We start from the raw sequence: 41391 nt of genomic DNA, 5'->3' as shown, positions 1-41391 counted from the left end.
CGTCCGTACGCCTCGGTGAAGGGCTCCGTGAACGGTTCGGTGAAGGGCTCGGTGAAGGGCTGGCGTCCGTACGCCTCGGTGAAGGGCTCCGTGAACGGTTCGGTGAAGGGCTCGGTGAAGGGCTGGCGTCCGTACGCCTCCGTGAACGGCTCTGTGAACGGCTCGGTGAACGGTTCGGTGAAGGGCTGGCGCCCGTACGCCTCGGTGAAGGGCTCCGTGAACGGTTCGGTGAACGGCTCGGTGAACGGCTGCGCGGCAGCCCCGCTCACGCCCGACCCCGCCACGCGCCCGGCCGGCACCGCACGCCGGACCCGCGCCGTCGCGCCGTCGGACCCGGGACCGGCAGGGACCCGCGGCCCAGTCGCCGGCGCCGGCGCCCGGCCCCGCACCCCCGCCGTCCCCGAGGGCGCACGCCCCCGCGCCGCGCCCGAGCGGCGACGCGCACGCTTCGCGACCGACCGCCGGGTGGCGATGTCGACGTCGAGCGCGTCGAGCACCGCGGCGATGGGGTTGGCCAGGCTGAAGCTCCCGTCGTCCTCGCCGGCGAAGAGGAGGCCCACGACGCGCCCGCGCTCGTCGACCACGACGGAGCCGGAGTCGCCACCCGCCGAGAACCGCTCCTCGTCGGGGCTGCGGTCGACCCGGACCTGGTCGCGCAGCGTGACGAGCCCGGTCTCCCCGCCGAAGTCGATCTGCACGGTGAAGTCGACCGACGTGACGGTCCCGTGACGCAGCCCGGTCGTGCGGCCACGCTTGCGCACCGTCTGCCCGACCTTCGCCCTGGCGCGGCCGGTGATCTCCCCGATCCCGAGCACCGCGGGGTACCACCGGGTGCCCCGTGCGAGCAGAACGGCGGCGGCGTCGACGTGCTCGTCGACGACCGCGCGCTGGAGCGTCCCGAACCGGTCGGACGGCACCGCCCCGTCGATGCGCGACGGCTGCACCTGCGGGTCGCCCGCGCGCCAGCCGGTGTCCACCGCGGCGACGTGGAAGTTGGTCAGCGCGAGCGCGCGCCCGGTGCGGCGGTCGGTGACGAGCGCACCGAGCGTCCCGGCGACGAGGTGCGGTGCGGCCGTGCCGGTCCCGGCGTCGCGGCGGCGCACGAGCCGCACGGGCCCGATGCTGGCGCCGCCGACCATCGCGCCGTACCGCGTGCCGTCCTCGGCGCCGGCTCCCTGCTCGGGCGCGTACGGCACCTGGTGCTGCAGGCTGATCCGGTGCGGGACGACGTCGGTCGGGACCCCGTCGATCGTCGGGGGGATCAGCTCGTCGGCGGGCACCTCGTCGGCGCTCCGCTTGGCCTGCACGTGCACCACGATCGACTGCGTCCCCGTCGGCAGACCGCCCGAGTACTTCTCCCCGATGTCGACGGCGACCACGCCGGGTCGGGAGATGAGGTCGTCCTCGGCGAGCCGCTTGACCGGGCGGATCTGCTCGCGGCTCAGCGGGGCCCCCGGCTCCGGGAGGTCGTCGCCGGCGGGCCGGTTCTCGTCTGCAGCCATGGGGTGGTGTCTCCTCGGGGGTCGAGCGAGCACGTCGGTGGCGTGCCCGCGGCGGGTGCGCCCGTGAGGAGACGGGTCCGACGCGTCTGATACGTCCGTCCGGAAGAGATTCCCGGGACGTGTATCTGGGGCGCTCGGCGGCGCCCCTCTCCCTCGACTCCGACGGCGCCTGGGCGTCTTGTCGGGGTTGTCCTGGTCGCCCTACTGTGACGGTGGGCGGCCGCCCGACGATTCCCGTGCGAGGGGTCCATGATGAGTGACGACCTGGTCGAGCCGGTCGCTTCCGAGCTCCGGCACCAGGGCGAGAGCCTGGTCGACAAGGCGGCCCACGCCGTCGTCTCCTACCGCGAGGGGGACCGAGCCCCCCTCGCCCAGCTCGTCGAGGTGCTGACTCCGCTGCTCTGGCACACGGTGCGTGCCCAGGGCGCCGAGCACGAGCAGGCCCAGGACGTGGTCCAGGGCGTCTGGCTCGCGCTGATCCGTGACATCGACTCGATCCGGGACCCCCGGGCGACCCTGCAGTGGATGCTCGTGACGGCGAAGCGGGCGGCGTGGCGGGCGGTGCGCAAGTCGCGCGACGACCTCGCGCGCGCCGAGCTCGACGAGCACGCGACGGACTGGCTCGCGGCCCCCACCGAGGACCGTCCCGACGTGGTGGCGGTGCGCGACGAGCAGGACCGCATCCTGTGGGACCACGTGCGTGCCCTGCCCGACCGCTGCCGGTCGCTGCTGGGGCTGGTCGCGCTGGTCGACCGCCCGGACTACTCGGTGGTGTCCCGCTCGCTCGGGATGCCGGTCGGGAGCATCGGCCCGACGCGCGGCCGCTGTCTCGCGAAGCTCCGGCTCGCGCTCGTCGCGGACCCCGCGTGGGGTGCCCGGTGACCGCGGACGACCGGGCCGTCGCCCGGTACGCGACGGAGGCGATGGACGACGGCGACCTCCAGGTGCTGCGCCGTCTCGCCGTGATCGTCGACCGGGTCGACCCGGTGCCCGCCGGGCTGGTCGACCGCATCGGCCTCGCCCTCACGATCGACGCGCTGCACACCGAGATGGCGGAGCTGCGCATGATCGGCACCCCCGAGCTCGCGCTGCGGTCCGACGAGGCGAGCATCGAGGCCGTGACGATCACGTTCACCACGGACGTGCTCACGGTGATGATCACGGTGCACGCCGAGGCGGACCGCGTGCGCGTCGACGGCTGGGCGGCGCCCGCGGGCGAGCTGGCCGTCGAGCTGCACCAGGGCGGCCGGATCGAGCGCGTCACGTCGGACACCGACGGGCGGTTCTCCTTCTCGGACCTCGGTCGCGGCCCGGCCCGGCTCGTGCTCCGCCGGCCGGAGCAGCCGGACGTCCCCGTCGTCACGCCGCAGATCGAGCTCTAGCGGACGATGCCCCTGCCCGACGGCCCGCGCACCGCGCCGGTCGCGCTGAGCAGCCTGGCCGACGCCGTCGACCGCGCGGTCGCGGAGAACGCCGACGGTCAGCCGGCCCGCGCGGCACGGCGGCTGCGCCCGGTGCTGCGGGCGCTCGACGACCTCCCGGGAGGGACGGACGTCGAGCGCCTGCGGTCGCGTGCGGCGATCGAGCTCGTCAAGAGCGACTTCGAGCTGCGCGGGGACGTCGGCGCGCAGCTCGCGCGGCTCGGGCAGCTCGCGGCGGACCCCGGCGACGTGCGTGGCGCGTGGCCGGGACGCGGGCCGGCGCTCGCGGGCCTGCGAGGGCTGCTGTACCTGCGCGCCGGGCGCATCGAGGACTCGCTCCGCGAGCTCGACGCCGCGGTCGGGGCGATCGACGCCGCCGACCCGATCGACGCGTGCCGGGCGCTGCTCAACCGCGGCGTCCTGCACATGGACCGCGGGGACCTCGGGCTCGCGCGCGCGGACCTCGCCGAGTGCGCGCGCCGGGCGCTCGACGCGGGGTTCCCGAGGCTCGTGTTCAAGGCGCAGCACAACCTGGGCTACCTCGAGTTCCTCGCCGGACGGCTGCCGCTCGCGCTCGAGCGCATGGAGGCCGCCGCGCGCAGCCTGCCGGGTCCGGCGCGGGCGATCGCGCTGCTGGACCGGGCCCGGGTGCTCCTCGAGGCCGGCCTGGTCGCGGTCGCGGACTCGACCCTCGCCGAGGCGGCCGAGATCTTCGCGGCCGACCGGCTGCCGCACGACCTCGCGGAGGTCGAGCTCGCGCGCGCCGAGTGCGCGATGCTGCGCGGCGACGTCGAGCAGGCCCGGGCGTTCGCGGCGTCGGCGCGGCGCAGGTTCGCCCGGCGCGGCGACGAGGCGTGGGTGCTGCGCGCGACGCTCCTCGGGCTCCAGGTGGAGACGGCGGCCCTCGAGGCGCGGCCCGACGAGCTCCCGGTCGCCGACGCCACGGCCCGGCGGGCGTGGGGGTCGGTGTCGTCGCGCGCGTCCCGGCTCGCGGAGCAGTGCCGGCGCTCGGGCCGGCCCGTGTGGGCGTACGCCGCGTCGCTCGTCTCGCTCGAGGCCGACCTCGCCCGGGGCGCCCTCGCGGACCCGGCGGCCTGCCTCGCCGCGCTGGGTCCGGTCGCGGCCGGCGACCCGATCTCGGTGCGCCTGCACGGCCGCCGCGTCCGGGCCCTGCTCGCGCTCGCGGCCGAGGACCCGGCGAGGGCCGGCCGGCACGTGCGCGAGGGTCAGCGCGACCTCGGCGTGCACCGGGCCCGGTTCGGGTCGCTCGACCTGCGCACGGCCGGCGCGGTGCACGGCACGCAGCTCGCGCGGATGGACCTCGACCTGGCGCTGGCGTCGGGCCAGCCCGGCGCGCTGCTCGACGCCGCTGAGCGCACGCGCGCGGTCGTCGGCGGGACGCAGCGGGTCAACCCGCCGCGGGACCCGGACTCCGCGGCGCTGCTCGCCGAGCTCCGCCAGCTCATCGACGGCGCCCGGGAGGTCATGACACGGCCGGCGACGGACCGGGAGCGCACGCGCGTGCGCCGGGAGGGGCTGCGGCTGAAGCAGGCGATCCTCGCGCGCTCGTGGCACCGCTCGGGTGACGTGGGGGAGGACCACGTCGGGACGCTGCGCCAGGTCCGGGCCACCCTGCGGGCCCGCCCGGGGACCACGGTGCTCGACGTGCTGGAGCACCGGGGCCGGCTGCTCGCGGTGCGCGTGCAGGACGACCGCGTCGAGCTCCACGACCTGGGCGACGCGGACCTGGCGCGCGAGCAGACGCGGCGCGTGCACGCGGACCTCGAGGTGGTCTCGAACCCGCTGGTGCCGCAGGAGCTCCGCGCGGCTGCGGGTCGCTCGCTCGGGCGGGGCCTGGACGCGCTCGGCGCGACCGTCGACGTGGTGGCGCGCACGCCCGAGCGGCTCGTGGTCGTCGCGAGCGGCTGGCTCGGCCTCCTGCCCTGGTCGATGCTCGCCTCGCGCCGCGGCCTCGCGACCGTCGTCGCGCCGTCGGTGCACCACTGGCTCACGTACGCGGGCTCGGCGTCGGTGGCGCCGCTCGCGGTCAGCACCGTGGCAGGGCCGGGCCTGCGGCACTCGGCGACGGAGGCCGAGGAGGTGGGCCGGCTCTGGCCGGGGTCGAGCGTCCTGACGGGGGACGCCGCGACGTGCGCGGAGACGATCCGGCTGCTCGCGAGCCCGGGGGTCGTGCACCTCGCCGCGCACGGCCGCCACGAGCCCGACAACCCGCTCTTCTCGTCGGTGCGCCTCGCCGACGGGCCGCTGTTCGCCCACGAGCTCGACTCCGGCGGCTCGGCCCCGCAGCTCGTCGTGCTCTCGTGCTGCGAGGTCGGTCGGTCGAGCGTGCGCCCCGGAGGTGAGGCGCTCGGCCTCGCGAGCGTCCTGCTGCGCGCCGGCGTGGGCTGCGTCGTCGCCGCCATCGCCCCCCTGCCGGACGAGACGGCGCTGCGCGTGATGACCCGGCTGCACGGGCTCCTGCGTGCCGGCGTGCCTGTCGCGGACGCGCTCGCGGTCGCCACCAGCGAGGGCAGCGCCGTCGACGGCACGCTCGTCCCGCTGGTCTGCCTCGGCGCGCCGGTCTGACGCCCCGCTCCGGTGCGTCCGGCCGCGGGTTTGGTCCCACGCCGCGCGTGACGTATCGTGGACCCGCCCAAGACCGCAGGTCGTCGGCTCCCGGACTACCCGAGCACCGCTCGGCGCCCCGGAGGCCGCCCGAAGTCCCGCAGCAGCGGAGGCCAGCGCAGGTGAGAGTTCCCGTACGGATGGTGCCCCCGTGGTGCGTGTCCCGATGAGAGCCCCGCGCCTGCGCGGGGCTCTTTTGCTGTCCAGGACCCGGGGTCCCAGACCGCGGCACCACCATCGGAAGGATTGCCATGGCGAGGCCGGACAAGGCAGCCGCAGTCGCCGAGCTCACGGACCAGTTCCGCGACTCGAACGCTGCCGTGCTGACCGAGTACCGCGGGCTCACCGTCGCCCAGCTCAAGCAGCTGCGGCGCGCGCTCAGCGGCAACGCAACCTACGCCGTGGTGAAGAACACGCTGACCGCCATCGCGGCCAAGCAGGCGGGCGTCGAGGTTCCTGACGCCACGCTCGCCGGTCCCTCGGCCATCGCCTTCGTGACCGGTGACCCGGTCGAGGCTGCCAAGGGTCTGCGTGACTTCGCCAAGGCGAACCCCGCACTGGTCATCAAGGGCGGTGTCCTCGACGGACGCGCCCTGACCGCTGCGGAGGTCACCAAGCTCGCGGACCTCGAGTCCCGTGAGGTCCTGCTGGCCAAGACGGCCGGCGTGCTCAAGGCGTCGCTGTTCAAGGCGGCGTACCTGTTCACCGCGCCCTCGGCCCAGGCCGTGCGCACCGTCGAGGCCCTGCGCGTCAAGCGCGAGGAGTCGGCTGACGCTGCCGCCTGAGCCACCCGGCTCACGCGCTCCCCACCCCTGCCCCGCGACGGTCTGACCGGACCCGCGGGCACCGTACGGAAGGACACGCCATCATGGCGAAGCTCACCACCGACGAGCTCATCGACGCGTTCAAGGAGCTCACGCTCATCGAGCTCTCCGAGTTCGTGAAGGCCTTCGAGGAGGTCTTCGAGGTCACCGCTGCCGCGCCCGTCGCGGTTGCCGCTGCCGGCGGCGGCGCGGCCGCCGAGGTCGAGGAGGTCGAGGAGAAGTCGGAGTTCGACGTCGTCCTCGAGGCTGCCGGCGACAAGAAGATCCAGGTCATCAAGGAGGTGCGCGCCCTCACGAGCCTGGGCCTCAAGGAGGCCAAGGACCTCGTCGACGCCGCCCCCAAGGCCGTGCTCGAGGGTGTCAGCAAGGAGGCGGCCGACAAGGCTGTCGCCGCGCTCGAGGGCGCGGGCGCGACCGTCACCGTCAAGTGACCCGCGCGCCCGGGCGCTGAGCGCTGCGCGCTGAGGCCTGCCCGGGCGTCTCCTCCGCACGACGCGAGGAGAGCTCTGCACCACCGCGAGGCCCGCACCCCCAGGGGTGCGGGCCTCGCGCCGTCTCCGGACGCCTGGCCGGCCCCCGGACGCGCCCGGCGGCGCAGGACCGGACGCCACGCCCGCCGGCGCCCCCGCGCGACCGGACCGCGGACGACGGTGCAGGTCAGGCGCGGGTGACGGCGGCCGTCGAGCACGCGACCCGCTGCGCGTGCCGCACCGCGCCCCGAACACGACCCGGACGGGTGGTGCGCGCGGGGCCGCGTTGTGCCACGATGGGCGCCGACGGCGACTGCCGCACCTCCCCGGGCACGGGTCCTTCGCCCGGGTGGAGAGCGGTCGGGCGTGGGTCGGGTGGACATGTATGCTCCGCTCGGCTACGCTAGCGCTTTGCGCTGGCCTGTGCCCGCGATCCCGTATAACCCGAGCCTGTCGACTTCGTCGTGCGCGACGTCGGCCGGGCTCGCGGCCGGGGGACCGCGACCCGCCGGGCCCTGCGCAGCGTGAACTCGATCCGCAGGGAAGGACCCCTCTTGGCTGCCTCGCGCACCCCTTCTGCACCGTCCGCCGACGCCATCGCGAACCGCACCGCATCCCGTCGCATCAGCTTTGCGAAGATCCACGAGCCGCTCGAGGTCCCCGACCTCCTGGGTCTCCAGACCGAGAACTTCGACTGGCTCCTCGGCAACGAGAAGTGGCAGGCCCGTGTGGCCGCTGCGCTCGAGGCCGGCCGTCAGGACGTCCCGGAGACCGCAGGCCTCGAGGAGATCTTCGAGGAGATCTCCCCGATCGAGGACTTCGGCGGCTCGATGTCGCTGTCCTTCCGCGAGCACCGCTTCGAGCCGGCGAAGTACACGGCCGAGGAGTGCAAGGAGAAGGACTTCACGTACGCGGCCCCGCTGTTCGTCACGGCCGAGTTCGTCAACTACACCACCGGTGAGATCAAGAGCCAGACGGTCTTCATGGGCGACTTCCCGCTCATGACGGAGCGCGGCACGTTCATCATCAACGGCACCGAGCGCGTCGTCGTCTCCCAGCTCGTCCGCTCGCCGGGCGTCTACTTCGAGCGCACCGCCGACAAGACGTCGGACAAGGACGTCTTCACCGCCAAGATCATCCCGAGCCGCGGTGCCTGGCTCGAGTTCGAGATCGACAAGCGCGACAACGTCGGCGTGCGCGTCGACCGCAAGCGCAAGCAGAACGCCACGGTGCTGCTCAAGGCGCTCGGCATGACGGAGTCGGAGATCCGCGAGGAGTTCGCGCAGTTCCCGGCCGTCATCGACACCCTCGAGAAGGACCACGTCTCGACCGAGGACGAGGCCCTGCTCGACCTGTACCGCAAGATCCGCCCGGGCGAGCCGCCGACGGTCGAGGCCGGCCGCGCGCTCATCGAGAACTTCTACTTCAACCCGAAGCGCTACGACCTCGCGAAGGTCGGCCGCTACAAGGTCAACAAGAAGCTCGGCATCGACGTGCCCCTGGGCGACTCGGTGCTCTCCACGGCGGACATCGTCGCGACGATCAAGTACCTCGCCGCGCTGCACGCCGACGTCGCGACGATCAACGGCCAGCGCGCCGGCGAGCCCGTCGACGTCCGCGTCGAGACCGACGACATCGACCACTTCGGCAACCGTCGCATCCGCGCGGTCGGCGAGCTCATCCAGAACCAGGTCCGCACGGGCCTGTCGCGGATGGAGCGCGTCGTGCGCGAGCGCATGACGACGCAGGACGTCGAGGCCATCACGCCGCAGACCCTGATCAACATCCGCCCGGTCGTGGCGTCGATCAAGGAGTTCTTCGGCACGTCGCAGCTCTCGCAGTTCATGGACCAGAACAACCCGCTCGCGGGCCTGACGCACAAGCGGCGTCTGTCGGCCCTCGGCCCGGGCGGTCTGTCCCGTGACCGCGCCGGCATGGAGGTCCGTGACGTCCACCCGTCGCACTACGGCCGCATGTGCCCGATCGAGACCCCGGAAGGCCCGAACATCGGCCTGATCGGCTCGCTCGCGACGTACGGGCGGATCAACCCGTTCGGCTTCGTCGAGACGCCGTACCGCGAGGTCGTGGGCGGCAAGGTCACCGACGAGGTGCACTACCTCACGGCCGACGACGAGGACCGCTACGTCATCGCGCAGGCCAACGCGCCGCTCAAGGCGAACGGTGCGTTCGCCGAGGACCGCGTGCTGGTCCGCACCAAGGGCGGCGAGGTCGAGATCGTCCCCGGCGCCCAGGTCGACTACATGGACATCTCGCCGCGCCAGATGGTGTCGGTCGCGACGGCCCTGATCCCGTTCCTCGAGCACGACGACGCCAACCGCGCGCTCATGGGCGCCAACATGCAGCGCCAGGCCGTGCCGCTCGTGCGCTCCGAGGCCCCGCTCGTCGGGACCGGCATGGAGCGTCGTGCCGCGGTCGACGCCGGTGACGTCATCGTCGCCACGAAGGCCGGTGTCGTCACCGAGGTGTCGGCCGACCTCATCACGGTCGCCAACGACGACGCGACGACGTCGACCTACCGGGTCGCGAAGTTCCGCCGCTCGAACCAGGGCACGAGCTACAACCAGCGCGTGCTCGTCGACCACGGCGCGCGCGTCGAGCCCGGCTCGGTGCTCGCGGACGGCCCGGCGACGGACGAGGGCGAGCTCGCGCTCGGCCGCAACCTCCTCGTCGCGTTCATGTCGTGGGAGGGCCACAACTACGAGGACGCGATCATCCTCAGCCAGCGTCTCGTGCAGGACGACGTGCTCTCCTCGATCCACATCGAGGAGCACGAGGTCGACGCGCGCGACACCAAGCTGGGCCCCGAGGAGATCACGCGCGACATCCCGAACGTCTCCGAGGAGGTCCTCGCGGACCTCGACGAGCGCGGGATCATCCGCATCGGCGCCGAGGTCGGCGCGGGCGACATCCTCGTCGGCAAGGTCACGCCCAAGGGTGAGACGGAGCTGACCCCGGAGGAGCGCCTGCTGCGCGCGATCTTCGGCGAGAAGGCGCGCGAGGTCCGCGACACGTCGCTCAAGGTCCCGCACGGCGAGTCCGGCACGGTCATCGAGGTCCGCACGTTCAACCGTGAGGACGGCGACGAGCTGCCCGCCGGCGTCAACGAGCTGGTCCGCGTCTACATCGCCCAGCGCCGCAAGATCACGGACGGCGACAAGCTCGCCGGCCGTCACGGCAACAAGGGCGTCATCTCGAAGATCCTCCCCGTCGAGGACATGCCGTTCCTCCCGGACGGCACCGCGGTCGACGTGGTCCTGAACCCGCTGGGTGTCCCGGGCCGCATGAACGTCGGCCAGGTCCTCGAGACGCACCTCGGGTGGGTCGCGAAGCAGGGCTGGGACATCGAGATCGCCGAGGGCGACGACCTGTCGTGGCGCGAGGGCGTCCCGGCGATCGCCGCGAGCTCCCCGGCCGGCAACCCGGTCGCCACCCCGGTGTTCGACGGTGTCCCGGAGCAGACCCTCACGGGCCTGCTGTCCTCGACGCTGCCGAACCGTGACGGCGAGCGCATGGTGAACGGCTCGGGCAAGGCCCGGCTGTTCGACGGCCGCTCGGGCGAGCCGTTCCCGGAGCCGGTCGCGGTCGGCTACATGTACATCCTCAAGCTGCACCACCTGGTCGACGACAAGATCCACGCCCGCTCGACCGGCCCGTACTCGATGATCACGCAGCAGCCGCTGGGTGGTAAGGCGCAGTTCGGCGGTCAGCGGTTCGGCGAGATGGAGGTCTGGGCCCTCGAGGCGTACGGCGCTGCCTACACGCTGCAGGAGCTCCTGACCATCAAGTCGGACGACGTCCCCGGGCGCGTCAAGGTGTACGAGGCCATCGTCAAGGGCGAGAACATCCCCGACTCGGGAATCCCGGAGTCGTTCAAGGTGCTCCTCAAGGAGATGCAGTCGCTCTGCCTGAACGTCGAGGTGCTGTCCTCGGACGGCGTCTCGATCGACATGAAGGAGAACGACGACGAGGTCTACCGCGCCGCGGAGGAGCTCGGCATCGATCTGTCGCGCCGCCCGAACGCCAGCAGCATCGAAGAGATCTGACGCCGAGCCGGCCGGGCGTGCACGACGCGCGCCCGGCCCGGCCGACACCACCGCCACACCCTCCATCCGCCGGAGGACTCGCCTGAGTCCCGGCAAGCGAAGGAAGTAGGACCCCCTTGCTCGACGTCAACGTCTTCGATGAGCTGCGCATCGGCCTGGCCACGGCCGAGGACATCCGCACCTGGTCGCACGGCGAGGTGAAGAAGCCCGAGACCATCAACTACCGCACCCTCAAGCCCGAGAAGGACGGACTCTTCTGCGAGAAGATCTTCGGTCCGACCCGGGACTGGGAGTGCTACTGCGGCAAGTACAAGCGCGTGCGCTTCAAGGGCATCATCTGCGAGCGCTGCGGCGTCGAGGTCACGCGCTCGAAGGTCCGCCGTGAGCGCATGGGCCACATCGAGCTCGCCGCGCCCGTCACGCACATCTGGTTCTTCAAGGGTGTGCCGTCGCGCCTCGGCTACCTGCTCGACCTCGCCCCGAAGGACCTCGAGAAGGTCATCTACTTCGCGGCGTACATGATCACGCACGTCGACGTCGACGGCCGGCACGAGGACCTCCCGAACCTCCAGAACGAGATCGACCTGGAGAAGAAGGAGATCGCGGACCGCCGCGACAACGACATCAACGCCCGCGCCCAGAAGCTCGAGGCCGACCTGGCCGAGCTCGAGGCCGAGGGTGCCAAGGCCGACGCGCGCCGCAAGGTCCGCGACTCGGCCGAGCGTGAGATGGCGCAGATCCGCAAGCGTGCGGACGCCGAGCTCGAGCGCCTCGACACGGTCTGGGACCGGTTCAAGAACCTCAAGGTCGCGGACCTCGAGGGCGACGAGATGCTCTACCGCCAGCTCCAGGACCGGTACGGGAACTACTTCGAGGGCTCGATGGGCGCTGCGGCGATCCAGAAGCGCCTCGAGGCGTTCGACCTCGACGCCGAGTCCGAGTCGCTGCGCGACATCATCAAGAACGGCAAGGGCCAGCGCAAGACGCGTGCCCTCAAGCGCCTCAAGGTCGTCAACGCGTTCCTCACGACGAGCAACTCGCCGACGGGCATGGTCCTCGACGCGGTCCCGGTCATCCCGCCGGACCTGCGCCCGATGGTCCAGCTCGACGGTGGCCGCTTCGCCACGTCGGACCTCAACGACCTGTACCGCCGCGTGATCAACCGCAACAACCGCCTCAAGCGGCTGCTGGACCTCGGCGCGCCCGAGATCATCGTCAACAACGAGAAGCGGATGCTCCAGGAGGCCGTCGACTCGCTGTTCGACAACGGCCGCCGCGGCCGTCCGGTGACGGGTCCGGGCAACCGCCCGCTCAAGTCGATCTCGGACATGCTCAAGGGCAAGCAGGGCCGGTTCCGCCAGAACCTGCTCGGCAAGCGCGTCGACTACTCCGGCCGCTCGGTCATCGTCGTCGGCCCGCAGCTCAAGCTGCACCAGTGCGGTCTGCCCAAGCAGATGGCGCTCGAGCTGTTCAAGCCGTTCGTGATGAAGCGCCTCGTGGACCTGAACCACGCGCAGAACATCAAGTCGGCGAAGCGCATGGTCGAGCGCGCGCGCCCGGTCGTGTGGGACGTGCTCGAGGAGGTCATCACCGAGCACCCGGTGCTGCTGAACCGTGCGCCCACGCTGCACCGTCTGGGCATCCAGGCGTTCGAGCCGCAGCTCGTCGAGGGCAAGGCGATCCACCTGCACCCGCTCGTCTGCGCGGCGTTCAACGCCGACTTCGACGGTGACCAGATGGCCGTGCACCTGCCCCTGAGCGCGGAGGCGCAGGCCGAGGCCCGCATCCTCATGCTCTCGAGCAACAACATCCTCAAGCCGTCGGACGGCCGTCCGGTGACCATGCCCTCGCAGGACATGATCATCGGCCTGTTCCACCTGACGAGCGACAAGGACGGCGCGCTGGGCGAGGGCCGGCAGTTCTCCTCGGTCTCCGAGGCGATCATGGCGTTCGACCAGGGCTCGCTCGACCTCAACGCGAAGATCAAGATCCGTCTCGAGGAGCTCGTCCTCGGCGAGGGCGAGGGTCCGGAGGGCTGGACCGAGGGCGACGCGCTCGTCTTCGACACGACCCTGGGTCGCGCGCTGTTCAACGAGCTGCTCCCGGTCGACTACCCGTACGAGAACGGCGTCGTCGACAAGAAGCGCCTCTCGGTCATCGTCAACGACCTCGCCGAGCGCTACCCGAAGGTCGCCGTCGCGGCGTCCCTCGACGCGCTCAAGGAGGCCGGCTTCCGCTGGGCCACCCGCTCGGGCGTCACGATCTCCATCTCGGACGTCGCGACCCCGGCCGCGAAGGCCCAGATCCTCGAGGAGCACGAGGCGCGCGCGGCGAAGGTGCAGGGCCAGTACGAGAAGGGCCTCATCACCGACGACGAGCGTCGCCAGGAGCTCATCGAGATCTGGACGCAGGCCACCGACAAGGTCGCCGACGCGATGCGCGCGAACTTCCCGAAGGAGAACACCGTCTTCAAGATGGTGGGCTCCGGGGCACGTGGTAACTGGATGCAGGTCCGGCAGATCGCCGGCATGCGTGGTCTGGTCGCCAACCCGAAGGGCGAGATCATCCCGCGCCCGATCAAGGCGAACTACCGCGAGGGCCTGTCCGTCCTCGAGTACTTCATCGCGACGCACGGTGCCCGCAAGGGTCTGGCGGACACCGCTCTGCGGACCGCCGACTCGGGCTACCTCACGCGTCGTCTGGTGGACGTCTCGCAGGACGTCATCGTCCGCGAGGAGGACTGCGGCACGGAGCGCGGCCTGACCATGACGGTCGGCGTCCCGGCGGGCGACGGCACGCTGCGTCGTCACGACAAGGTCGAGACGAGCGTGTACTCGCGCACGCTGGCGACCGAGGTCGAGATCGACGGCACCGTGATCGGCGAGGCCGGTGAGGACGTCGGCGACGTGCTCATCGACGCGCTGCTCGCGGCGGGCGTGACGGACCTCAAGGTCCGCTCGGTCCTCACGTGCGAGTCGCGCGTGGGCACGTGCGCCAAGTGCTACGGCCGTTCGCTCGCGACCGGCAAGCTCGTCGACATCGGCGAGGCCGTCGGCATCATCGCGGCCCAGTCGATCGGTGAGCCCGGCACGCAGCTCACGATGCGTACCTTCCACACCGGTGGTGTGGCGTCGGCCGACGACATCACGCAGGGTCTGCCCCGTATCCAGGAGCTGTTCGAGGCCCGCACCCCCAAGGGTGAGGGTCCGATCGCGGAGTTCTCGGGCCGGATCACGATCGACGAGTCGGACCGGGTGCGGCGCATCCTGCTCACGCCCGACGACGGCTCCGAGGAGCTCGCCTACCCGATCACGAAGCGCTCGCGCCTCCTGGTCTCGGACGGCGACCACGTCGAGGTCGGCACCCAGCTCGTCCAGGGTGCGGTGGACCCGAAGAAGGTCCTGCGCATCCTCGGCCCGCGTGCGACGCAGAAGCACCTGGTCGACGAGGTGCAGGTCGTCTACAGCTCGCAGGGCGTGGACATCCACGACAAGCACATCGAGGTCATCGTCCGGCAGATGCTCCGCCGGATCACGGTCCTCGACTCGGGCGACACGGACCTCCTGCCGGGCGAGCTCGCCGAGCGCGGCCGCTTCGAGGACGCCAACCGCCGTGCGGTCTCCGAGGGCGGTCAGCCGGCCTCGGGTCGTCCGGAGCTCATGGGCATCACGAAGGCGTCGCTCGCGACGGACTCGTGGCTGTCCGCGGCCTCCTTCCAGGAGACGACGCGCGTCCTCACCGAGGCCGCGATGTCGGGCCGCAGCGACCCGCTGCTCGGCCTCAAGGAGAACGTCATCCTCGGCAAGCTCATCCCCGCCGGTACGGGCCTCGCCCGCTACCGCAACGTGGCGGTCGAGCCCACCGAGGAGGCGAAGGCCGAGCTGTACCCGTCCTTCGGCTACGACGAGATCGACTTCCCCGCCCTGGGCCTCGGCTCGGGCGAGGCGATCCCGCTCGAGGACATCGACTTCGGCGAGTTCCGCTGAGTCGTGCTGCCTGACCCGAGGGGTCTCCCGGTCCGCCGGGGGGCCCCTCGGGCCGTGCACGGCGCCTTTGACGTCCTCGGCACTCGCCGGTAACGTAGGACACCGTGCCCGCGCCGTCGGGCCCTCGTGCGTGCACACCGCCCGACGTCCCCGGGGTTCGATCCCCGGACGTGGACGGGTGCACCGGGTGGAGACCTCTTCTCCGCGTGCGAACCCCCGTCGATGACAGCTTCGACGAGGACCGCCGCGGGCGGACAGGGCGACACGCCCGGGTGCGGGGGTCGGTGTTCGTCGGTGCAGGAGGAAAGGCCTTCGGGCCGGCGGGACGAGGCGGGAGCCGTGCGCAGCACGGTTCGCGTCGCGGGCCGGCGGTCCATCCGGACCGGGCAAGGACCCGGTCGACCAGAGTTCCACCAACAGACTCGGAGACGTAGTGCCTACGATCCAGCAGCTGGTCCGCAAGGGCCGACAGGCGAAGACCAACAAGTCGAAGACCCCCGCGCTCAAGGGCAGCCCGCAGCGCCGCGGTGTGTGCACCCGCGTCTACACGACCACCCCGAAGAAGCCGAACTCGGCTCTCCGCAAGGTCGCGCGCGTCAAGCTCTCGAGCCAGATCGAGGTCACCGCGTACATCCCCGGTGTCGGCCACAACCTGCAGGAGCACTCGATCGTGCTCGTCCGCGGCGGTCGTGTGAAGGACCTGCCCGGTGTCCGCTACAAGATCGTCCGTGGCGCCCTCGACACGCAGGGCGTGAAGAACCGCAAGCAGGCGCGCAGCCGCTACGGCGCGAAGAAGGTGGGCTGACAATGCCTCGTAAGGGTCCGGCCCCGAAGCGGCCGCTCATCATCGACCCCGTCTACGGGTCGCCGGTCGTCACGCAGCTCATCAACAAGGTGCTGCTCGACGGCAAGAAGTCCGTCGCCGAGTCGATCGTCTACGGCGCGCTCGAGGGTGTCCGCGAGAAGACGCAGGGCGACCCGGTCGTCGTGCTCAAGCGTGCGCTCGAGAACGTCCGCCCCGCGCTCGAGGTCCGCTCGCGCCGCGTCGGTGGCGCGACCTACCAGGTCCCCGTCGAGGTCCGCCCCGTGCGCTCCACGACGCTGGCCCTGCGCTGGCTCACCGACTACTCGCGCGCTCGCCGCGAGAAGACGATGACCGAGCGCCTCATGAACGAGATCCTCGACGCCAGCAACGGCCTCGGTGCCGCGGTCAAGCGTCGCGAGGACATGCACAAGATGGCCGAGTCCAACAAGGCGTTCGCGCACTACCGCTGGTAATCCCGGCTTCCGCGAACCCGAGCCAACCGACAAGGGGCTGAACACGTGGCACTGGACGTGCTGACGGACCTGAACAAGGTCCGCAACATCGGCATCATGGCGCACATCGATGCCGGCAAGACGACGACCACCGAGCGGATCCTGTTCTACACCGGGGTCAACTACAAGATCGGTGAGACGCACGACGGCGCGTCGACGATGGACTGGATGGAGCAGGAGCAGGAGCGCGGGATCACGATCACGTCGGCCGCGACGACCTGCTACTGGAAGAACAACCAGATCAACATCATCGACACCCCGGGCCACGTGGACTTCACGGTCGAGGTCGAGCGCTCGCTGCGCGTCCTCGACGGTGCGGTCGCGGTGTTCGACGGCAAGGAGGGGGTCGAGCCCCAGTCCGAGACGGTGTGGCGGCAGGCGGACAAGTACGAGGTCCCCCGCATCTGCTTCGTCAACAAGATGGACAAGCTCGGCGCCGACTTCTACTTCACGGTGAAGACGATCGTCGACCGCCTGAAGGCCAAGCCGCTCGTCATCCAGCTGCCGATCGGCTCCGAGAACGACTTCATCGGCGTCGTCGACCTGGTCGAGCAGAAGGCCCTCGTGTGGCGCGGCGAGACCGCGCTCGGCGAGGCCTACTCGACCGAGGAGATCCCGGCCGACCTCGTGGAGAAGGCGGAGCAGTACCGCGCCGAGCTCATCGAGGCCGTCGCCGAGGCCGACGAGACACTGCTCGAGAAGTACCTCGGCGGCGAGGAGCTCACGGTCGCGGAGATCAAGGCGGGCATCCGCAAGCTCACCGTGGCGAGCGAGGCCTACCCGGTCCTCTGCGGCTCGGCGTTCAAGAACAAGGGCGTCCAGCCCATGCTCGACGCCGTCATCGACTACCTCCCGACGCCGCTCGACGTGCCTGCCGTGCAGGGTCACGACGTGCGCGACGAGGAGATCGTCGTCGAGCGCCACCCCGACGCCACGGAGCCGTTCTCGGCCCTCGCGTTCAAGGTCGCCTCGCACCCGTTCTTCGGGAAGCTGACGTACGTCCGCGTGTACTCGGGCAAGGTCTCGCAGGGCGCCCAGGTGCTCAACGCGACCAAGGGGAAGAAGGAGCGCATCGGGAAGCTCTTCCAGATGCACTCCAACAAGGAGAACCCCGTCGAGGAGGCCACGGCCGGCCACATCTACGCGTTCATCGGCCTCAAGGACGTCACGACCGGTGACACCCTGTGCGACACGAGCGCTCCGGTGGTCCTCGAGTCGATGACCTTCCCCGAGCCCGTCATCGACGTGGCGATCGAGCCGAAGACGAAGGGCGACCAGGAGAAGCTGGGCGTCGCGATCCAGAAGCTCGCGGAGGAGGACCCGACGTTCCGGGTCCGCCACGACGACGAGACCGGCCAGACCGTCATCGGCGGCATGGGCGAGCTCCACCTCGACATCCTCGTCGACCGCATGCGTCGCGAGTTCAAGGTCGAGGCGAACGTCGGCAAGCCGCAGGTCGCGTACCGCGAGACGATCCGTCGCTCGGTCGAGAAGATGGACTACGTCCACAAGAAGCAGACCGGTGGGTCGGGCCAGTACGCCAAGGTGCAGATGTCCTTCGAGCCTCTGGACCCTGCCGAGGGCGAGCTGTACGAGTTCGAGAACAAGGTCACCGGTGGTCGCATCCCGCGGGAGTACATCCCGTCGGTCGACGCCGGCATCCAGAGCGCGATGGAGCTCGGCGTCCTGGCGGGCTTCCCGCTCGTCGGCGTCAAGGCCATCCTGCTCGACGGCGCTGCGCACGACGTCGACTCCTCGGAGATGGCGTTCAAGATCGCGGGCTCGATGATCCTCAAGGAAGCCGTCCGCAAGGCCGACCCGGTCCTGCTGGAGCCGGTCATGGCCGTCGAGGTGCGTACGCCCGAGGACTACATGGGTGAGGTCATCGGCGACATCAACTCCCGCCGAGGCATGATCCAGTCCATGGAGGACGCGACCGGCGTCAAGGTGATCCGGGCCCAGGTCCCGCTCTCCGAGATGTTCGGCTACGTCGGCGACCTGCGGTCCAAGACCCAGGGTCGTGCCGTGTACTCGATGCAGTTCGACAGCTACGCCGAGGTTCCTCGTAACGTTGCCGAGGAGATCATCAAGAAGACCCGGGGCGAGTAGGTCCCACAGGTCGACACCTGAAGTACCAACCACCCGACCCGTAGGACCGAACGCTCCCGGCCGTGCCAGCATGGCCGGGAGCGATCCGGAAATCTCTACCAGAGTCCTGAGGAGGACCCACAGTGGGCAAGGCGAAGTTCGAGCGCACCAAGCCGCACGTCAACATCGGCACGATCGGTCACGTCGACCACGGCAAGACCACGCTGACGGCCGCGATCTCGAAGGTGCTGCACGACAAGTACCCCGACCTCAACCCCTTCACGCCGTTCGACGAGATCGACAAGGCGCCGGAGGAGAAGCAGCGCGGTATCACGATCAACATCGCGCACGTCGAGTACCAGACGGAGAAGCGCCACTACGCGCACGTCGACGCTCCTGGTCACGCCGACTACATCAAGAACATGATCACGGGTGCGGCGCAGATGGACGGCGCGATCCTCGTGGTCGCGGCGACCGACGGCCCGATGGCCCAGACGCGTGAGCACGTCCTGCTCGCCCGTCAGGTCGGCGTCCCGTACCTGCTCGTCGCGCTCAACAAGACCGACATGGTCGACGACGAGGAGATCCTCGAGCTCGTCGAGGTCGAGGTCCGCGAGCTGCTCAGCGCGCAGGGCTTCGCCGGCGACGACGTCCCCGTCGTGCGCGTCTCGGGCCTCAAGGCCCTCGAGGGCGACCCGCAGTGGGTCAAGTCCGTCGAGGACCTGCTCGACGCCGTCGACGAGAACGTCCCGGACCCGGTCCGCGACATCGACAAGCCGTTCCTCATGCCCATCGAGGACGTCTTCACGATCACCGGTCGTGGCACCGTCGTCACCGGTCGCGTGGAGCGCGGCAAGCTCAAGGTGAACGAGGAGGTGGAGATCGTCGGCATCAAGGAGAAGGCGATCAAGACCACGGTCACCGGCGTCGAGATGTTCCGCAAGCTGCTCGACTACGCCGAGGCCGGCGAGAACGTCGGTCTGCTCCTCCGCGGCACGAAGCGCGAGGAGGTCGAGCGCGGCCAGGTCGTCGTCAAGCCCGGCTCGATCACGCCGCACACCGAGTTCGAGGGCCAGGTCTACATCCTGGCGAAGGACGAGGGTGGCCGTCACAACCCGTTCTACGGGAACTACCGCCCCCAGTTCTACTTCCGCACGACGGACGTCACCGGCGTCATCACGCTGCCCGAGGGCACCGAGATGGTCATGCCCGGCGACAACACCGAGATCTCGGTCCAGCTGATCCAGCCGATCGCGATGGAGGAGGGCCTCGGCTTCGCCATCCGTGAGGGTGGCCGGACCGTCGGTTCGGGTCGCGTCATCAAGATCATCAAGTGATCTGACGAGGGGCCCGGGTGCTCGCACCCGGGCCCTTCGCATGCCCCGGCGGGTCCGCCGGGGGAGTGGGTCCTCGGGTGTGCAGGGTCACTCCCGGCAGGGATTGGAGTTCCTGCGGGGGATCTGGCACACTAGCGAGGTTGCCCGGTGAGGGTGCGCGCCACTGTGCACACGAGAGTGTGCGGATCTGCGCGGGGTTCAGCCCCGTCGGAGGTCCAGCCGTGGGTGCGCATGACCCGCCCGGGCGCAGACACGTTGAGAGTCCTGCAGGCCCCGGGGTCACCCGGTGGCGGGGCTCAGTCAGCAACCAACGACCTCGCACGGGTCCTGAGTGGCCGGTGCGCAGCGCAAAGGTATGTCGTGCAGAGCGACACGCCCGAGTGCGGGGGTCGGACAGAAGCGGTTCGAGAGAGAGAAGTAGACGACGCCATGGCGGGACAGAAGATCCGCATCCGGCTCAAGTCCTACGACCACGAGGTCATCGACAGCTCGGCGCGCAAGATCGTCGACACGGTGACGCGCGCTGGTGCGACGGTCGTGGGTCCGGTGCCGCTGCCGACGGAGAAGAACGTCTTCTGCGTCATCCGGTCGCCTCACAAGTACAAGGACAGCCGCGAGCACTTCGAGATGCGCACGCACAAGCGGCTCATCGACATCATCGATCCCACGCCGAAGGCGGTCGACTCGCTCATGCGTCTCGACCTGCCCGCGGACGTGAACATCGAGATCAAGCTCTGACGCTGGGAAGGAACTGATCTCTATGACTACCCAGCAGAACGCGCGCCCCGTCACGGCGCTGCTCGGCACCAAGCTCGGCATGACGCAGGTCTGGGACGCCAACGGGCGTCTCGTCCCCGTCACCGTGCTGCAGGTCGGCACCAACGTCGTGACCCAGGTCCGCTCCGCTGACACGGACGGCTACGCCGCGGTCCAGCTGGCCTACGGCCAGATCGACCCGCGCAAGGTGAGCCAGCCGCTGAAGGGCCACTTCGAGAAGGCCGGGGTCACCCCCCGCCGGCACGTGGCCGAGATCCGCACGCCGGACGCCGCCGAGTACACGCTCGGCCAGGAGATCACCGCGGCGGCCTTCGAGGCCGGCACGAAGGTCGACGTCATCGGCACCACCAAGGGCAAGGGCACCGCAGGCGTCATGAAGCGTCACGGCTTCCACGGCGTCTCGGCCTCCCACGGCTCGCACCGCAACCACCGCAAGCCCGGCTCGATCGGTGGCGCCTCGACGCCGTCGCGCGTCTTCAAGGGCATGCGCATGGCCGGCCGCATGGGCGTCGACCGTCAGACGACCCAGAACCTCACCGTGCACGCGATCGACGCCGAGAGGGGCCTGGTGCTCGTCAAGGGCGCCGTTCCCGGCCCCAAGGGTGGCGTCGTCGTCGTGCGCTCCGCCGCGAAGGGGGCATGAGCTCATGTCTGAGACCCTCACCGTGGACGTCCTGAACGCCGACGGCAAGAAGGCCGGCACCGCCGACCTGCCCGCCGAGGTCTTCGACGTCCAGACGAACGTCCCGCTGATCCACCAGGTCGTCGTCGCACAGCTCGCTGCGGCGCGCCAGGGCACGCACGCCACGAAGACTCGTGGCGAGGTCCGTGGTGGCGGCAAGAAGCCCTACAAGCAGAAGGGCACCGGCCGCGCCCGTCAGGGTTCGACCCGCGCCCCGCAGTTCGCCGGTGGTGGCGTCGTCCACGGCCCGCAGCCGCGTGACTACTCCCAGCGGACCCCGAAGAAGATGAAGGCCGCGGCGCTCCGCGGTGCTCTCTCGGACCGCGCCCGCGCCGGTCGCGTGCACGTCGTCTCCGGCTTCGCGCCGGGCGCCGCGCCGTCGACCAAGTCCGCCCTGCAGGTTCTCGCGAACCTCTCGGGCCGCAAGAACGTCCTCGTCGTGGTCGAGCGCCAGGACGAGATCACCTGGAAGTCGCTGCGCAACGTCGAGCGGGTGCACCTGCTGGTCGCGGACCAGCTCAACACCTACGACGTGCTGATCTCGGACGACGTCGTCTTCACGCAGGGCGCGCTCGACGCGTTCCTCGCCGGCCCGGCCAAGGGTCGGGGCGCAACTGCGGTGGCCACGGAGTCCGAGGCTGCTGAGGAGGAGACGAAGTGACCGCCGTCGCCAAGGACCCCCGCGACATCCTGCTCGCTCCGGTCGTCTCGGAGAAGAGCTACGGGCTGCTCGACGAGGGCAAGTACACGTTCATCGTGGACCCGCGCGCGAACAAGACCGAGATCAAGATCGCGATCGAGCAGATCTTCTCGGTCAAGGTCGCCTCGGTGAACACGATCAACCGCAAGGGCAAGGCGCGCCGGACGAAGTTCGGGATCGGTCGCCGCAAGGACACCAAGCGCGCGATCGTGACCCTCCGCGAGGGCACCATCGACATCTTCGGCGGACCGGTCGGCTGACGCCGTCCTGAGAGCAGATTGAGGACAGATCCCCATGGGAATCCGCAAGTACAAGCCGACGACGCCGGGCCGCCGTGGCTCCAGCGTCGCCGACTTCGTCGAGATCACGCGCTCCACGCCGGAGAAGTCGCTGGTTCGCCCGCTGCACAAGACCGGTGGTCGCAACTCGACCGGTCGCGTGACCATGCGCCACCAGGGTGGCGGTCACAAGCGTGCGTACCGCGTCATCGACTTCCGTCGCCACGACAAGGACGGCGTCCCGGCCAAGGTCGCGCACATCGAGTACGACCCCAACCGCACCGCGCGCATCGCGCTCCTGCACTACGCGGACGGCGAGAAGCGCTACATCATCGCGCCGAACAAGCTGTCGCAGGGTGACGTCGTCGAGAACGGCGCCACGGCGGACATCAAGCCCGGCAACAACCTGCCGCTGCGCAACATCCCGACCGGTACGGTCATCCACGCCATCGAGCTCAAGCCCGGTGGCGGCGCGAAGATCGCCCGCTCGGCTGGTGCGTCCGTGCAGCTCGTCGCCAAGGACGGTCCGTACGCGCAGCTCCGCATGCCCTCCGGCGAGATCCGCAACGTCGACCTGCGCTGCCGCGCCACGGTCGGCGAGGTGGGCAACGCCGAGCAGTCGAACATCAACTGGGGCAAGGCCGGCCGCATGCGCTGGAAGGGCAAGCGCCCCTCCGTCCGTGGTGTCGCGATGAACCCGATCGACCACCCGCACGGTGGTGGTGAGGGCAAGACCTCTGGTGGTCGTCACCCGGTCAGCCCCTGGGGCCAGGCCGAGGGTCGTACCCGCCGTCCGAACAAGCCGAGCGACAAGCTCATCGTGCGCCGCCGGCGCACCGGCAAGAAGCGCTGATAGGAGCCTGAGATGCCACGCAGCCTGAAGAAGGGCCCGTTCGTCGACGGCCACCTGCAGAAGAAGGTCGACGTCCAGAACGAGAAGGGGACCAAGGCCGTCATCAAGACCTGGTCCCGTCGTTCGATGATCACGCCGGACTTCCTCGGCCACACGTTCGCGGTGCACGACGGCCGCAAGCACACGCCGGTGTTCGTCACGGAGTCGATGGTCGGGCACAAGCTCGGCGAGTTCGCCCCCACGCGTACGTTCCGCGGCCACGAGAAGGACGACCGGAAGGGCCGTCGCCGCTGACCCCCGGGTCAGACAGGTGACGTCCTTGACGGCAGAGACAGAAGGCAGGACAGCAATGGAAGCCAAGGCGAAGGCGCGGTTCGTCCGCGTCACGCCCCAGAAGGCCCGGCGCGTCGTGGACCTCATCCGTGGCAAGCAGGCCGGCGAGGCCGTGGCGGTGCTGAAGTTCGCACCGCAGGCCGCGGGGGAGACCGTCCTCAAGGTGGTCGAGAGCGCGATCGCGAACGCCCGTGAGGGTGCGAAGCGCGCGAACGAGCGTCTGGACGAGCAGGACCTCTACATCTCCGAGGTGTACGTCGACGAGGGTCCGACCCTCAAGCGGTTCCGCCCCCGGGCGCAGGGCCGTGCCAGCCAGATCCTCAAGCGCACGAGCCACATCACGGTCGTGGTCGCGGAGCGCGAGAGCACGAAGGGAAGGACCCGATAGTGGGACAGAAGGTCAACCCGCTCGGGTATCGCCTGGGCATCACGACAGACCACCGTTCGCGCTGGTTCGCCGACTCCACCAAGCCGGGGCAGCGCTACCGCGACTACGTCCGCGAGGACGTGCAGATCCGCAAGCTCATGAGCACGGGTCTGGAGCGCGCGGGCATCGCCAAGGTCGAGATCGAGCGCACGCGTGACCGCGTCCGCGTCGACATCCACACCGCCCGCCCGGGCATCGTCATCGGGCGTCGTGGCGCGGAGGCCGACCGCATCCGCGGCGAGCTCGAGAAGCTCACGGGCAAGCAGGTCCAGCTGAACATCCTCGAGGTCAAGAACGCCGAGATCGAGGCCCAGCTGGTCGCCCAGGGCATCGCCGAGCAGCTCGCGAGCCGTGTCTCGTTCCGCCGTGCCATGCGCAAGGGCATCCAGAGCGCCCAGCGCGCGGGTGCCAAGGGCATCCGGGTGCAGGTCTCCGGCCGCCTCGGTGGCGCGGAGATGAGCCGTACGGAGTTCTACCGCGAGGGTCGTGTGCCGCTGCACACGCTGCGCGCGAACATCGACTACGGCTTCTTCGAGGCCCGCACGACCTTCGGGCGCATCGGCGTCAAGGTCTGGGTCTACAAGGGCGACATGACGGAGAAGGAGTTCGCCCGCGAGCAGGCGACCCAGGCTCCGCGGCCGGCCCGCGGTCCGCGTCAGGACCGTGGCGGCGAGCGCCCGGCCCGTGGCGGCGCGCCGCGTCGCAACGACCGCACCGAGGCTCCGGCCGAGGCCGCGGCCGAGGCCCCGGCAGCAGCGACCGAGTCGGCCGCTCCTGCTCCTGAGTCCGGAACGGAGGCCTGAGCCGTGCTGATCCCGCGCAGGCTGAAGCACCGCAAGCAGCACCACCCGGGGCGCTCCGGCGCCGCGACCGGTGGCACGTCGATCTCGTTCGGTGAGTACGGCATCCAGGCTCTCGAGCCCGCCTACGTCACGAACCGGCAGATCGAGGCTGCTCGTATCGCGATGACCCGCCACATCAAGCGTGGCGGCAAGGTCTGGATCAACATCTACCCGGACCGTCCGCTCACGAAGAAGCCCGCCGAGACCCGCATGGGTTCCGGCAAGGGCTCGCCCGAGTGGTGGATCGCCAACGTCAAGCCGGGTCGAGTTCTCTTCGAGCTCGCCGGCGTCCCGGAGCCGCTGGCTCGCGAGGCCATGCGCCGCGCGCAGCACAAGCTCCCGATGAAGACCCGTTTCGTGGTTCGCGAGGGTGGTAACTGATGGCTATCGGAACCAAGGACCTGGCTCCCAGCGAGCTGGACGCCTTCGACGACGAGCGCCTGGTCGCCGAGCTGAAGAAGGCCAAGGAGGAGCTGTTCAACCTCCGCTTCCAGTCGGCGACGGGCCAGCTCGAGAGCCACGGGCGGCTCAAGGCCGTGCGCCGCGACATCGCCCGGATCTACACGATCCTGCGCGAGCGCGAGCTCGGAATCCGTACCGCCCCGAGCGCGAGCGAGTGAGGTCACGATGAGCGCGAAGACTGACGACAAGGCAACGGCCTCCTCGGCTGCCGAGGAGACCACCGTCGCCGCTGCCGCCCGTGCGGACCGCAAGGTCCGCCGCGGGTACGTGGTGAGCGACAAGATGGAGAAGACCGTCGTGGTGGAGGTCGAGGACCGGGTCAAGCACCCGCTCTACGGCAAGGTCATCCGGCGCACGAGCAAGGTCAAGGCGCACGACGAGGCCGGCACCGCCGGTGTCGGCGACCTCGTCCTGATCATGGAGACGCGTCCGCTCTCCGCCACCAAGCGCTTCCGCCTGGTGGAGATCCTCGAGAAGGCCAAGTAGTCCAGCAGTACTCAAGGTTGCCCACGGGCTCCGGCCGAGACACCTCGGCCGGAGCGACGTGTGCACGACGGCAACGACACGTTCGGCCAGGCTCGCTCCGCGAGAACCGGCAGACGACAGGAGTTCAGTAGATGATTCAGCAGGAGTCCCGACTTCGGGTCGCCGACAACACGGGTGCCAAGGAGATTCTGTGCATCCGCGTCCTCGGTGGCTCCGGGCGTCGCTACGCCGGCATCGGTGACGTGATCGTCGCGACGGTCAAGGACGCGATCCCGGGTGGCAACGTCAAGAAGGGCGACGTCGTCAAGGCGGTCATCGTCCGCACGCGCAAGGAGCGTCGGCGTCCCGACGGCTCGTACATCAAGTTCGACGAGAACGCGGCCGTGATCCTCAAGAACGACGGTGAGCCTCGTGGCACGCGCATCTTCGGCCCCGTGGGCCGGGAGCTGCGTGACAAGAAGTTCATGAAGATCATCTCGCTGGCTCCGGAGGTGCTCTGACCATGGCGAAGATCAAGAAGGGCGACCTCGTCGTCGTCATCTCGGGCCGCGACAAGGGCCAGCAGGGCCGCGTGCTCGAGGTCCTGACGGAGACGCAGCGCGTCGTCGTCGAGGGCGTGCAGCGCGTGACCAAGCACACGAAGGCCGGCCAGTCGGCGCGCGGCACCCGCACGGGTGGCATCGAGACCGTCGAGGCCCCCATCCACATCAGCAACGTGATGCTGGTGGACCCGGAGACCAAGAAGGGCACCCGGGTCGGCTACCGCACCGAGCAGGTCGAGCGCGACGGCCGCACCCGTAACGTCCGGGTCCGCGTCGCCAAGCGCTCCGGTAAGGACATCTGATGACCGCGATCGACGACACCACCACGCCGGACGCGCCGCTCAAGCCGCGTCTCAAGCTGCGCTACGCCGAGGACATCGTCCCGGCGCTGCGCGAGGAGTTCAGCCACGCCAACGTCAACCAGGTCGCGCGGATCGTCAAGGTCGTCGTGAACATGGGTGTCGGTGACGCCGCCAAGGACTCCAAGCTCATCGAGGGCGCGATCCGCGACCTGACCCTCATCACGGGTCAGAAGCCGCAGGTCACGAAGGCTCGCAAGTCCATCGCCCAGTTCAAGCTGCGTGAGGGCATGCCCATCGGCGCGCACGTCACGCTGCGGGGCGACCGGGCGTGGGAGTTCCTCGACCGTCTGCTCTCGACCGCTCTCCCGCGCATCCGCGACTTCCGCGGGCTGTCGCCGAAGCAGTTCGACGGGCACGGCAACTACACGTTCGGTCTCACGGAGCAGTCCATGTTCCACGAGATCGACCAGGACAAGATCGACCGCGTGCGCGGCATGGACATCACGATCGTGACGACCGCCTCGACCGACGACGAGGGCCGCTCGCTGCTGAAGCACCTCGGCTTCCCCTTCAAGGAGGACTGACATGGCGAAGACCGCCCTGGTCAACAAGGCCGCCGGGACCCCGAAGTTCAAGGTGCGCGGCTACACCCGGTGCCAGCGGTGCGGACGTCCGCACAGCGTGTACCGCAAGTTCGGCCTCTGCCGCATCTGCGTCCGTGAGATGGCGCACCGCGGCGAGCTGCCCGGGCTCACCAAGAGCTCCTGGTAAAACCACTACGCCGAAGGTCTGTGCCCCGGTGGTGCGGCGTTAGCCGCACCACCGTGCAGATACCCCGGCGAGGAAGGGCTGACGCCCCATGACGATGACCGACCCGATCGCAGACTTCCTGACGCGTCTGCGCAACGCGAACTCCGCGCACCACGACTCGGTCTCGATGCCGTTCTCGAAGCTGAAGTCGCACATCGCGGAGATCCTTCAGGCCGAGGGCTACATCGCCGGCTGGAAGGTCGAGGACGCGCCCGTGGGCAAGTACCTCGTGATCGAGCTCAAGTACGGCCCGAACCGCGAGCGCTCGCTCGCCGGCATCAAGCGCGTGTCCAAGCCGGGCCTGCGCGTGTACGCCAAGTCGACCAACCTGCCCAAGGTGCTCGGCGGCCTCGGCGTGGCGATCCTGTCCACGTCCTCCGGTCTCCTCACCGACAAGCAGGCCGCCAAGAAGGGCGTGGGTGGGGAAGTCCTCGCCTACGTCTGGTAAGTCCGAGACGGAAAGGAGCTAGCCATGTCTCGTATCGGCAGAGTCCCCGTCCCGGTCCCCTCCGGCGTCGAGGTCACCATCGACGGCGCAGTCGTGACGGTCAAGGGCCCCAAGGGCACCCTGGCGCACACGATCGCGTCCCCCATCGAGGTCGCACGTGACGACGCGGGTGCGCTCGTGGTCACGCGTCCCAACGACGAGCGGAACTCGCGCTCGCTGCACGGCCTGACCCGCACGCTGCTCGCCAACCTCGTGACCGGTGTGACCACCGGCTACGAGAAGAAGCTCGAGATCGTGGGCACCGGTTACCGCGTCGCGGCCAAGGACGGCGGGCTCGAGTTCGCACTCGGCTTCAGCCACCCGGTCGCCGTCGCACCGCCGGAGGGCATCACCTTCACGGTGGAGTCCCCGACGAAGTTCTCGGTCGTCGGCATCGACAAGCAGCAGGTCGGCGAGGTCGCCGCGAACATCCGCAAGATCCGCAAGCCCGAGCCGTACAAGGGCAAGGGCGTGCGCTACGCCGGCGAGAACGTCCGCCGCAAGGTCGGAAAGGCTGGTAAGTAAGCCATGGCCATCGGGATCAGGGGCAAGGGCAAGGCGATCGCGCGTACGCGCCGTCACCTGCGGCTCCGCAAGAAGATCAGTGGTTCGACCGCCCGTCCGCGTCTCGTCGTGACCCGGTCCGCCCGGCACATCACGGCGCAGGTCGTCGACGACAGCGTCGGTCGCACCCTCGCGTCGGCGTCGACCCTCGAGTCGGACCTGCGCGCACTGGGCGACGACAAGACCGCCAAGGCGCGCAAGGTCGGCGAGCTCGTCGCCGAGCGCGCGAAGGCCGCCGGCATCGACGCGGTGGTCTTCGACCGCGGCGGCAACAAGTACCACGGTCGTGTGGCAGCAGTCGCCGACGGGGCCCGCGAAGGCGGTCTGGCCCTGTGACGACGACCACCGACTCCGCATCGAAGAAGAGGACTCACTGATGGCTGCTCCTCAGCGCAGCAACACCGGCGGCGCGCCCCAGGGTGGCGCCGGCGGCGGCGACCGTCGTGACGGCGGTCGTCGTGACGGCGGCGGGCGTCGTGGCGACGCCGCAGAGAAGAGCGCCTTCGTCGAGCGCGTCGTGACGATCAACCGTGTGGCCAAGGTCGTCAAGGGTGGTCGCCGGTTCAGCTTCACCGCGCTGGTCGTGGTGGGCGACGGTGACGGCACGGTCGGCGTCGGCTACGGGAAGGCCAAGGAGGTGCCCGCCGCGATCGCGAAGGGTGTCGAGGAGGCCAAGAAGAACTTCTTCAAGGTCCCGCGCATCCAGGGCACGATCCCGCACCCCATCCAGGGTGAGGCCGCGGCCGGTGTCGTCTTCCTGCGTCCGGCGTCGCCGGGTACCGGTGTGATCGCCGGTGGTCCGGTGCGCGCCGTGCTCGAGTGCGCCGGCATCCACGACGTCCTGAGCAAGTCGCTCGGCTCGTCGAACGCGATCAACATCGTGCACGCGACGGTCGCGGCCCTCCGTGGCCTCGAGCAGCCCGAGGCCGTGGCGGCTCGCCGTGGCCTGCCGCTCGAGCACGTCGCCCCGGCCCCGCTGCTGCGGGCGCAGGCGGCGGGCATCGCTGCGAAGGTGGGTGCGTGATGGCCCGTCTCAAGGTGACCCAGACCAAGTCCGCCATCGGCGGACGGCAGAACCAGCGCGACACGCTGCGCACCCTGGGCCTCAAGCGGATCGGCGACGTCGTCGTCAAGGAGGACCGTCCTGAGATCCGCGGCATGGTCTCCACGGTGACGCACCTCGTCGCTGTCGAGGAGGTCGAGTGATGGCTGACGACAAGAAGGCCACGGACGACGCCGAGGTGACCACCCCGGCGAAGAAGGCCCCGGCCAAGAAGGCGGCGGCCAAGAAGGCTCCGGCCGAGACGGCCGCGACCACGGAGTCCGCCGCGAAGGCGCCCAAGGTCGCGACCACCAAGGCTGCGGCGAAGCCGGCTGCGACGAAGGCTGTCGCCGAGGAGCAGGGCGCGGGCGGCACGCTGCGCGTGCACCACCTGCGTCCGGCGCCGGGTGCCAAGACCGCCAAGACCCGCGTGGGTCGTGGTGAGGCGTCCAAGGGCAAGACGGCCGGTCGTGGTACCAAGGGCACGAAGGCTCGCTACCAGGTGCCGGACCGCTTCGAGGGCGGGCAGATGCCGCTGCACATGCGGCTGCCCAAGCTCCGCGGCTTCCGGAACCCGTTCCGCGTCGAGTACCAGGTCGTGAACCTGGACAAGCTCTCGGCGCTGTACCCGAGCGGTGGCGACGTCACGGTCGAGGACCTCGTCGCCAAGGGGGCCGTCCGCAAGGGCGCCCCGGTGAAGGTGCTCGGCACGGGCGAGCTGACGGTGAAGCTGTCGGTCGCCGTGGACGCCTACTCGTCGTCGGCCAAGGACAAGATCCTGGCTGCCGGCGGGAGCGTCGCGCAGGACTGATCGCAGGACGGGGTCGGCAGGGCACTGCTCCTGCCGGCCCCGTTCTCGCATCTTGGCGGATGTCCGTTAAGGTGCCCGGGGTTGCTCAGCGTCGCGCCACACGGTGGTAGCGGTGCCAGGGAGCCCATCGGAGACGACCGGATCGGCCCGGCCGTACGACACACCGCCACGGCGGAGCAGGAGGACAGGTGCTCAGCGCATTCGTGCGGGCGTTCAGGACGCCCGACCTGCGGCGCAAGCTGCTCTTCACGATCGGCATCATGGTGCTGTTCCGGGTGGGCTCGTTCCTGCCCACCCCGGGGGTCTCCTACACCAACGTGAACGCCTGCATCGCGCAGACGCAGGACAACGACCTGCTCGGTCTGGTCAACCTGTTCAGCGGCGGCGCACTGCTCCAGCTGTCGGTGTTCGCGCTCGGGATCATGCCGTACATCACGGCGAGCATCATCGTGCAGCTGCTGCGCGTGGTCATCCCGCGCTTCGAGGCGCTGCACCAGGAGGGCCAGTCGGGCACCGCGAAGCTCACGCAGTACACGCGGTACCTGACGATCGGCCTCGCGATCCTGCAGTCGACGACGGTCATCACGATCGCGCGCACGGGGCAGCTGTTCCCGAACTGCACGGTCGACGTCATCCCGGACGACACGCCGATCACGATCATCCTCATGGTCCTGACCATGACGGCCGGCACCGGCCTGATCATGTGGCTCGGCGAGCTCATCTCCGAGCGCGGCATCGGCAACGGCATGTCGCTGCTCATCTTCACGTCGATCGCGGCGACGTTCCCCTCGGCCATGTGGTCGATCGCGGGCGGCGACGGCGGCTTCGGCAAGTTCCTGATCGTGCTGGCGATCGTCGTCCTGGTCATCGCTCTGGTCGTGTTCGTCGAGCAGTCGCAGCGTCGGATCCCGGTGCAGTACGCCAAGCGCATGGTCGGCCGGCGCATGTACGGCGGGTCCAGCACCTACATCCCGATCAAGATCAACATCGCGGGCATCATCCCGGTCATCTTCGCGTCGTCGCTGCTCGCCGTCCCGGGCCTCATCGCCCAGTTCGGCGACGCGACGCAGGAGTGGGTCGTGTGGGTGAGCAACAACCTCGCCGACCCGGGCGCGCCGCTGCACCTCGCGATCTACGTCGTCCTGATCATCTTCTTCTGCTACTTCTACACGGCGATCACGTTCAACCCGGACGAGGTCGCGGACAACATGAAGAAGTACGGCGGGTTCATCCCCGGCATCCGGGCCGGGCGCCCGACGGCCGAGTACCTCGACTACGTCATCACGCGCATCACCGCGCCGGGGTCGGTGTACCTCGCGCTGGTCGCGCTCATCCCGACGATCGCGTTCATCGTGCTCGGCGTCGGGACCAACATCCCGTTCGGTGGAGCCTCGATCCTCATCGTCGTCGGCGTCGGCCTCGAGACGGTCAAGCAGATCGAGTCCCAGCTCCAGCAGCGGCACTACGAAGGGTTCCTGCGTTGACAGCACGGCTCGTGATCATGGGACCGCAGGGTGCGGGCAAGGGGACGCAGGCGGCACGGCTCGCCGACCGTCTCGGCGTCCCGGCGATCTCCACCGGGGACATCTTCCGCGCGAACATCAAGGGCGGCACCGACCTCGGGCGCCTCGCGCAGGAGTACACCGCCAAAGGCGAGCTCGTGCCCGACTCCGTGACCAACGACATGGTGCGTGACCGGCTCGCGCAGCCGGACGCCGCCGAGGGCTTCATCCTCGACGGGTACCCCCGCAACGCTGCCCAGGTGACCGAGCTCGACGAGATCCTCGCCGCGCTCGGCACCCGGCTGGACGCGGTCGTCGAGCTGACCGCCGAGCGGGACGAGCTCCTGGCCAGGCTGCGCAACCGCGCGCAGGTCGAGGGTCGTGAGGACGACACCGAGGAGGCCATCGCCCGCCGCCTCGACATCTACGCCGAGCAGACGGCGCCGCTCACGACCGCGTACGGCGAGCGCGGGCTGCTGGTCCGCGTCGACGGGATCGGCGAGATCGACGAGATCACGGCGCGTCTGACGGACGCGCTCGCCCCCGCGCTCGGCTGACGCCGGGCCGGCAGGGGAGAGCCCGGTGTTCGGCCGCGAGCGGATCGAGTACAAGACGCGCGAGCAGGTGCAGGTCATGCGGCGCGCCGGACTGGTCGTCGCGGACGCTCTCGACGCGGTGCGGGCGCAGGTCCGCGCGGGCATGACGACCGCCGACCTCGACGCGATCGCCGCGGACGTCATCCGGCGCGCGGGTGCGACACCGTCGTTCCTCGGCTACGAGGGCTACCCGGCGACGCTGTGCGTCTCCGTGAACGACGAGGTCGTGCACGGCATCCCGGGGCCGCGCGTGCTCGGTGCCGGTGACGTGGTCTCGATCGACTGCGGCGCGATCGTCGACGGCTGGCACGGCGACTCGGCGATCACGGTGGTGCTCCCGGGCGCGGACCCGGCGGACGAGGAGCTGAGCGCGGTCACGGAGCGCGCGATGTGGGCCGGCATCGCCTCGCTCGCGTCGGCCACCCGCCTGGCTGCGGTGGGCGAGGCCGTCGAGGACGTCGTCGAGGCCGCGGCCGCGGACGGCGGGCCGGTCTACGGCGTCGTGCAGGAGTTCGTCGGCCACGGGATCGGCTCCGCCATGCACCAGCCGCCCGAGGTGCTGAACTACCGCAGCCGGGACCGGGGTGCACGCGTGCGCCCGGGCCTGTGCGTCGCGATCGAGCCCATGGTGACGCGCGGTGACCAGGCCACCCGCACGCTCGAGGACGACTGGACCGCGGTGACCGTCGACGGCTCGCGTGCGGCGCATTGGGAGCACTCGGTCGCGGTGCTGGAGGACGGCATCGTCGTGCTGACCGCACGCGACGGGGGAGCGGGTCCGCTGGGCGCGCTCGGCGTCGAGGTCGTCGCGCTCGACTGAGCCAGGACGCCGACGCGACGCGGCGGATCCCCGGACTCCTGCGCTCCCGGCCTCCCGTCGCTTCTCGCGCTCCCGGGGCAACCGTCGCGCCCGGCGCCCGGCGCCCGGTCGGTCGACCCGGTGCGGGGCTGGTCGCCACCGAGCGCGTGCGGACCCGCGCGTGACCGTGCACGAGCCGCTGGGCCATCCGGGGCCGGATCTCGCGAGAATCGGTGCAAAAGCCGGACAGGTGTCCGGTTCGTCGACTACCGTCCCCTATGTACGGGATCGACCGTCCCGAGACCCCATCGCTGCGGCCCCTGAGTCCTCGCGCGGTGGCGGACGTCGACGGTGCGATCCTCCCTCGGGTAGTCGCGTCCCTGCCGCCTGCCCCCGGACCGATTGGTTTGCCCATGCTGCACGGCCTGCGTCCCTCCGCCCACGACCGCGGTGCTGCCCCGAGGCGACGGGCGCTGGCCCTGACGCTGGTCTCCGGGGTGATCGCCGCCTCGACGTTCGCGGCCGCCGCGCCGGCGTCCGCGACCCGTCCGTACGGCAAGCCGCACTCGGTGGCCGCCTACGTCTACAAGAAGATCGACCCGGCGAACGACGCCGCCTGGGAGAACTCGACCGAGCAGTTCCTCGTCGCGGCGTGGGAGGGCAAGGAGTACCGCCGGGACCTGACGCTCGAGGAGATCCAGGCCGCGGTCCCCGTGCCCGTCTGCGGCCCCGGGTGGGGCATCCAGCAGGACAAGGCGTTCGGGACGACGGCCGTGTTCACGGACCCGGACAAGCAGCCGTGGTACCCCGACAGCTACATCGGGTGGTGGGACAAGAACAAGGGCGGCTACCAGCCCGGCAAGCTCTACGAGGCCGCGCACTGGAACCTCGAGGACGAGATCGGTGCGGTCCCCGAGTGCGAGGACGTCGCGCCGAGCCCGAGCGCGACCCCCGTCGTGACGCCGACCCCCGTCCCTTCCGCCCCGCCGGTCGTGCCGCCGGTCACCACGCCGGCGCCCCAGCCGACGGAGGACCCGACGTCGACCCCGACCCCGACGCCGACCCCGTCCGATGACGCGTCGGTCGCACCGGTGCCGACTGCGACCCCGACCTCGAGCCCGTCCGCGTCGCCGACGGTCCCGGGCGCGAGCCAGGTGCTGTCCGCAGCGCCGACCCCGAGCCCGACGTCGACCTCCGAGGTCCTCGCCGCGACGCCGCCGAGCGGCCGCGTCCTGGCCGCGACGGGCTCGTCCGTCGGTCCGATGCTCGCGATCGCGGGCGTGCTCGTCGCCGGTGGTGCCGGCCTGGTCGTCGCACGCCAGCGCCGGGCCCGCCAGCAGGGCTGACCCGCACGTCGAGCGACGGGCGGTCCGGGGTCTCCCCGGGCCGCCCGTTCGTCGTGCGGCCGTGCCGAAGGTCACGCGGGGACCGCGCCGGAGCCGCCCGGCCGTGGTTTCTTCTGCAGCGCCGATGCCGTAGGATTGTCCGTTGGGTGTGTGCGCCCCTTCGGGCGTTCGACCGGCATGCAGAGCGGCGGTTTCGCCTCCGTGGGAGTCCTCGACCCCCACGGAACGGTCCGCCGGCTCGTGGGTCCAGTGTTCGGGGACCCGGCGCGTCGGTGCACTCCCGACCACGGAGCGTGTGAGCGGTTCTCGCTGTCCGGGCCACGGCTCGGGCGGCGCAGAGGGCGCGGGCCGACGTGGTGCGTCTCATCCATCAGAGAGTTAGCGGAGGATATGGCAAAGAAGGACGGTGTCATCGAGATCGAGGGCAGCGTTGTCGAGGCCCTGCCGAACGCGATGTTTCGCGTGGAGCTGGCCAACGGCCACAAGGTGCTCGCCCACATCTCGGGGAAGATGCGTCAGCACTACATCCGGATCCTCCCCGAGGACCGCGTGGTCGTTGAGCTGAGCCCGTACGACCTGTCCCGCGGCCGGATCGTCTACCGCTACAAGTAACCGCCACTCGATCACGCCGTCGGTCCGGGCAACCGGGCGCCACGGCGGCGGAGGAACACGCAATGAAGGTCAAGCCCAGCGTCAAGAAGATCTGCGACAAGTGCAAGGTCATCCGCCGGCACGGTCGCGTCCAGGTGATCTGCGAGAACCTGCGTCACAAGCAGCGCCAGGGCTGACGCCCTGACGCTCGGCAGGCCCGAGCAGCACCACCGGCCCCCGCCCCCGGTTCTCCCGGGAAGGGCCAGCAAGCGCACAGCCACTCCGGCGCAGCACCACGGACCTCCGGGTCCGCGGGACCGCGCCGGCGAACCCTCGGTCGGAGGCCGGGGCCCGCAGAACGCGGGAGGGCCGTGCGGAAGACCTCCGATGCAGTACAGGAGCCACCAGGCACATGGCACGTCTTGTCGGCGTCGACCTCCCCCGCGAGAAGCGGCTCGAGATCGCGCTCACCTACATCTTTGGCGTCGGCCGGACCCGCGCCCAGCAGACGCTGGCCGCGACCGGCATCTCCCCGGACGTCCGCGTGAAGGACCTCGGTGACACCGAGCTCGTCGCGCTGCGCGACTACCTCGAGGGCAACTACAAGCTCGAGGGTGACCTTCGCCGTGAGGTCGCTGCGGACATCCGCCGCAAGGTCGAGATCGGGTCCTACGAGGGCCTCCGCCACCGTCGTGGCCTTCCGGTGCGCGGTCAGCGCACCAAGACCAACGCGCGCACCCGCAAGGGTCCGAAGCGCACCGTCGCCGGCAAGAAGAAGGCCGGCCGGAAGTAGCCCGCGACGGGCAGGCGGCGCGCACAGCGCCGCGGCCCGCGCGTCGGACACCCGACCTCACGACCCCCGCAGACCCGGAAGAGAACCCACATGCCTCCCAAGTCCCGTACCGCCGTGCGCAAGCCGCGCCGCAAGGAGAAGAAGAACGTCTCCCACGGCCAGGCGCACATCAAGAGCACGTTCAACAACACCATCGTCTCGATCACCGACCCGTCGGGCGCCGTCATCGCCTGGGCCTCGTCCGGCCAGGTCGGCTTCAAGGGCTCGCGCAAGTCGACGCCGTTCGCCGCGCAGCTCGCTGCCGAGGCCGCCGCGCGTCGTGCGCAGGAGCACGGCATGAAGAAGGTCGACGTCTTCGTCAAGGGTCCCGGCTCCGGCCGTGAGACCGCGATCCGCTCGCTGCAGGCCACCGGCCTCGAGGTCGGCTCGATCCAGGACGTGACGCCCCAGGCGCACAACGGGTGCCGTCCCCCGAAGCGTCGCCGCGTCTGATCCACCGGTGGGCCGGGTCGCCGCGGGAGTGCCCGCAGCGACCCGGCTCAGCCGTGCACGACTCACCGACCGGGTGGACCGAGACCGGGTCGGCCAGCAGTAGCTGCGCAGCGTCATATGGCGGACGCGCGCTGAGAGGAAACCAGAAGTGCTCATCGCACAGCGCCCCACCCTGACCGAAGAGGTCATCTCGGAGAACCGGTCGCGGTTCTCCATCGAGCCGCTCGAGCCGGGCTTCGGCTACACGCTCGGCAACTCGCTCCGCCGCACCCTGCTCTCCTCGATCCCCGGTGCTGCCGTCACGTCCATCCGGATCGACGGCGTGCTGCACGAGTTCACGACCGTGCCCGGGGTCAAGGAGGACGTCACCGAGATCATCCTCAACATCAAGAACCTCGTCGTCTCCTCGGAGAACGACGAGCCCGTCGTGATGTACCTGCGCAAGCAGGGCGCCGGCGTCGTCACGGCCGCCGACATCGTGCCGCCGGCCGGGGTCGAGGTCCACAACCCGGACCTGCACCTCGCGACGCTCAACGAGAAGGGCAAGCTCGAGATCGAGCTCACGGTCGAGCGCGGTCGCGGGTACGTCTCGGCGAACCAGAACAAGTCGTACGACGCCGAGATCGGCCGCGTGCCGGTCGACTCGATCTACTCGCCGGTCCTCAAGGTGACGTACAAGGTCGAGGCGACGCGTGTCGAGCAGCGCACGGACTTCGACAAGCTCATCGTCGACGTCGAGACGAAGGCCGCGATCACGCCGCGCGACGCCCTCGCCTCCGCGGGCAAGACGCTGGTCGAGCTGTTCGGTCTCGCCCGCGAGCTGAACGTCGAGGCCGAGGGCATCGAGATCGGCCCGTCGCCGACGGACGCCGCGCTCGCCGCCGACCTCGCGCTCCCGATCGAGGACCTGCAGCTCACGATCCGGTCGTACAACTGCCTCAAGCGTGAGGGCATCCACTCCGTGGGTGAGCTCGTGGCGCGCAGCGAGGCCGACCTCCTGGACATCCGCAACTTCGGCGCGAAGTCCATCACCGAGGTCAAGGAGAAGCTGGCCGAGCTCGGCCTGTCCCTCAAGGACAGCCCGCTCGACTTCGACCCGACCGCCGCCGCCGGCTACTACGACGGCGACGAGGGCGACTTCACCGAGGACGAGCAGTACTGACGCCCCCCGGGAGGCGTGCGGCCCGTCCGGCCCGCGCACAGCCCTTCACTGACCTCAAGGAGTAAAGACCATGCCTACGCCCACCAAGGGTCCTCGTCTCGGTGGCGGCCCGGCGCACGAGCGGCTCATCCTGGCCAACCTGGCCACGGCGCTGTTCGAGCACAAGCGCATCACGACGACGGAGACGAAGGCCAAGCGCCTGCGTCCTCTCGCCGAGCGGCTCGTCACGTTCGCCAAGCGCGGTGACCTCGCGGCCCGCCGTCGCGTGCTGACGGTCGTCAAGGACAAGTCGGTCGTGCACACGCTGTTCACCGAGATCGCCCCGGCCGTGGCCGAGCGTCAGGGTGGCTACACGCGCATCACCAAGATCGGCCCCCGCAAGGGCGACAACGCGCCGATGGCCGTGATCGAGCTCGTCCTCGAGCCGCTCTCGCCGAAGCAGGCTGTCGTGCGCGAGGCCGAGAAGACGGCCGCGAAGTCCGCCCCGAAGAAGGCCTCGACGAAGGACGCCGCGGCGCCCGCCGCCGAGGAGCCGGCTGCCGACCAGGCCGTCGTCGAGGAGACCACGGAGGCCCCGGCCGCCGAGGCGACCGAGGCTCCGGCCGAGGACAGCGCCGACAAGGCCTGAGCACCACCGACGCGAGGCCCGGACCGGGGAGACCCGGTCCGGGCCTTCGTCGTACCCGGTCGGTGTCGCGGCGGATCGGTGTCGCGCCAGGCCGGTTCGGCGCCGGGATGGTGTCGCGCCGTGCCGGTTCGACGCCGGTTTCGTGTCGCACGGGGCCGGTTCCGCGCCGGGCTGGTGTCGCGCCGTGCCGGTTCGACGCCGGTTTCGTGTCGCACGGGGCCGGTTCCGCGCCGGGTCGGTGTCGCACCGGGCGGCTCCGCGTCCGGTCGCGTCTCGCGCCCGCGGGCGTCGTACCCGCGTGCGGACCGCGCACGGCCGGTGCGAGACTCCGAGGATGACGACCGACGCGTCCCGCGAGACCCGTGCCGGCTCGGGCGGCGAGCCCGGTGCCCAGGTGCAGAGCGTGCCGCCGACCAGCGGGGTGCGAGCACGGCCCGGCACGCTGCCCGTGGTGCTGCTGCACGGGCTGCGGACGTCGTCGACCATGTGGCGCGCGCAGGTGCAGGCGCTCGAGGCGGCGGGTCGGCGCGTCGCCGCCCCGGACCTCCCGGGGCACGGCACGCGCCTCGACGAGCGCTTCACGCGCGCGGGCGCGATCGAGACGGTTCGGGAGGCGGTCGACGAGGTCGGCGGGCGAGCGCTCGTGGTCGGGCTGTCGCTCGGCGGGTACATCGGGATGGCCCACGCCGCGGCGCACCCCGAGCAGGTCGCGGGCCTCGTCGCAGCGGCGTGCTCGACGCGGCCGGTGCGCCCGCTCGTCGCCGGGTGGTCGCTCGCCGCGCGCGGGATCGTCCGGCTGCCGGACCACGGTGCTGCCCTCAACCAGCTCCTCGTCGAGCGGGTGCTGCCGCCGTCGGCCGCCGAGGACGCGGGCGCGGGCGGGTTCGCGCTGCATGTCGTCGAGGACGTGCTGCGCGAGGTGTCGGCGTGCACCCCGCTCGAGGACCTCGCCCGCATCGACGTCCCGGTGTGGCTCGTCAACGGGCGGTTCGACCACTTCCGCGGCGAGGAGCGGCGTTTCCTGGCGGCGTGCCGGGACGGGCGGCTCGTCGTGGTGCCGCGCGCGACGCACCTCGTGAGCCTCGTCGCGCCCGAGCGCTTCACGCGCACCGTGCTCGAGGCGCTCGACGAGCTCGAGAGCGAGCCGCGGGCCCGATCGGCTCGTGGCCGACGCGTCCCGGTGGACGGCACGCCGAGGGCTGCGGTCCGCTGAGCGACGCGGGGACGCCGCCGGGACGCCGGACGCCGGGCGCCGGGCGCCGGACGCCGGACGCCCAGGGTTCGGACGCTGAGCGACCCCGAGCTCAGTCCGGGCGGCGCAGCTCCCACGCCCGCACGCCACCGACGATGCCCGCCTGGTTCGGCACGACGACGACGTCGTCCCCGAGCCGGGCGAGCACCTGCGGGGTGATCTGGCGCGCGTTCCCGCCGCCGAGGTAGAGCCGGTCCCACAGGAACACGGGCCGCAGACCGTCCACGACCCGGCGCACGCGCCGAGACCAGAGCCCGTTGCCGAGCCGCGCCCGCTCGATCTGGCCGATGTAGGAGTCGTAGGTGGTGTCGCGGCGCACGGGCGCGTGCGAGAGCTCGAGGTGCGGCGCGAGCACGCCGCCGTCGAACAGCGCCGAGCCGAGCCCCGTGCCGAGCGTGAGCACGAGCTCGACGCCGGTCCCGGACACGACGCCCGCGCCGTGCACCTCGGCGTCGTTGAGCACGAGCGTCGGCACGCCGAGCCGCGCCTCGAGCAGGGCACCGATGTCGCACCCGGACCAGAGCGCGACGAGCGCCGGGTCGACGCGCGTGTGGGGGCCCGAGCGCGTCACGTAGTGCGGGGTCGCGACGACGACGCCGTGCCGCACCATGCCGGGCATCCCGACGGTCGCCCGCTCGGCGCGCGGCAGGCCCTCCGCGATCGAGGCGATGGTCTCGACGAGCCGCTCGGGCGGCAGCGGGTAGGGGGTCGGGACGCGGACCGCGGGTGCGTGCAGCGTCCCCGCGGCGTCGAGCACCGAGGCCTTGATCCCGCCGCCGCCGCAGTCGACCGCGAGGGTGAACGACGCGCGACCGCTCGGGCCGGGGGCGACGGGTGCAGCCATCCGTCCACGCTAACGCCACCGTGGGCGCGGTCCACCGGTCCGAGCCGGCGGCGGCCCCCGTTCGACGAGGACGAGCCGCAGCACCGCCCTGGGGGTGGCGCACGACGTCGACCGCGTCCGGAGCGGGCGGTCGACGCTGCCACCCCGATGCCCCGGCTCCGGACGACCCGCCGGGGCCGACGGCCCCCGACGGTGCCGGCGCGCGGCCGAGGTGCTGGCCCCGGGGCGTTACGGTGTCCGGCGTGAGCAGCGTGCGTGTCCGTCTCGACCTCGCCTACGACGGGACCGACTTCGCGGGCTGGGCGCGTCAGCCCGGGCTGCGCACGGTCCAGGGGGTGCTCGAGGACGCGCTCGGGCGGGTGCTGCGGACCGAGAACCCGCGCGTCGCGGTCGCGGGTCGCACGGACGCGGGCGTGCACGCCCGGGGCCAGGTGGCGCACGTGGACGTCGCGCCGGAAGCGTGGGAGCGCGTGGTCGGGCGCACGACGCGGACCCCGGCCGAGGCGCTCGCCACGCGCCTCGCGGGCGTCCTGCCGCAGGACGTCGTCGTGCACCGGGTGAGCGTCGCCCCGCCGGGCTTCGACGCGCGCTTCTCCGCGCTGCGGCGCCGCTACACGTACCGGGTCTGCGACGACGCCCTGCTGCGCGACCCGTTGCGGCGCACCCACGTCCTGTGGCACCGCGCGCGCCTCGACGTCGACGCGATGGACACGGCGGCGCGCCTCCTGCTCGGGCGGCACGACTTCGCGGCGTTCTGCCGCCCGCGGCCTGGCGCCACGACGATCCGCACGCTCGAGGTGCTGCGCTGGGAGCGGCCCGAGGTCGGGGCCGACGCGGGGCTCGTCGTCGCGCACGTCCAGGCCGACGCCTTCTGCCACAGCATGGTCCGGGCGCTCGTCGGGGCGAGCATCGCGGTCGGGGAGGGGCGACGGGACGTGACGTGGCCCGCGGACCTCCTCGCGGGGCGGCGGCGCGACCCGGGGAGCGCGGTCGTCGCGGCGCTCGGGCTCACGCTCGAGGAGGTCGCGTACCCGCCGGACGAGGAGCTCGCCGCACGGGCCGAGCAGACGCGTGCGACACGTGCGGCGGACGACGTCGACGTGCTCCGCGGGCGCTGCACCGACGAGGGCTGACCGCGCACGGCGCCCCGGGAGCCCGCGCGCGGGCGCGTCGGTCGACGGGGTGCTGGGCGCGAGCCGGAACGCCGGCCGAGCCGGCGCGCACCCGGGGGAGCCGCACAGCACGGCGACGCGGCACCTCGCAGGCGGGGTGCCGCGTCGTCCGCCGGGTCAGGCCCGGTCGTCGGGCGCGAGGTACGGCGCGTCGGTGCTGCTCGGGTCCTCGGTGAGGCCGA

At 71.0% G+C, this 41391-nt stretch carries 47 protein-coding genes (1 of these 47 cut by a window edge); 44 read left to right on the top strand and 3 right to left on the bottom strand.

Translation table 11 applies throughout. From position 1 onward, the window contains the following. Positions 1-1502 (bottom strand): chymotrypsin family serine protease (locus AB6N24_RS01090; protein ID WP_412867595.1); only part of this gene is annotated, 1502 nt, incomplete at its 3' end. A 252-nt stretch (positions 1503-1754) separates the two neighbouring features. Between AB6N24_RS01090 and AB6N24_RS01085 the strand changes: the two genes are divergently transcribed. From AB6N24_RS01085 to AB6N24_RS00875, 43 genes are all read left to right on the top strand, one after another. Next, the gene (locus AB6N24_RS01085; protein ID WP_412867594.1) at positions 1755-2384 is read left to right on the top strand and encodes an RNA polymerase sigma factor; all 630 of its coding nucleotides are present in this window, start codon (positions 1755-1757) and stop codon (positions 2382-2384) included. After that, the gene (locus AB6N24_RS01080) at positions 2381-2884 is read left to right on the top strand and encodes a carboxypeptidase regulatory-like domain-containing protein (protein ID WP_412867593.1); all 504 of its coding nucleotides are present in this window, start codon (positions 2381-2383) and stop codon (positions 2882-2884) included. The genes AB6N24_RS01085 and AB6N24_RS01080 overlap by 4 nt, the downstream gene beginning before the upstream one ends. 6 nt (positions 2885-2890) lie before the next feature. Further along, the gene (locus AB6N24_RS01075) at positions 2891-5509 is read left to right on the top strand and encodes a CHAT domain-containing protein (protein WP_412867592.1); all 2619 of its coding nucleotides are present in this window, start codon (positions 2891-2893) and stop codon (positions 5507-5509) included. A gap of 290 nt (positions 5510-5799) precedes the next feature. Next, the gene (rplJ, locus tag AB6N24_RS01070) at positions 5800-6333 is read left to right on the top strand and encodes a 50S ribosomal protein L10 (RefSeq protein WP_141371861.1); all 534 of its coding nucleotides are present in this window, start codon (positions 5800-5802) and stop codon (positions 6331-6333) included. An 83-nt stretch (positions 6334-6416) separates the two neighbouring features. Further along, positions 6417-6803 (top strand): 50S ribosomal protein L7/L12, encoded by a 387-nt coding sequence (gene rplL / locus AB6N24_RS01065; RefSeq protein ID WP_141371860.1) that lies wholly within the window; start codon positions 6417-6419, stop codon positions 6801-6803. A 593-nt stretch (positions 6804-7396) separates the two neighbouring features. Then, positions 7397-10906 (top strand): DNA-directed RNA polymerase subunit beta, encoded by a 3510-nt coding sequence (gene rpoB / locus AB6N24_RS01060; RefSeq protein ID WP_412867591.1) that lies wholly within the window; start codon positions 7397-7399, stop codon positions 10904-10906. A gap of 116 nt (positions 10907-11022) precedes the next feature. Further along, positions 11023-14892 carry a DNA-directed RNA polymerase subunit beta' gene (locus AB6N24_RS01055; RefSeq protein WP_412867590.1) on the top strand — a complete coding sequence of 1290 codons (3870 nt, stop codon included), beginning with the start codon at positions 11023-11025 and terminating at the stop codon, positions 14890-14892. A gap of 433 nt (positions 14893-15325) precedes the next feature. Further along, the gene (rpsL, locus tag AB6N24_RS01050) at positions 15326-15697 is read left to right on the top strand and encodes a 30S ribosomal protein S12 (protein WP_412867589.1); all 372 of its coding nucleotides are present in this window, start codon (positions 15326-15328) and stop codon (positions 15695-15697) included. Between the two features lie 2 nt (positions 15698-15699). Continuing rightward, positions 15700-16170 carry a 30S ribosomal protein S7 gene (rpsG, locus tag AB6N24_RS01045; protein ID WP_412867588.1) on the top strand — a complete coding sequence of 157 codons (471 nt, stop codon included), beginning with the start codon at positions 15700-15702 and terminating at the stop codon, positions 16168-16170. A gap of 45 nt (positions 16171-16215) precedes the next feature. Then, positions 16216-18318 (top strand): elongation factor G, encoded by a 2103-nt coding sequence (gene fusA, locus AB6N24_RS01040; RefSeq protein ID WP_412867587.1) that lies wholly within the window; start codon positions 16216-16218, stop codon positions 18316-18318. A 122-nt stretch (positions 18319-18440) separates the two neighbouring features. Then, a complete protein-coding gene (gene tuf / locus AB6N24_RS01035) occupies positions 18441-19634 on the top strand; it encodes an elongation factor Tu (RefSeq protein ID WP_412867586.1) in 1194 nt (397 codons plus the stop codon). A 429-nt stretch (positions 19635-20063) separates the two neighbouring features. Next, positions 20064-20372 (top strand): 30S ribosomal protein S10, encoded by a 309-nt coding sequence (gene rpsJ, locus AB6N24_RS01030; protein WP_012867945.1) that lies wholly within the window; start codon positions 20064-20066, stop codon positions 20370-20372. A gap of 22 nt (positions 20373-20394) precedes the next feature. Then, positions 20395-21054 carry a 50S ribosomal protein L3 gene (gene rplC / locus AB6N24_RS01025; protein ID WP_258726085.1) on the top strand — a complete coding sequence of 220 codons (660 nt, stop codon included), beginning with the start codon at positions 20395-20397 and terminating at the stop codon, positions 21052-21054. Positions 21055-21058: 4 nt separating this feature from the next. Beyond that, positions 21059-21754, top strand: a complete 696-nt coding sequence (gene rplD / locus AB6N24_RS01020; protein WP_412867585.1) for a 50S ribosomal protein L4 — start codon at positions 21059-21061, stop codon at positions 21752-21754. Continuing rightward, a complete protein-coding gene (rplW, locus tag AB6N24_RS01015; RefSeq protein WP_183295452.1) occupies positions 21751-22053 on the top strand; it encodes a 50S ribosomal protein L23 in 303 nt (100 codons plus the stop codon). The genes rplD and rplW overlap by 4 nt, the downstream gene beginning before the upstream one ends. A gap of 34 nt (positions 22054-22087) precedes the next feature. Continuing rightward, positions 22088-22924 carry a 50S ribosomal protein L2 gene (gene rplB / locus AB6N24_RS01010; RefSeq protein WP_412867584.1) on the top strand — a complete coding sequence of 279 codons (837 nt, stop codon included), beginning with the start codon at positions 22088-22090 and terminating at the stop codon, positions 22922-22924. A gap of 12 nt (positions 22925-22936) precedes the next feature. Then, positions 22937-23218, top strand: a complete 282-nt coding sequence (gene rpsS / locus AB6N24_RS01005) for a 30S ribosomal protein S19 (RefSeq protein WP_034625887.1) — start codon at positions 22937-22939, stop codon at positions 23216-23218. A gap of 55 nt (positions 23219-23273) precedes the next feature. Next, entirely contained in the window at positions 23274-23645 is a 372-nt protein-coding gene (rplV, locus tag AB6N24_RS01000) for a 50S ribosomal protein L22 (protein ID WP_034625884.1), read from the top strand. Next, the gene (gene rpsC, locus AB6N24_RS00995; RefSeq protein WP_034625881.1) at positions 23645-24487 is read left to right on the top strand and encodes a 30S ribosomal protein S3; all 843 of its coding nucleotides are present in this window, start codon (positions 23645-23647) and stop codon (positions 24485-24487) included. The genes rplV and rpsC overlap by 1 nt, the downstream gene beginning before the upstream one ends. Positions 24488-24490: 3 nt before the next feature. Then, complete coding sequence (rplP, locus tag AB6N24_RS00990) at positions 24491-24907, top strand: 50S ribosomal protein L16 (RefSeq protein ID WP_123370318.1); 417 nt, start codon at positions 24491-24493, stop codon at positions 24905-24907. Beyond that, entirely contained in the window at positions 24907-25146 is a 240-nt protein-coding gene (gene rpmC / locus AB6N24_RS00985) for a 50S ribosomal protein L29 (RefSeq protein ID WP_034625876.1), read from the top strand. Before rplP ends, rpmC begins: the two co-directional genes overlap by 1 nt. A gap of 7 nt (positions 25147-25153) precedes the next feature. Further along, on the top strand, positions 25154-25474 hold the full coding sequence (rpsQ, locus tag AB6N24_RS00980) for a 30S ribosomal protein S17 (RefSeq protein WP_258726087.1): 321 nt from the start codon (positions 25154-25156) through the stop codon (positions 25472-25474). A 131-nt stretch (positions 25475-25605) separates the two neighbouring features. Continuing rightward, positions 25606-25974 (top strand): 50S ribosomal protein L14, encoded by a 369-nt coding sequence (rplN, locus tag AB6N24_RS00975; RefSeq protein ID WP_034625870.1) that lies wholly within the window; start codon positions 25606-25608, stop codon positions 25972-25974. Between the two features lie 2 nt (positions 25975-25976). Then, a complete protein-coding gene (gene rplX, locus AB6N24_RS00970) occupies positions 25977-26318 on the top strand; it encodes a 50S ribosomal protein L24 (RefSeq protein ID WP_034625867.1) in 342 nt (113 codons plus the stop codon). Continuing rightward, the gene (gene rplE, locus AB6N24_RS00965; RefSeq protein WP_412867583.1) at positions 26318-26902 is read left to right on the top strand and encodes a 50S ribosomal protein L5; all 585 of its coding nucleotides are present in this window, start codon (positions 26318-26320) and stop codon (positions 26900-26902) included. The genes rplX and rplE overlap by 1 nt, the downstream gene beginning before the upstream one ends. 1 nt (position 26903) lies before the next feature. Further along, positions 26904-27089: a type Z 30S ribosomal protein S14 gene (locus AB6N24_RS00960; protein ID WP_034625862.1), complete on the top strand. Its 186-nt coding sequence runs from the start codon at positions 26904-26906 to the stop codon at positions 27087-27089. A gap of 88 nt (positions 27090-27177) precedes the next feature. Then, positions 27178-27576, top strand: coding sequence for a 30S ribosomal protein S8 (gene rpsH / locus AB6N24_RS00955; RefSeq protein WP_034625859.1), 399 nt, complete (start codon positions 27178-27180; stop codon positions 27574-27576). 24 nt (positions 27577-27600) lie between these two features. Beyond that, entirely contained in the window at positions 27601-28140 is a 540-nt protein-coding gene (rplF, locus tag AB6N24_RS00950) for a 50S ribosomal protein L6 (protein ID WP_412867582.1), read from the top strand. A gap of 3 nt (positions 28141-28143) precedes the next feature. Further along, on the top strand, positions 28144-28515 hold the full coding sequence (rplR, locus tag AB6N24_RS00945; RefSeq protein ID WP_034625850.1) for a 50S ribosomal protein L18: 372 nt from the start codon (positions 28144-28146) through the stop codon (positions 28513-28515). A gap of 40 nt (positions 28516-28555) precedes the next feature. Further along, positions 28556-29203: a 30S ribosomal protein S5 gene (gene rpsE, locus AB6N24_RS00940; RefSeq protein ID WP_183295456.1), complete on the top strand. Its 648-nt coding sequence runs from the start codon at positions 28556-28558 to the stop codon at positions 29201-29203. Further along, on the top strand, positions 29203-29385 hold the full coding sequence (gene rpmD, locus AB6N24_RS00935; RefSeq protein ID WP_034625838.1) for a 50S ribosomal protein L30: 183 nt from the start codon (positions 29203-29205) through the stop codon (positions 29383-29385). The genes rpsE and rpmD overlap by 1 nt, the downstream gene beginning before the upstream one ends. Next, positions 29385-30032 (top strand): 50S ribosomal protein L15, encoded by a 648-nt coding sequence (gene rplO / locus AB6N24_RS00930; protein WP_412867581.1) that lies wholly within the window; start codon positions 29385-29387, stop codon positions 30030-30032. The genes rpmD and rplO overlap by 1 nt, the downstream gene beginning before the upstream one ends. A gap of 188 nt (positions 30033-30220) precedes the next feature. Continuing rightward, positions 30221-31516, top strand: a complete 1296-nt coding sequence (gene secY / locus AB6N24_RS00925) for a preprotein translocase subunit SecY (protein WP_412867580.1) — start codon at positions 30221-30223, stop codon at positions 31514-31516. Continuing rightward, positions 31513-32091, top strand: a complete 579-nt coding sequence (locus AB6N24_RS00920) for an adenylate kinase (RefSeq protein WP_412867579.1) — start codon at positions 31513-31515, stop codon at positions 32089-32091. Before secY ends, AB6N24_RS00920 begins: the two co-directional genes overlap by 4 nt. A gap of 25 nt (positions 32092-32116) precedes the next feature. After that, complete coding sequence (map, locus tag AB6N24_RS00915; RefSeq protein WP_412867578.1) at positions 32117-32950, top strand: type I methionyl aminopeptidase; 834 nt, start codon at positions 32117-32119, stop codon at positions 32948-32950. 392 nt (positions 32951-33342) lie between these two features. Then, a complete protein-coding gene (locus tag AB6N24_RS00910; RefSeq protein ID WP_412867577.1) occupies positions 33343-34275 on the top strand; it encodes an LPXTG cell wall anchor domain-containing protein in 933 nt (310 codons plus the stop codon). 390 nt (positions 34276-34665) lie between these two features. Beyond that, on the top strand, positions 34666-34887 hold the full coding sequence (gene infA, locus AB6N24_RS00905; RefSeq protein ID WP_012867920.1) for a translation initiation factor IF-1: 222 nt from the start codon (positions 34666-34668) through the stop codon (positions 34885-34887). A gap of 62 nt (positions 34888-34949) precedes the next feature. After that, the gene (gene rpmJ / locus AB6N24_RS00900) at positions 34950-35063 is read left to right on the top strand and encodes a 50S ribosomal protein L36 (RefSeq protein ID WP_013117849.1); all 114 of its coding nucleotides are present in this window, start codon (positions 34950-34952) and stop codon (positions 35061-35063) included. Positions 35064-35278: 215 nt separating this feature from the next. After that, positions 35279-35659, top strand: coding sequence for a 30S ribosomal protein S13 (rpsM, locus tag AB6N24_RS00895; protein WP_034625821.1), 381 nt, complete (start codon positions 35279-35281; stop codon positions 35657-35659). Between the two features lie 90 nt (positions 35660-35749). Next, positions 35750-36151 (top strand): 30S ribosomal protein S11, encoded by a 402-nt coding sequence (gene rpsK / locus AB6N24_RS00890; protein WP_034625818.1) that lies wholly within the window; start codon positions 35750-35752, stop codon positions 36149-36151. A 148-nt stretch (positions 36152-36299) separates the two neighbouring features. Next, positions 36300-37313: a DNA-directed RNA polymerase subunit alpha gene (locus tag AB6N24_RS00885; protein WP_034625816.1), complete on the top strand. Its 1014-nt coding sequence runs from the start codon at positions 36300-36302 to the stop codon at positions 37311-37313. 70 nt (positions 37314-37383) lie between these two features. After that, positions 37384-37941, top strand: a complete 558-nt coding sequence (gene rplQ, locus AB6N24_RS00880; protein WP_412867576.1) for a 50S ribosomal protein L17 — start codon at positions 37384-37386, stop codon at positions 37939-37941. A gap of 334 nt (positions 37942-38275) precedes the next feature. Beyond that, positions 38276-39154, top strand: coding sequence for an alpha/beta fold hydrolase (locus AB6N24_RS00875; protein ID WP_412867575.1), 879 nt, complete (start codon positions 38276-38278; stop codon positions 39152-39154). Positions 39155-39245: 91 nt separating this feature from the next. Here the strand turns inward: AB6N24_RS00875 and AB6N24_RS00870 are convergent, their stop codons facing one another. Continuing rightward, positions 39246-40037 carry an ROK family protein gene (locus tag AB6N24_RS00870; protein WP_412867574.1) on the bottom strand — a complete coding sequence of 264 codons (792 nt, stop codon included), beginning with the start codon at positions 40035-40037 and terminating at the stop codon, positions 39246-39248. Positions 40038-40279: 242 nt separating this feature from the next. Here AB6N24_RS00870 and truA point away from each other — a divergent pair, with 242 nt between their 5' ends. After that, entirely contained in the window at positions 40280-41170 is an 891-nt protein-coding gene (gene truA / locus AB6N24_RS00865; protein ID WP_412867573.1) for a tRNA pseudouridine(38-40) synthase TruA, read from the top strand. Between the two features lie 156 nt (positions 41171-41326). Here the strand turns inward: truA and AB6N24_RS00860 are convergent, their stop codons facing one another. Continuing rightward, a protein-coding gene (locus tag AB6N24_RS00860) for a DUF5709 domain-containing protein (RefSeq protein ID WP_412867572.1) crosses the window boundary here: on the bottom strand, positions 41327-41391 show its 3' portion. It continues 550 nt past the right edge of the window; the window shows 65 of its 615 coding nt (coding positions 551-615); its start codon lies beyond the right edge, outside the window — the gene reads right to left on this strand; its stop codon occupies positions 41327-41329.

This window comes from Cellulomonas jepli (assembly GCF_047229345.1).
GTDB lineage: Bacteria > Actinomycetota > Actinomycetes > Actinomycetales > Cellulomonadaceae > Cellulomonas_A.
This window is presented reverse-complemented; position numbering and strand designations above follow the sequence as displayed.

Bases quoted from the DNA above. Each gene is read 5' to 3' on its own strand.
- AB6N24_RS01085 (WP_412867594.1), top strand. From the start codon at position 1,755: ATGAGTGACGACCTGGTCGAGCCGGTCGCTTCCGAGCTCCGGCACCAG.
- AB6N24_RS01075 (WP_412867592.1), top strand. From the start codon at position 2,891: ATGCCCCTGCCCGACGGCCCGCGCACCGCGCCGGTCGCGCTGAGCAGC.
- rplJ (WP_141371861.1), top strand. From the start codon at position 5,800: ATGGCGAGGCCGGACAAGGCAGCCGCAGTCGCCGAGCTCACGGACCAG.
- rplL (WP_141371860.1), top strand. From the start codon at position 6,417: ATGGCGAAGCTCACCACCGACGAGCTCATCGACGCGTTCAAGGAGCTC.
- rpsG (WP_412867588.1), top strand. From the start codon at position 15,700: ATGCCTCGTAAGGGTCCGGCCCCGAAGCGGCCGCTCATCATCGACCCC.
- rpsJ (WP_012867945.1), top strand. From the start codon at position 20,064: ATGGCGGGACAGAAGATCCGCATCCGGCTCAAGTCCTACGACCACGAG.
- rplC (WP_258726085.1), top strand. From the start codon at position 20,395: ATGACTACCCAGCAGAACGCGCGCCCCGTCACGGCGCTGCTCGGCACC.
- rplD (WP_412867585.1), top strand. From the start codon at position 21,059: ATGTCTGAGACCCTCACCGTGGACGTCCTGAACGCCGACGGCAAGAAG.
- rplB (WP_412867584.1), top strand. From the start codon at position 22,088: ATGGGAATCCGCAAGTACAAGCCGACGACGCCGGGCCGCCGTGGCTCC.
- rpsS (WP_034625887.1), top strand. From the start codon at position 22,937: ATGCCACGCAGCCTGAAGAAGGGCCCGTTCGTCGACGGCCACCTGCAG.
- rplV (WP_034625884.1), top strand. From the start codon at position 23,274: ATGGAAGCCAAGGCGAAGGCGCGGTTCGTCCGCGTCACGCCCCAGAAG.
- rpmC (WP_034625876.1), top strand. From the start codon at position 24,907: ATGGCTATCGGAACCAAGGACCTGGCTCCCAGCGAGCTGGACGCCTTC.
- rpsQ (WP_258726087.1), top strand. From the start codon at position 25,154: ATGAGCGCGAAGACTGACGACAAGGCAACGGCCTCCTCGGCTGCCGAG.
- rplN (WP_034625870.1), top strand. From the start codon at position 25,606: ATGATTCAGCAGGAGTCCCGACTTCGGGTCGCCGACAACACGGGTGCC.
- rplX (WP_034625867.1), top strand. From the start codon at position 25,977: ATGGCGAAGATCAAGAAGGGCGACCTCGTCGTCGTCATCTCGGGCCGC.
- rplE (WP_412867583.1), top strand. From the start codon at position 26,318: ATGACCGCGATCGACGACACCACCACGCCGGACGCGCCGCTCAAGCCG.
- AB6N24_RS00960 (WP_034625862.1), top strand. From the start codon at position 26,904: ATGGCGAAGACCGCCCTGGTCAACAAGGCCGCCGGGACCCCGAAGTTC.
- rpsH (WP_034625859.1), top strand. From the start codon at position 27,178: ATGACGATGACCGACCCGATCGCAGACTTCCTGACGCGTCTGCGCAAC.
- rplF (WP_412867582.1), top strand. From the start codon at position 27,601: ATGTCTCGTATCGGCAGAGTCCCCGTCCCGGTCCCCTCCGGCGTCGAG.
- rplR (WP_034625850.1), top strand. From the start codon at position 28,144: ATGGCCATCGGGATCAGGGGCAAGGGCAAGGCGATCGCGCGTACGCGC.
- rpsE (WP_183295456.1), top strand. From the start codon at position 28,556: ATGGCTGCTCCTCAGCGCAGCAACACCGGCGGCGCGCCCCAGGGTGGC.
- rpmD (WP_034625838.1), top strand. From the start codon at position 29,203: ATGGCCCGTCTCAAGGTGACCCAGACCAAGTCCGCCATCGGCGGACGG.
- rplO (WP_412867581.1), top strand. From the start codon at position 29,385: ATGGCTGACGACAAGAAGGCCACGGACGACGCCGAGGTGACCACCCCG.
- AB6N24_RS00910 (WP_412867577.1), top strand. From the start codon at position 33,343: ATGCTGCACGGCCTGCGTCCCTCCGCCCACGACCGCGGTGCTGCCCCG.
- infA (WP_012867920.1), top strand. From the start codon at position 34,666: ATGGCAAAGAAGGACGGTGTCATCGAGATCGAGGGCAGCGTTGTCGAG.
- rpmJ (WP_013117849.1), top strand. From the start codon at position 34,950: ATGAAGGTCAAGCCCAGCGTCAAGAAGATCTGCGACAAGTGCAAGGTC.
- rpsM (WP_034625821.1), top strand. From the start codon at position 35,279: ATGGCACGTCTTGTCGGCGTCGACCTCCCCCGCGAGAAGCGGCTCGAG.
- rpsK (WP_034625818.1), top strand. From the start codon at position 35,750: ATGCCTCCCAAGTCCCGTACCGCCGTGCGCAAGCCGCGCCGCAAGGAG.
- rplQ (WP_412867576.1), top strand. From the start codon at position 37,384: ATGCCTACGCCCACCAAGGGTCCTCGTCTCGGTGGCGGCCCGGCGCAC.
- AB6N24_RS00875 (WP_412867575.1), top strand. From the start codon at position 38,276: ATGACGACCGACGCGTCCCGCGAGACCCGTGCCGGCTCGGGCGGCGAG.
- AB6N24_RS00870 (WP_412867574.1), bottom strand. From the start codon at position 40,037: ATGGCTGCACCCGTCGCCCCCGGCCCGAGCGGTCGCGCGTCGTTCACC.